The organism is Paraburkholderia sp. JPY419 (assembly GCF_050435705.1).
Taxonomy (GTDB): Bacteria; Pseudomonadota; Gammaproteobacteria; order Burkholderiales; family Burkholderiaceae; genus Paraburkholderia; species Paraburkholderia youngii.
Genome location: NZ_JBNDKV010000003.1, coordinates 115343 through 173013, shown reverse-complemented (window position 1 = coordinate 173013; position 57671 = coordinate 115343). Strand labels below are relative to the sequence as shown.

At 63.2% G+C, this 57671-nt stretch carries 22 protein-coding genes and 7 pseudogenes (2 of these 29 running past the window's edge); 4 read left to right on the top strand and 25 right to left on the bottom strand.

All coding sequences use genetic code 11. The features are described 5' to 3' along the window. From QFZ91_RS24235 to QFZ91_RS24225, 3 genes and pseudogenes are all read right to left on the bottom strand, one after another. A protein-coding gene (locus QFZ91_RS24235) for a non-ribosomal peptide synthase/polyketide synthase (protein WP_429568752.1) crosses the window boundary here: on the bottom strand, positions 1-14775 show its 5' portion. The gene continues 5520 nt to the left of window position 1, outside the view; the window shows 14775 of its 20295 coding nt (coding positions 1-14775); it begins with the start codon at positions 14773-14775; the stop codon falls past the left edge of the window. Continuing rightward, positions 14772-28541, bottom strand: coding sequence for an amino acid adenylation domain-containing protein (locus QFZ91_RS24230; RefSeq protein ID WP_429568751.1), 13770 nt, complete (start codon positions 28539-28541; stop codon positions 14772-14774). Before QFZ91_RS24230 ends, QFZ91_RS24235 begins: the two co-directional genes overlap by 4 nt. 1 nt (position 28542) lies before the next feature. Then, positions 28543-31347 (bottom strand): annotated as a pseudogene (locus QFZ91_RS24225) (AMP-binding protein); the annotation flags it as partial. A gap of 926 nt (positions 31348-32273) precedes the next feature. Here QFZ91_RS24225 and QFZ91_RS24220 point away from each other — a divergent pair. Together QFZ91_RS24220 and QFZ91_RS24215 are read left to right on the top strand one after the other, a co-directional pair. After that, entirely contained in the window at positions 32274-32534 is a 261-nt protein-coding gene (locus QFZ91_RS24220) for a hypothetical protein (protein ID WP_176370029.1), read from the top strand. A 1189-nt stretch (positions 32535-33723) separates the two neighbouring features. Then, positions 33724-34470, top strand: a complete 747-nt coding sequence (locus QFZ91_RS24215; RefSeq protein ID WP_255215364.1) for a 4'-phosphopantetheinyl transferase family protein — start codon at positions 33724-33726, stop codon at positions 34468-34470. A gap of 733 nt (positions 34471-35203) precedes the next feature. Here QFZ91_RS24215 and QFZ91_RS24210 read toward each other — a convergent pair. From QFZ91_RS24210 to QFZ91_RS24195, 4 genes and pseudogenes are all read right to left on the bottom strand, one after another. Continuing rightward, a complete protein-coding gene (locus QFZ91_RS24210; protein WP_368719052.1) occupies positions 35204-35491 on the bottom strand; it encodes a TIR domain-containing protein in 288 nt (95 codons plus the stop codon). Positions 35492-35624: 133 nt separating this feature from the next. Then, a complete protein-coding gene (locus tag QFZ91_RS24205; RefSeq protein ID WP_429568750.1) occupies positions 35625-36008 on the bottom strand; it encodes a cyclic nucleotide-binding domain-containing protein in 384 nt (127 codons plus the stop codon). Positions 36009-36116: 108 nt separating this feature from the next. Further along, positions 36117-36323 (bottom strand): annotated as a pseudogene (locus QFZ91_RS24200) (IS5/IS1182 family transposase); the annotation flags it as partial. Between the two features lie 686 nt (positions 36324-37009). Further along, on the bottom strand, positions 37010-37942 hold the full coding sequence (locus QFZ91_RS24195) for a ribosome-inactivating family protein (RefSeq protein WP_429568749.1): 933 nt from the start codon (positions 37940-37942) through the stop codon (positions 37010-37012). Between the two features lie 485 nt (positions 37943-38427). Here QFZ91_RS24195 and QFZ91_RS24190 point away from each other — a divergent pair. Further along, positions 38428-39082 (top strand): annotated as a pseudogene (locus QFZ91_RS24190) (integrase core domain-containing protein). Between the two features lie 590 nt (positions 39083-39672). Here the strand turns inward: QFZ91_RS24190 and QFZ91_RS24185 are convergent. The 15 genes and pseudogenes from QFZ91_RS24185 to QFZ91_RS24115 all read right to left on the bottom strand — a co-directional run bounded on the left by QFZ91_RS24185 (position 39673) and on the right by QFZ91_RS24115 (position 55085). Then, positions 39673-41225, bottom strand: a protein-coding gene (locus tag QFZ91_RS24185) for an IS3 family transposase (RefSeq protein ID WP_429568748.1) whose coding sequence is annotated in 2 segments (ribosomal slippage) — positions 39673-40763 and positions 40763-41225 — 1554 coding nt in all. Because the reading frame shifts where the segments join, the coding sequence is not laid out codon by codon here. A gap of 515 nt (positions 41226-41740) precedes the next feature. Beyond that, a complete protein-coding gene (locus tag QFZ91_RS24180) occupies positions 41741-42481 on the bottom strand; it encodes an SDR family NAD(P)-dependent oxidoreductase (protein ID WP_429523981.1) in 741 nt (246 codons plus the stop codon). Positions 42482-44056: 1575 nt separating this feature from the next. Beyond that, positions 44057-44560, bottom strand: coding sequence for a hypothetical protein (locus tag QFZ91_RS24175; protein ID WP_429568747.1), 504 nt, complete (start codon positions 44558-44560; stop codon positions 44057-44059). A 134-nt stretch (positions 44561-44694) separates the two neighbouring features. Then, on the bottom strand, positions 44695-44910 hold the full coding sequence (locus tag QFZ91_RS24170) for a hypothetical protein (protein ID WP_429568746.1): 216 nt from the start codon (positions 44908-44910) through the stop codon (positions 44695-44697). Positions 44911-45644: 734 nt separating this feature from the next. Continuing rightward, complete coding sequence (locus QFZ91_RS24165; RefSeq protein ID WP_373686934.1) at positions 45645-45779, bottom strand: hypothetical protein; 135 nt, start codon at positions 45777-45779, stop codon at positions 45645-45647. A gap of 232 nt (positions 45780-46011) precedes the next feature. Further along, positions 46012-46767: pseudogene (gene tnpC / locus QFZ91_RS24160) on the bottom strand (IS66 family transposase); the annotation flags it as partial. Between the two features lie 73 nt (positions 46768-46840). Further along, positions 46841-48409 carry an IS66 family transposase gene (gene tnpC / locus QFZ91_RS24155; protein ID WP_429568745.1) on the bottom strand — a complete coding sequence of 523 codons (1569 nt, stop codon included), beginning with the start codon at positions 48407-48409 and terminating at the stop codon, positions 46841-46843. Positions 48410-48439: 30 nt separating this feature from the next. Further along, positions 48440-48784, bottom strand: coding sequence for an IS66 family insertion sequence element accessory protein TnpB (gene tnpB / locus QFZ91_RS24150; RefSeq protein ID WP_429568717.1), 345 nt, complete (start codon positions 48782-48784; stop codon positions 48440-48442). Then, a complete protein-coding gene (tnpA, locus tag QFZ91_RS24145; RefSeq protein WP_429568718.1) occupies positions 48781-49239 on the bottom strand; it encodes an IS66-like element accessory protein TnpA in 459 nt (152 codons plus the stop codon). Before tnpA ends, tnpB (QFZ91_RS24150) begins: the two co-directional genes overlap by 4 nt. Positions 49240-49264: 25 nt before the next feature. Beyond that, positions 49265-50056: pseudogene (locus QFZ91_RS24140) on the bottom strand (transposase); the annotation flags it as partial. Between the two features lie 177 nt (positions 50057-50233). Then, the gene (gene tnpB / locus QFZ91_RS24135) at positions 50234-50482 is read right to left on the bottom strand and encodes an IS66 family insertion sequence element accessory protein TnpB (RefSeq protein WP_429568744.1); all 249 of its coding nucleotides are present in this window, start codon (positions 50480-50482) and stop codon (positions 50234-50236) included. 789 nt (positions 50483-51271) lie between these two features. After that, positions 51272-51563: pseudogene (locus tag QFZ91_RS24130) on the bottom strand (IS6 family transposase); the annotation flags it as partial. Positions 51564-51979: 416 nt separating this feature from the next. Continuing rightward, positions 51980-52612, bottom strand: a complete 633-nt coding sequence (locus tag QFZ91_RS24125) for a response regulator (protein WP_429523985.1) — start codon at positions 52610-52612, stop codon at positions 51980-51982. After that, entirely contained in the window at positions 52609-54234 is a 1626-nt protein-coding gene (locus QFZ91_RS24120) for a hybrid sensor histidine kinase/response regulator (RefSeq protein WP_429568743.1), read from the bottom strand. Before QFZ91_RS24120 ends, QFZ91_RS24125 begins: the two co-directional genes overlap by 4 nt. Before the next feature lie 544 nt (positions 54235-54778). After that, positions 54779-55085: pseudogene (locus QFZ91_RS24115) on the bottom strand (hypothetical protein). Positions 55086-55661: 576 nt separating this feature from the next. Between QFZ91_RS24115 and QFZ91_RS24110 the strand changes: the two are divergent. After that, positions 55662-55871: a hypothetical protein gene (locus QFZ91_RS24110; RefSeq protein ID WP_429568742.1), complete on the top strand. Its 210-nt coding sequence runs from the start codon at positions 55662-55664 to the stop codon at positions 55869-55871. Between the two features lie 575 nt (positions 55872-56446). Here QFZ91_RS24110 and cyoD read toward each other — a convergent pair. The 3 genes in view from cyoD to cyoB are tightly spaced (each overlapping or abutting the next) and all read right to left on the bottom strand, a layout consistent with a single transcriptional unit that may run on beyond the window. Further along, on the bottom strand, positions 56447-56773 hold the full coding sequence (gene cyoD / locus QFZ91_RS24105; protein WP_176369866.1) for a cytochrome o ubiquinol oxidase subunit IV: 327 nt from the start codon (positions 56771-56773) through the stop codon (positions 56447-56449). Continuing rightward, entirely contained in the window at positions 56773-57384 is a 612-nt protein-coding gene (cyoC, locus tag QFZ91_RS24100; protein ID WP_429568741.1) for a cytochrome o ubiquinol oxidase subunit III, read from the bottom strand. Before cyoC ends, cyoD begins: the two co-directional genes overlap by 1 nt. Further along, a protein-coding gene (cyoB, locus tag QFZ91_RS24095; protein WP_429568740.1) for a cytochrome o ubiquinol oxidase subunit I crosses the window boundary here: on the bottom strand, positions 57384-57671 show its 3' portion. The gene runs 1722 nt beyond the window's last position; 288 of the gene's 2010 nt are visible here — the last part of the coding sequence; its start codon lies beyond the right edge, outside the window — the gene reads right to left on this strand; its stop codon occupies positions 57384-57386. Before cyoB ends, cyoC begins: the two co-directional genes overlap by 1 nt.

The window sequence follows — 57671 nt, the reverse complement described above, 5'->3', positions numbered from 1 at the left end:
CGCCGCATCGGCCAGCACCAGCCGCGGCGCCGCCTCCCCCAGAATCTGCCGCAGCCGCGCGCCCGGATACGCCGCATCCAGCGGCACATACGCACCCCCCGCCTTCAGGATCGCCAAGAGCCCCACCACCATCGCCGCGCTGCGCTCCACGCAGATCGCCACCGGCTGGTCCGGCCTCACCCCCAGTGCGACCAGATGGTGCGCCAGCCGGTTGGCCCGCGCGTTGAGCTCGCCATAGCTCAGTCTCTCGTTCTCATGCACCAGCGCCACCGCCTCCGGTGCCCGCCGCACCTGCGCCTCGAACAGCTCGTGGATGCACCGCTCCGACGGATACGCCGCCTCCGTGCGGTTCAGCTCCTCCAGCAGATACCGGCGCTCCGCCGCCGGCAGGATCTCCAGCTCCCGCACCGGCGTGTGCGGCGAGCGCTCCAGCAGGCCCGCCAGATGCTCCAGCGCATGTTGCATGTAACCGCAGATACGCTCTGCTGAAACCGGCTCGACCGCTTCCGCCGTCAGGCCCAGCGCCTGCCCACAGTCTTCCACCGACAGGGTCAGGGGATAGTTGGTGCGCTCCTGCGCACCCAGCCACTCGATGCCGCCCAGGACATCGTCCGCGGCGCCGCCCTGAAGCGCCGCCAGCGTATTGTGGCGATAGTTCAGCAGCGCGCTGAACAGCGGCGCAGGCGCCGCAACGCCGCTGCAACGCTGCGCCAGCGCCAGCGGGGCATGCTCATGCGTGAGCAGCTCCGCCAGCCGCGCGTGCGTGCGGCGCACACTCTCCTCGACCCCGCTTCCATCCAGGTCGAGCCGCACCGGCAGCGTGTTGATGAACAGGCCCATCGCCCGGTCCACACCGCTGCCACCATGCATGCGCCCGAACAGCACCGTGCCGAACACCACCTGCTCGCGCCCGCTGCTGCGCGCCACCACCTGCGCCCACGCCAGATGGCACAGGCTGGCCAGACTCACCCCCAGCCGCCGCGCCTGCTCCCGCAGCCGGTCGTTGAGCGTCTGCGGCAGCATCCGTTGCGCCTCACGGGTTCCGCTGCCGTCGCCGCGCACCTCGCCCAGCCCGAACGGCAGCGTCGGCCCGTCGATGTCCGACAGCATCTCCCGGAAGAACTGCTCATGCGCCTGCTCTCCCACACCCAGCCGCGCCTGCGCTATCAGGTTACGGAATGGCTGCGGCTCGGCCAGTTCGTGCGCGCGTCCCGCCAGCACGCTCCGGACCTCCGCATGCATTACCTCTGAGGTCGTGTGATCGCCGATCAGATGATGCTGCAGCTCCAGCAGCAGCCAGCGCCCGCTACCCGGCTCCCGGGCCGTCACAAACCGTATCAGTGGCGCCCGCCCCAGATCGATGCGCTGCCCGCGCGGATCGAACCGGCCCCGCAGCTGCTCGTGAGCCGGCCCGTCAGCCTCGTCCAGTTCAACCTCCACCACCTCCAGCCGCGCCTGGCGCCACACCACCTGCACCGGACTGGACAGCCCCTCCCACACAAACGACGTGCGCAGGATATCGTGCCGGTCCACCACCCGCTGCACTGCCGCCAGATAGCGCTCCAGCAGGTCACGACCGGCAAATGCCATCTCCCGGACCAACAGATAGGGATCGCCCTCGCTGGCCAGCAGATGATGGAACAGGATGCCCTCCTGCAGCGGCGACAGAGCATAGATGTCCTGGATGTTGGCCAGCCCCCCGGGCACCGTGGCCACCACCCGGTCGATCTCCGGCTGGCTCAGCCCGATGAGCGGCAGCATCCCCGGGGTGATCGCCGTACTGTGCGCGGTGATCAGGTTGGCGGGGACCGCGACCTCCTGATGGCGGCCTAGGCTGGCCGCCAGATCGGCCAGCACCGGCCGCGCGAACAGCATCGCCAGCGACAGTTCCACACCCGCAATCTGCGACAGCCGGCTGAGCAGCCGCACGGCCAGCAGTGAATGGCCGCCCAGCTCGAAGAAGTGGTCATGCCGACCGACCCGCTCCAGACCCAGCAGCTCCGCCCACAGCTGCGCCAGCACCGTCTCGAGCTCCCCGCGCGGCGCCTCGTAGCCCCGCCGCGCATACGCATCGTCAGCCGGCGCCGGCAGCGCCCGGCGGTCCAGCTTGCCGTTCACCGTCAGCGGCAGCGCCGCCAGCGGCACGAACGCCGCCGGCACCATGTAGTCCGGCAGCTGCCCCACCAGATGCGCGCGCAGCGTCCCCGCAAGCTGCGCTTCCTGCGCCTCCGCTGCGGCCACCACATAGGCCACCAGCTGCGGCTCGCCGGCCCGCTCCTCGCGCGCCACCACCACCGCCTCGCGTACCCACGCATGCCCGCACAGGTGCGCGGCCACCTCGCCCGGCTCGATCCGAAAGCCCCGGATCTTGACCTGCTCGTCGGTGCGCCCCAGAAACTCCAGATTGCCATCCGGCAGGTACCGCGCCAGGTCCCCCGTGCGGTACATCCGTGCGCCCGGCTGCCCACTGAACGGATCGGTCATGAACCGCTGCGCGCTCAGCTCCGCACGGTTCAGGTAGCCGCGCGCCACCCCCGCCCCGCCAATGTAGAGCTCCCCCACCGCCCCGAACGGCACCGGCTCTCCATGACCGTCCAGCACGTACACCCGCGTGTTCGCAATCGGACGGCCGATCGGAACGTGCGTCGATACAGCGCATTCGCTCGGAATTTCGTAAAAGGTGCAACCCACAACCGTTTCGGTCGGCCCGTATTCATTCACCATCCTGGCGCCAGGCTGAACCCTGCGCCACAACTCGACTGTTGAATGCGACAGCGCCTCACCACCGATAACAAGCAGGTCAATCTGGCTGGTCATCGGGCCCGCCAGCATCTGTTGTCCAAGCGCGTCCAGATGGCTCGGGGTAATGTTGACCAGCCCGCATGCCGAACTGGCCTGTACCTTTAGTCCCGCGACCTCATCGCGTTCCCGTACCAGCCGTGCATGACCACCGCAGATCAGCGGTGCAAACAGGCTGTTGACCGTCGCATCGAACGCCAGGGAAGAAGAAACGATCGAGGATGATCGTGGCGCGTAAGCTTCACAGGCCCACGCAAGATAATTGGCCACTGCACGATGTTCAACCATCACGCCCTTGGGCGTGCCGGTGGAGCCCGACGTGTAGATCACATAGGCCAGATGACGTGGACCCAGGCCCAGCGCGCGCGCATCCGGATCCGATGACGGCTGCCCGGCCCACGCCGGTGACTGCGCCTCCAGCTCCACCAGCCCCACGCCAGCGAGCGCCTCCCCGCCCAGCGCCGCACGCCCCGCCGCATCGGCCAGCACCAGCCGCGGCGCCGCCTCCCCCAGAATCTGCCGCAGCCGCGCGCCCGGATACGCCGCATCCAGCGGCACATACGCACCCCCCGCCTTCAGGATCGCCAAGAGCCCCACCACCATCGCCGCGCTGCGCTCCACGCAGATCCCCACCGGCTGGTCCGGCCTCACCCCCAGTGCGACCAGATGGTGCGCCAGCCGGTTGGCCCGCGCGTTGAGCTCGCCATAGCTCAGTCTCTCGTTCTCATGCACCAGCGCCACCGCCTCCGGTGCCCGCCGCACCTGCGCCTCGAACAGCTCATGGATGCACCGCTCCGACGGATACGCCACCTCCGTGCGGTTCAGCTCCTCCAGCAGATACCCGCGCTCCTGCCCCGGCAGGATCTCCAGCTTCCGCACCGGCGTGTGCGGCGAGCGCTCCAGCAGGTCCGCCAGATGCTCCAGCGCGCACTGCATGTAGCCGCAGATACGCTCCGCAGAAACCGGCTCGACCGCTTCCGCCGTCAGGCCCAGCGCCTGCCCACAGTCTTCCACCGACAGGCTCAGGGGATAGTTGGTGCGCTCCTGCGCACCCAGCCACTCGATGCCGTCCGGGACATCGTCGCCCACCGCCCCCTGAAGCGCCGCCAGCGGATTGTGGCGATAGTTCAGCAGCGCGCTGAACAGCGGCGCAGGCGCCGCAACGCCGCTGCAACGCTGCGCCAGCGCCAGCGGGGCATGCTCATGCGTGAGCAGCTCCGCCAGCCGCGCGTGCGTGCGGCGCACACTCTCCTCGACCCCGCTTCCATCCACGTCGAGCCGCACCGGCAGCGTGTTCATGAACAGGCCCATCGCCCGGTCCGCGCCCGTGCCACCATGCATGCGCCCGAACAGCACCGTGCCGAACACCACCTGCTCGCGCCCGCTGCTGCGCGCCACCACCTGCGCCCACGCCAGATGGCACAGGCTGGCCAGACTCACCCCCAGCCGCCGCGCCTGCTCCCGCAGCCGGTCGTTGAGCGTCTGCGGCAGCATCCGTTGCGCCTCACGGGTTCCGCTGCCGTCGCCGCGCACCTCGCCCAGCCCGAACGGCAGCGTCGGCCCGTCGATGTCCGACAGCATCTCCCGGAAGAACTGCTCATGCGCCTGCTCTCCCACACCCAGCCGCGCCTGCGCTATCAGGTTACGGAATGGCTGCGGCTCGGCCAGTTCGTGCGCGCGTCCCGCCAGCACGCTCCGGACCTCCGCATGCATTACCTCTGAGGTCGTGTGATCGCCGATCAGATGATGCTGCAGCGCCAGCAGCAGCCAGCGCCCGCTGCCCGGCTCCCGGGCCGTCACAAACCGTATCAGTGGCGCCCGCCCCAGATCGATGCGCTGCCCGCGCGGACCGAACCGGCGCCGCAGCTGCTCGTGAGCCGGCCCGTCAGCCTCGTCCAGTTCAACCTCCACCACCTCCAGCCGCGCCTGGCGCCACACCACCTGCACCGGACTGGACAGCCCCTCCCACACAAACGACGTGCGCAGGATATCGTGCCGGTCCACCACCCGCTGCACTGCCGCCAGATAGCGCTCCAGCAGGTCACGACCGGCAAATGCCATCTCCCGGACCAACAGATAGGGATCGCCCTCGCTGGCCAGCAGATGATGGAACAGGATGCCCTCCTGCAGCGGCGACAGAGCATAGATGTCCTGGATGTTGGCCAGCCCCCCGGGCACCGTGGCCACCACCCGGTCGATCTCCGGCTGGCTCAGCCCGATGAGCGGCAGCATCCCGGGGGTAATCGCCGTACTGTGCGCGGTGATCAGGTTGGCGGGGACCGCGACCTCCTGGTATCGGCCAAGGCTGGCCGCCAGATCGGCCAGCACCGGCCGCGCGAACAGCGTGCGCACCTCTACCCCCAGCGAGCGCTGCCGCAGCCGCTCCATCAGTTGCACGGCCAGCAGCGAGTGGCCGCCCAGCTCGAAGAAGTGGTCATGCCGACCGACCCGCTCCAGACCCAGCAGCTCCGCCCACAGCTGCGCCAGCACCGTCTCGAGCTCCCCGCGCGGCGCCTCGTAGCCCCGCCGCGCATACGCATCGTCAGCCGGCGCCGGCAGCGCCCGGCGGTCCAGCTTGCCGTTCACCGTCAGCGGCAGCGCCGCCAGCGGCACGAACGCCGCCGGCACCATGTAGTCCGGCAGCTGCCCCACCAGATGCGCGCGCAGCGTCCCCGCAAGCTGCGCTTCCTGCGCCTCCGCTGCGGCCACCACATAGGCCACCAGCTGCGGCTCGCCGGCCCGCTCCTCGCGCGCCACCACCACCGCCTCGCGTACCCACGCATGCCCGCACAGGTGCGCGGCCACCTCGCCCGGCTCGATCCGAAAGCCCCGGATCTTGACCTGCTCGTCGGTGCGCCCCAGAAACTCCAGATTGCCATCCGGCAGGTACCGCGCCAGGTCCCCCGTGCGATACATCCGTGCGCCCGGCTGCCCACTGAACGGATCGGCCATGAACCGCTGCGCGCTCAGCTCCGCACGGTTCAGGTAGCCGCGCGCCACCCCCGCCCCGCCAATGTAGAGCTCCCCCACCGCCCCGAACGGCACCGGCTCTCCATGACCGTCCAGCACGTACACCCGCGTGTTCGCAATCGGGCGGCCGATCGGAACGTGCGTCGATACAGCGCATTCGCTCGGAATTTCGTAAAAGGTGCAACCCACAACCGTTTCGGTCGGCCCGTATTCATTCACCATCCTGGCGCCAGGCTGAACCCTGCGCCACAACTCGACTGTTGAATGCGACAGCGCCTCACCACCGATAACAAGCAGGTCAATCTGGCTGGTCATCGGGCCCGCCAGCATCTGTTGTCCAAGCGCGTCCAGATGGCTCGGGGTAATGTTGACCAGCCCGCATGCCGAACTGGCCTGTACCTTTAGTCCCGCGACCTCATCGCGTTCCCGTACCAGCCGTGCATGACCACCGCAGATCAGCGGTGCAAACAGGCTGTTGACCGTCGCATCGAACGCCAGGGAAGAAGAAACGATCGAGGATGATCGTGGCGCGTAAGCTTCACAGGCCCACGCAAGATAATTGGCCACTGCACGATGTTCAACCATCACGCCCTTGGGCGTGCCGGTGGAGCCCGACGTGTAGATCACATAGGCCAGATGACGTGGACCCAGGCCCAGCGCGCGCGCATCCGGATCCGATGACGGCTGCCCGGCCCACGCCGGTGACTGCGCCTCCAGCTCCACCAGCCCCACGCCAGCGAGCGCCTCCCCGCCCAGCGCCGCACGCCCCGCCGCATCGGCCAGCACCAGCCGCGGCGCCGCCTCCCCCAGAATCTGCCGCAGCCGCGCGCCCGGATACGCCGCATCCAGCGGCACATACGCACCCCCCGCCTTCAGGATCGCCAAGAGCCCCACCACCATCGCCGCGCTGCGCTCCACGCAGATCCCCACCGGCTGGTCCGGCCTCACCCCCAGTGCGACCAGATGGTGCGCCAGCCGGTTGGCCCGCGCGTTGAGCTCGCCATAGCTCAGTCTCTCGTTCTCATGCACCAGCGCCACCGCCTCCGGTGCCCGCCGCACCTGCGCCTCGAACAGCTCATGGATGCACCGCTCCGACGGATACGCCACCTCCGTGCGGTTCAGCTCCTCCAGCAGATACCGGCGCTCCGCCGCCGGCAGGATGTCGATGCGCTCCACCGGCTGCCCCGCGTCCGCAACCATCGCCCGCAGCAGCGCCAGCAGATAATCCCGCTGCCGCCTGACCGTCGACTCATCGAACAGCGCCGTGGCATAGCCCAGCGTGCCCACGATCCTCCCGTCACACTCGCCGACGTTCAGCTCCAGCTCGAACCGGACCTGCCCGGGCGCATTGTCCACCACCTCCTCCACGCCCAGCCCGGGAAGATCGAGCCGCCCCAGCGCGTTGTCCTGCCAGGCCAGCCCCACCTGGAACAGCGGCGTGTGATCAAGCGCCCGTGGCGGCTGCACGATCTCCACCACCTGCTCGAACGGCAGGTCCTGATGCTCCTGCGCCCCTAGGGCCGTGCGCCGTGTCCGCTCCAGAAGCGTCGCCACGTCCGGCCCGCCCGACAGGTCCACCCGGAGCGCCAGCGTGTTCACAAAAAAGCCGATCAGCTCCTCGATCTCGCGCCGGCCGCGGTTGGCACTCGGCACCCCGATCACAATGTCGTCCTGCCCCGACAGACGCGAGAGCACCGCCGCCCAGCCCGCCAGCACCGTCATGAACAGCGTCGTGCCATGCTCACGGCCCAGCCGCCTGAGTTCCCGCGTGAGCTCCGCATCGATCTCCACCGGCACCGTGGCGCCGGCAAACGACTGGCGCGCCGGGCGCGGCCGGTCCGTCGGCAACGCGAGCATGGACGGCGCGCCTGACAGGGCCTCGCGCCAGTACTGCGCCTGACGCTGCAGCCGCTCCCCGGAGAGCCATTGCCGCTGCCAGGCCGCATAATCGGGATACTGGATCGCCGGCACCGGCAGGGGATCGGCCTGTCCGGCCACGAACGCCCGGTACAGGCTGCCCAGTTCCCGTACCAGCACCCCCACCGACCAGCCGTCCGAGACGATGTGATGCTGCGTCAGCAGGAAGACATGCTCCTCCTCCGACAGCCGGATCAGGCGCCCCCGGACCAGCGGCCCGCGCGCCAGATCAAAGGGTGTGCACGCCTCTTCGGCGCACAGCGCCACAAGCGCCGCCGCATCCGGCCGCTCCCGCAGGTCGTGCTCCAGCACGGGCAGGCCCGTGCCGGGTGGCAGGATCTCAACCCGGGGCCCCTCCTCCGCATCAACGAAGACGCTGCGCAGCGCCTCGTGGCGCGCATACAGCTGATCGAGGCTGCGTCGCCACTCCGCGCGATCCAGCCTGCCCTGCAGCCGCCAGCCCAGCGCAATGTGGTAGCGCGGACTCGCTTCGTCCAGCTGCGCCAGAAACCACAGCCGCTGCTGGGCAAACGACAGCTCAAGCGGCGCCTGGCGCGATACGGCCACAATCGCCGGCAGGTGTTGGGGACCGGAGCGGCTCAACACCTCGACGATACTTGCCGCAAGATCGCCCAGCACCGGCCTGGCGAACAGCGTCGACAGCGGCAGTTCGACCCCAACAGCCTGCGACAGCCGGCTCGACACCTGTACCGCGAGGAGCGAGTGGCCGCCGAGCTCGAAGAAGTTGTCGTGGCGTCCGACCCGCTCGACCCCGAGAAGCTCGGCCCAGATCTCTGCCAGCGCCGTTTCGACTGCGCCCTGCGGCGCCTCATAGGTCGCCCGCGCATACGCATCGTCAGCCGGCGCGGGCAGTGCCTTGCGGTCGAGCTTGCCGTTCACCGTCAGCGGCAACTCCGATAGCCGCATGAACGCCGACGGCACCATGTAGTCCGGCAGCCGCGCACTTAGGTGCGCGCGCAAGGTGTTGGCAAGGTCACGGCCATCCAGCCCATCCGATTGAGCTTCGGGCGCACACACCACATAGGCGATAAGATGCTTGTCGCCGGCGCGGTTCTGTCGCGCCACCACCACCGCCTCGCGCACAAAGGCGTGCTCGCCAAGCCGCGCCGCGATCTCGCCCGGCTCGATGCGGAAGCCGCGGATCTTCACCTGCTCGTCATTGCGGCCCAGGAACTCCAGATTGCCATCCGGCAGGTACCGCCCCAGGTCCCCCGTGCGGTACAGCCGATCGCCCTCCACAAAGGGACTGGCGATGAACCGCTCTGCTGTCAGCTCGGGGCGGTTCAGATAGCCCCGCGCCACTCCCGCCCCGCCAATATAAAGCTCGCCCACCGCACCAAACGGCACCGGCGCGCCATGACCGTCCAGCAGATAAACCCGCGTGTTCGCAATCGGACGGCCGATCGGGACCACTGACCCATTAAAATCAGCCGGGCAATTCCAGGCCGTTACGTCGATAGCAGCTTCCGTGGGACCATATAGATTGTGCAGACCGGTCCAAGGTAATACGCACCGAACCTTCTGCGTTAGGGAAGCAGAAAGCGCCTCACCACTACACACGAGACGCTGCAGGGAGGTGCAGCGATCAACGCCCTTCGTGTCCATGAAGCTGGCCAGCATGGATGGTACAAAGTGTGCGGTGGTGATGCGTTGGCCGATTATCAGGTTTACAAGCGCATCCGGGTCTTTGTGTACACCAGGAACCGCCAGCACCAGGGTTGCCCCTTCAAGCAAGGTCCAGAAGAATTCCCAGGCAGAGACATCGAAGCTAAACGGGGTCTTCTGCAAGACGACGTCAGCCGTATTGAGTGCATAGGCCTTTTGCATCCAGATCAGGCGATTGATAACCGCTCGATGCTCATTCTGTACCCCCTTGGGAGTTCCGGTTGAGCCTGAGGTGTAGATCACATAGGCCAGATGGCGGGACGTGAGGCCAAGCGTGCGCGGCTCCGGGTCCGAAGGCGGCTGCTCGCCCCAGACCGGCGTGGCCGTCTCCAGATCGACCGCTATCACATCGGTCAGCACCTCGGGGCCGAGTGCGGCGCGGCCGGCCGCATCGCAAAGCAGCAGCTGCGGAGCGGCATCGCCCAGCACCTGGCGCAGCCGCGCGCCCGGATACGCCGGATCCAGCGGCACATACGCACCCCCCGCCTTCAGGATCGCCAAGAGCCCCACCACCATCGCCGCGCTGCGCTCCACGCAGATCCCCACCGGCTGGTCCGGCCTGACTCCGAGTGCGACCAGATGGTGCGCCAGCCGGTTGGCCCGCGCGTTGAGCTCGCCATAGCTCAGTCTCTCGTTCTCATGCACCAGCGCCACCGCCTCCGGTGCCCGCCGCACCTGCGCCTCGAACAGCTCGTGGATGCACCGCTCCGACGGATACGCCACCTCCGTGCGGTTCAGCTCCTCCAGCAGATACCGGCGCTCCGCCGCCGGCAGGATGTCGATGCGCTCCACCGGCTGCCCCGCGTCCGCAACCATCGCCCGCAGCAGCGCCAGCAGATAATCCCGCTGCCGCCTGACCGTCGACTCATCGAACAGCGCCGTGGCATAGCCCAGCGTGCCCACGATCCTCCCGTCACACTCGCCGACGTTCAGCTCCAGCTCGAACCGGACCTGCCCGGGCGCATTGTCCACCACCTCCTCCACGCCCAGCCCGGGAAGATCGAGCCGCCCCAGCGCGTTGTCCTGCCAGGCCAGCATTACCTGGAACAGCGGCGTGTGATCAAGCGCCCGTGGCGGCTGCACGATCTCCACCACCTGCTCGAACGGCAGGTCCTGATGCTCCTGCGCCCCCAGGGCCGTGCGCCGTGTCCGCTCCAGAAGCGTCGCCACGTCCGGCCCGCCCGACAGATCCATCCGGAGCGCCAGCGTGTTCACAAAAAAGCCGATCAGCTCCTCGATCTCGCGCCGGCCGCGGTTGGCACTCGGCACCCCGATCACAATGTCGTCCTGCCCCGACAGACGCGAGAGCACCGCCGCCCAGCCCGCCAGCACCGTCATGAACAGCGTCGTGCCATGCTCACGGCCCAGCCGCCTGAGTTCCCGCGTGAGCTCCGCATCGATCTCCACCGGCACCGTGGCGCCGGCAAACGACTGGCGCGCCGGGCGCGGCCGGTCCGTCGGCAACGCGAGCATGGACGGCGCGCCTGACAGGGCCTCGCGCCAGTACTGCGCCTGACGCTGCAGCCGCTCCCCGGAGAGCCATTGCCGCTGCCAGGCCGCATAATCGGGATACTGGATCGCCGGCACCGGCAGGGGATCGGCCTGTCCGGCCACGAACGCCCGGTACAGGCTGCCCAGTTCCCGTACCAGCACCCCCACCGACCAGCCGTCCGAGACGATGTGATGCTGCGTCAGCAGGAAGACATGCTCCTCCTCCGACAGCCGGATCAGGCGCCCCCGGACCAGCGGCCCGCGCGCCAGATCAAAGGGTGTGCACGCCTCTTCGGCGCACAGCGCCACAAGCGCCGCCGCTGCATCCGGCCGCTCCCGCAGGTCGTGCTCCAGCACGGGCAGGCCCGTGCCGGGCGGCAGGATCTCAACCCGGGGCCCCTCCTCCGCATCAACGAAGACGCTGCGCAGCGCCTCGTGGCGCGCATACAGCTGATCGAGGCTGCGTCGCCACGCCGCGCGATCCAGCCTGCCCTGCAGCCGCCAGCCCAGCGGAACGTGGTAGCGGGCGCTGTCTTTGTCCAGCTGTGCCAGAAACCACAGCCGCTGCTGCGCAAACGACAGCTCAAGCGGCGCCTGGCGCGATACGGCCACAATCGCCGGCAGGTGTTGGGGACCGGAGCGGCTCAACACCTCGACGATATTTGCGGCAAGATCGCCCAGCACCGGCCGCGCGAACAGCATCGCCAGCGACAGTTCCACACCCGCAATCTGCGACAGCCGGCTGAGCAGCCGCACGGCCAGCAGTGAATGGCCGCCCAGCTCGAAGAAGTGGTCATGCCGACCGACCCGCTCCAGACCCAGCAGCTCCGCCCACAGCTGCGCCAGCACCGTCTCGAGCTCCCCGCGCGGCGCCTCGTAGCCCCGCCGCGCATACGCATCGTCAGCCGGCGCCGGCAGCGCCCGGCGGTCCAGCTTGCCGTTCACCGTCAGCGGCAGCGCCGCCAGCGGCACGAACGCCGCCGGCACCATGTAGTCCGGCAGCTGCCCCACCAGATGCGCGCGCAGCGTCCCCGCAAGCTGCGCTTCCTGCGCCTCCGCTGCGGCCACCACATAGGCCACCAGCTGCGGCTCGCCGGCCCGCTCCTCGCGCGCCACCACCACCGCCTCGCGTACCCACGCATGCCCGCACAGGTGCGCGGCCACCTCGCCCGGCTCGATCCGAAAGCCCCGGATCTTGACCTGCTCGTCGGTGCGCCCCAGAAACTCCAGATTGCCATCCGGCAGGTACCGCGCCAGGTCCCCCGTGCGATACATCCGTGCGCCCGGCTGCCCACTGAACGGATCGGCCATGAACCGCTGCGCGCTCAGCTCCGCACGGTTCAGGTAGCCGCGCGCCACCCCCGCCCCGCCAATGTAGAGCTCCCCCACCGCCCCGAACGGCACCGGCTCTCCATGACCGTCCAGCACGTACACCCGCGTGTTCGCAATCGGGCGGCCGATCGTTTCAACGACCGCCTCCCCCCTTGCCATGCAGGTCCAGGTCGAATACGTCGTTGTTTCGGACGGTGCGTACAGGTTGCAGATCTTCTCTGCGCCACTGCTGCTGAACACTCTGCCGATCAGGCTGGCAGGCAACCGCTCACCCGCCAGGTTGATTACGCGCGCCGATGCCGGCACGGCCTGCTGGTCGAGCAGCGCCGCCATCGCCGAGGGGACCGTGTTGATCAGCGACACATCCAGAGGCGTATGTGCCAGCGCCAGCGCATCCTCGACAAGATAGAGTGTGCCTCCCTGCGACAGCGTAACGAAGCACTCATAGACCGACAGGTCGAAGCCGATCGAGGTAGAGAACAGCATGCGGCTGGTCTCGGATTCCGCAAACACGCTGCGGCTCCAGTGCAGCAGGTTCACGGTGCTGCGGTGCTCGACCATGACGCCCTTGGGCGTGCCGGTGGAACCCGACGTGTAGATCACATAGGCCAGATGGTGCGGGCCCAGGCCCAGCGCGCGCGCATCCGGATCCGATGACGGCTGCCCGGCCCACGCCGGCGACTGCGCCTCCAGCTCCACCAGCCCCACGCCAGCGAGCGCCTCCCCGCCCAGCGCCGCACGCCCCGCCGCATCGGCCAGCACCAGCCGCGGCGCCGCCTCCCCCAGAATCTGCCGCAGCCGCGCGCCCGGATACGCCGCATCCAGCGGCACATACGCACCCCCCGCCTTCAGGATCGCCAAGAGCCCCACCACCATCGCCGCGCTGCGCTCCACGCAGATCGCCACCGGCTGGTCCGGCCTCACCCCCAGTGCGACCAGATGGTGCGCCAGCCGGTTGGCCCGCGCGTTGAGCTCGCCATAGCTCAGTCTCTCGTTCTCATGCACCAGCGCCACCGCCTCCGGTGCCCGCCGCACCTGCGCCTCGAACAGCTCGTGGATGCACCGCTCCGACGGATACGCCGCCTCCGTGCGGTTCAGCTCCTCCAGCAGATACCGGCGCTCCGCCGCCGGCAGGATGTCGATGCGCTCCACCGGCTGCCCCGCGTCCGCAACCATCGCCCGCAGCAGCGCCAGCAGATAATCCCGCTGCCGCCTGACCGTCGACTCATCGAACAGCGCCGTGGCATAGCCCAGCGTGCCCACGATCCTCCCGTCACACTCGCCGACGTTCAGCTCCAGCTCGAACCGGACCTGCCCGGGCGCATTGTCCACCACCTCCTCCACGCCCAGCCCGGGAAGATCGAGCCGCCCCAGCGCGTTGTCCTGCCAGGCCAGCATTACCTGGAACAGCGGCGTGTGATCAAGCGCCCGTGGCGGCTGCACGATCTCCACCACCTGCTCGAACGGCAGGTCCTGATGCTCCTGCGCCCCGAGGGCCGTGCGCCGTGTCCGCTCCAGAAGCGTCGCCACGTCCGGCCCGCCCGACAGATCCATCCGGAGCGCCAGCGTGTTCACAAAAAAGCCGATCAGCTCCTCGATCTCGCGCCGGCCGCGGTTGGCACTCGGCACCCCGATCACAATGTCGTCCTGCCCCGACAGACGCGAGAGCACCGCCGCCCAGCCCGCCAGCACCGTCATGAACAGCGTCGTGCCATGCTCACGGCCCAGCCGCCTGAGTTCCCGCGTGAGCTCCGCATCGATCTCCACCGGCACCGTGGCGCCGGCAAACGACTGGCGCGCCGGGCGCGGCCGGTCCGTCGGCAACGCGAGCATGGACGGCGCGCCTGACAGGGCCTCGCGCCAGTACTGCGCCTGACGCTGCAGCCGCTCCCCGGAGAGCCATTGCCGCTGCCAGGCCGCATAATCGGGATACTGGATCGCCGGCACCGGCAGGGGATCGGCCTGTCCGGCCACGAACGCCCGGTACAGGCTGCCCAGTTCCCGTACCAGCACCCCCACCGACCAGCCGTCCGAGACGATGTGATGCTGCGTCAGCAGGAAGACATGCTCCTCCTCCGACAGCCGGATCAGGCGCCCCCGGACCAGCGGCCCGCGCGCCAGATCAAAGGGTGTGCACGCCTCTTCGGCGCACAGCGCCACAAGCGCCGCCGCTGCATCCGGCCGCTCCCGCAGGTCGTGCTCCAGCACGGGCAGGCCCGTGCCGGGCGGCAGGATCTCAACCCGGGGCCCCTCCTCCGCATCAACGAAGACGCTGCGCAGCGCCTCGTGGCGCGCATACAGCTGATCGAGGCTGCGTCGCCACGCCGCGCGATCCAGCCTGCCCTGCAGCCGCCAGCCCAGCGCAATGTGGTAGCGCGGACTCGCTTCGTCCAGCTGCGCCAGAAACCACAGCCGCTGCTGGGCAAACGACAACAATAGAAGGTCTTCGCGGCCTATGGTTTGTATCAACCTGGGCTTTCGCTTACCGTCATTACGATTTCTGTCTTTGGCAAGCAAGACAAGCTCGGTTAAGTCATCAATATCGAGATCTTCTAACTCGATCCTAGTTAGATCTGTCATGTCCGCATTCCCAAAGAAAGCAGGTTCCGAAGTTCATCAGGATCGAATTCTCGTTCGATCAAAGCGATAGCAGTCATACGGGCCAGATCGGCCAGCACCGGCCGCGCGAACAGCATCGCCAGCGACAGTTCCACACCCGCAATCTGCGACAGCCGGCTGAGCAGCCGCACGGCCAGCAGCGAATGGCCGCCCAGCTCGAAGAAGTGGTCATACCGACCGACCCGCTCCAGACCCAGCAGCTCCGCCCACAGCTGCGCCAGCACCGTCTCGAGCTCCCCGCGCGGCGCCTCGTAGCCCCGCCGCGCATACGCATCGTCAGCCGGCGCCGGCAGCGCCCGGCGGTCCAGCTTGCCGTTCACCGTCAGCGGCAGCGCCGCCAGCGGCACGAACGCCGCCGGCACCATGTAGTCCGGCAGCTGCCCCACCAGATGCGCGCGCAGCGTCCCCGCAAGCTGCGCTTCCTGCGCCTCCGCTGCGGCCACCACATAGGCCACCAGCTGCGGCTCGCCGGCCCGCTCCTCGCGCGCCACCACCACCGCCTCGCGTACCCACGCATGCCCGCACAGGTGCGCGGCCACCTCGCCCGGCTCGATCCGAAAGCCCCGGATCTTGACCTGCTCGTCGGTGCGCCCCAGAAACTCCAGATTGCCATCCGGCAGGTACCGCGCCAGGTCCCCCGTGCGGTACATCCGTGCGCCCGGCTGCCCACTGAACGGATCGGCCATGAACCGCGCGCTCAGCTCCGCACGGTTCAGGTAGCCGCGCGCCACCCCCGCCCCGCCAATGTAGAGCTCCCCCACCGCCCCGAACGGCACCGGCTCTCCATGACCGTCCAGCAGATAGATCCGAAGATCGGGAATGCGCCTTCCGATCAGACCACCCGGTCCGGACGAGTCAGACTGGCCAAGAGACCGATAGGTCACATGCACGGTCATTTCCGTGATGCCGTACATGTTGATCAGTTGTGGCGCGTGACCGGAATATCTCCCAGACCATGACCTGAGCATCGACGGGTCGAGCCTCTCACCACCAAAGATCACGTATCGAAGTCGGTTCGGAACACGGCTGTGAGACTCCACATCCATCAGGGCTCTAAAAGCTGAGGGGGTCTGGTTCAGAACTGTGACGCCATATCTGCGGATTAGCTCATCGAATGCTGAAGGCGCGCGAGCAACATGCCCGGGCACGAGCACCACACAGCCGCCATGGCGTAGCGCCCCCCACAACTCCCATACTGAGAAATCGAACGAGAAGGAATGGAACAGACACCATACGTCGCGTTCATTGAAGCCAAACCAGTGCTGCGTCGCCTCGAACAAACGAACAATCTGGGCATGCTCAACCATCACGCCCTTGGGCGTGCCGGTGGAACCCGACGTGTAGATCACATAGGCCAGATGACGTGGACCCAGGCCCAGCGCGCGCGCATCCGGATCCGATGACGGCTGCCCGGCCCACGCCGGTGACTGCGCCTCCAGCTCCACCAGCCCCACGCCAGCGAGCGCCTCCCCGCCCAGCGCCGCACGCCCCGCCGCATCGGCCAGCACCAGCCGCGGCGCCGCCTCCCCCAGAATCTGCCGCAGCCGCGCGCCCGGATACGCCGCATCCAGCGGCACATACGCACCCCCCGCCTTCAGGATCGCCAAGAGCCCCACCACCATCGCCGCGCTGCGCTCCACGCAGATCCCCACCGGCTGGTCCGGCCTCACCCCCAGTGCGACCAGATGGTGCGCCAGCCGGTTGGCCCGCGCGTTGAGCTCGCCATAGCTCAGTCTCTCGTTCTCATGCACCAGCGCCACCGCCTCCGGTGCCCGCCGCACCTGCGCCTCGAACAGCTCATGGATGCACCGCTCCGACGGATACGCCACCTCCGTGCGGTTCAGCTCCTCCAGCAGATACCGGCGCTCCGCCGCCGGCAGGATGTCGATGCGCTCCACCGGCTGCCCCGCGTCCGCAACCATCGCCCGCAGCAGCGCCAGCAGATAATCCCGCTGCCGCCTGACCGTCGACTCATCGAACAGCGCCGTGGCATAGCCCAGCGTGCCCACGATCCTCCCGTCACACTCGCCGACGTTCAGCTCCAGCTCGAACCGGACCTGCCCGGGCGCATTGTCCACCACCTCCTCCACGCCCAGCCCGGGAAGATCGAGCCGCCCCAGCGCGTTGTCCTGCCAGGCCAGCATTACCTGGAACAGCGGCGTGTGATCAAGCGCCCGTGGCGGCTGCACGATCTCCACCACCTGCTCGAACGGCAGGTCCTGATGCTCCTGCGCCCCCAGGGCCGTGCGCCGTGTCCGCTCCAGAAGCGTCGCCACGTCCGGCCCGCCCGACAGGTCCACCCGGAGCGCCAGCGTGTTCACAAAAAAGCCGATCAGCTCCTCGATCTCGCGCCGGCCGCGGTTGGCACTCGGCACCCCGATCACAATGTCGTCCTGCCCCGACAGACGCGAGAGCACCGCCGCCCAGCCCGCCAGCACCGTCATGAACAGCGTCGTGCCATGCTCACGGCCCAGCCGCCTGAGTTCCCGCGTGAGCTCCGCATCGATCTCCACCGGCACCGTGGCGCCGGCAAACGACTGGCGCGCCGGGCGCGGCCGGTCCGTCGGCAACGCGAGCATGGACGGCGCGCCTGACAGGGCCTCGCGCCAGTACTGCGCCTGACGCTGCAGCCGCTCCCCGGAGAGCCATTGCCGCTGCCAGGCCGCATAATCGGGATACTGGATCGCCGGCACCGGCAGGGGATCGGCCTGTCCGGCCACGAACGCCCGGTACAGGCTGCCCAGTTCCCGTACCAGCACCCCCACCGACCAGCCGTCCGAGACGATGTGATGCTGCGTCAGCAGGAAGACATGCTCCTCCTCCGACAGCCGGATCAGGCGCCCCCGGACCAGCGGCCCGCGCGCCAGATCAAAGGGTGTGCACGCCTCTTCGGCGCACAGCGCCACAAGCGCCGCCGCTGCATCCGGCCGCTCCCGCAGGTCGTGCTCCAGCACGGGCAGGCCCGTGCCGGGCGGCAGGATCTCAACCCGGGGCCCCTCCTCCGCATCAACGAAGACGCTGCGCAGCGCCTCGTGGCGCGCATACAGCTGATCGAGGCTGCGTCGCCACGCCGCGCGATCCAGCCTGCCCTGCAGCCGCCAGCCCAGCGGAACGTGGTAGCGGGCGCTGTCTTTGTCCAGCTGTGCCAGAAACCACAGCCGCTGCTGCGCAAACGACAGCTCAAGCGGCGCCTGGCGCGATACGGCCACAATCGCCGGCAGGTGTTGGGGACCGGAGCGGCTCAACACCTCGACGATATTTGCGGCAAGATCGCCCAGCACCGGCCGCGCGAACAGCATCGCCAGCGACAGTTCCACACCCGCAATCTGCGACAGCCGGCTGAGCAGCCGCACGGCCAGCAGTGAATGGCCGCCCAGCTCGAAGAAGTGGTCATGCCGACCGACCCGCTCCAGACCCAGCAGCTCCGCCCACAGCTGCGCCAGCACCGTCTCGAGCTCCCCGCGCGGCGCCTCGTAGCCCCGCCGCGCATACGCATCGTCAGCCGGCGCCGGCAGCGCCCGGCGGTCCAGCTTGCCGTTCACCGTCAGCGGCAGCGCCGCCAGCGGCACGAACGCCGCCGGCACCATGTAGTCCGGCAGCTGCCCCACCAGATGCGCGCGCAGCGTCCCCGCAAGCTGCGCTTCCTGCGCCTCCGCTGCGGCCACCACATAGGCCACCAGCTGCGGCTCGCCGGCCCGCTCCTCGCGCGCCACCACCACCGCCTCGCGTACCCACGCATGCCCGCACAGGTGCGCGGCCACCTCGCCCGGCTCGATCCGAAAGCCCCGGATCTTGACCTGCTCGTCGGTGCGCCCCAGAAACTCCAGATTGCCATCCGGCAGGTACCGCGCCAGGTCCCCCGTGCGATACATCCGTGCGCCCGGCTGCCCACTGAACGGATCGGCCATGAACCGCTGCGCGCTCAGCTCCGCACGGTTCAGGTAGCCGCGCGCCACCCCCGCCCCGCCAATGTAGAGCTCCCCCACCGCCCCGAACGGCACCGGCTCTCCATGACCGTCCAGCACGTACACCCGCGTGTTCGCAATCGGGCGGCCGATCGTTTCAACGACCGCCTCCCCCCTTGCCATGCAGGTCCAGGTCGAATACGTCGTTGTTTCGGACGGTGCGTACAGGTTGCAGATCTTCTCTGCGCCACTGCTGCTGAACACTCTGCCGATCAGGCTGGCAAACCTCTTCGGCAACCGCTCACCCGCCAGGTTGATTACGCGCGCCGATGCCGGCACGGCCTGCTGGTCGAGCAGCGCCGCCATCGCCGAGGGGACCGTGTTGATCAGCGACACATCCAGAGGCGTATGTGCCAGCGCCAGCGCATCCTCGACAAGATAGAGTGTGCCTCCCTGCGACAGCGTAACGAAGCACTCATAGACCGACAGGTCGAAGCCGATCGAGGTAGAGAACAGCATGCGGCTGGTCTCGGATTCCGCAAACACGCTGCGGCTCCAGTGCAGCAGGTTCACGGTGCTGCGGTGCTCGACCATGACGCCCTTGGGCGTGCCGGTGGAACCCGACGTGTAGATCACATAGGCCAGATGGTGCGGGCCCAGGCCCAGCGCGCGCGCATCCGGATCCGATGACGGCTGCCCGGCCCACGCCGGCGACTGCGCCTCCAGCTCCACCAGCCCCACGCCAGCGAGCGCCTCCCCGCCCAGCGCCGCACGCCCCGCCGCATCGGCCAGCACCAGCCGCGGCGCCGCCTCCCCCAGAATCTGCCGCAGCCGCGCGCCCGGATACGCCGCATCCAGCGGCACATACGCACCCCCCGCCTTCAGGATCGCCAAGAGCCCCACCACCATCGCCGCGCTGCGCTCCACGCAGATCGCCACCGGCTGGTCCGGCCTCACCCCCAGTGCGACCAGATGGTGCGCCAGCCGGTTGGCCCGCGCGTTGAGCTCGCCATAGCTCAGTCTCTCGTTCTCATGCACCAGCGCCACCGCCTCCGGTGCCCGCCGCACCTGCGCCTCGAACAGCTCGTGGATGCACCGCTCCGACGGATACGCCGCCTCCGTGCGGTTCAGCTCCTCCAGCAGATACCGGCGCTCCGCCGCCGGCAGGATCTCCAGCTCCCGCACCGGCGTGTGCGGCGAGCGCTCCAGCAGGCCCGCCAGATGCTCCAGCGCATGTTGCATGTAACCGCAGATACGCTCTGCTGAAACCGGCTCGACCGCTTCCGCCGTCAGGCCCAGCGCCTGCCCACAGTCTTCCACCGACAGGGTCAGGGGATAGTTGGTGCGCTCCTGCGCACCCAGCCACTCGATGCCGCCCAGGACATCGTCCGCGGCGCCGCCCTGAAGCGCCGCCAGCGTATTGTGGCGATAGTTCAGCAGCGCGCTGAACAGCGGCGCAGGCGCCGCAACGCCGCTGCAACGCTGCGCCAGCGCCAGCGGGGCATGCTCATGCGTGAGCAGCTCCGCCAGCCGCGCGTGCGTGCGGCGCACACTCTCCTCGACCCCGCTTCCATCCAGGTCGAGCCGCACCGGCAGCGTGTTGATGAACAGGCCCATCGCCCGGTCCACACCGCTGCCACCATGCATGCGCCCGAACAGCACCGTGCCGAACACCACCTGCTCGCGCCCGCTGCTGCGCGCCACCACCTGCGCCCACGCCAGATGGCACAGGCTGGCCAGACTCACCCCCAGCCGCCGCGCCTGCTCCCGCAGCCGGTCGTTGAGCGTCTGCGGCAGCATCCGTTGCGCCTCACGGGTTCCGCTGCCGTCGCCGCGCACCTCGCCCAGCCCGAACGGCAGCGTCGGCCCGTCGATGTCCGACAGCATCTCCCGGAAGAACTGCTCATGCGCCTGCTCTCCCACACCCAGCCGCGCCTGCGCTATCAGGTTACGGAATGGCTGCGGCTCGGCCAGTTCGTGCGCGCGTCCCGCCAGCACGCTCCGGACCTCCGCATGCATTACCTCTGAGGTCGTGTGATCGCCGATCAGATGATGCTGCAGCTCCAGCAGCAGCCAGCGCCCGCTACCCGGCTCCCGGGCCGTCACAAACCGTATCAGTGGCGCCCGCCCCAGATCGATGCGCTGCCCGCGCGGATCGAACCGGCCCCGCAGCTGCTCGTGAGCCGGCCCGTCAGCCTCGTCCAGTTCAACCTCCACCACCTCCAGCCGCGCCTGGCGCCACACCACCTGCACCGGACTGGACAGCCCCTCCCACACAAACGACGTGCGCAGGATATCGTGCCGGTCCACCACCCGCTGCACTGCCGCCAGATAGCGCTCCAGCAGGTCACGACCGGCAAATGCCATCTCCCGGACCAACAGATAGGGATCGCCCTCGCTGGCCAGCAGATGATGGAACAGGATGCCCTCCTGCAGCGGCGACAGAGCATAGATGTCCTGGATGTTGGCCAGCCCCCCGGGCACCGTGGCCACCACCCGGTCGATCTCCGGCTGGCTCAGCCCGATGAGCGGCAGCATCCCCGGGGTGATCGCCGTACTGTGCGCGGTGATCAGGTTGGCGGGGACCGCGACCTCCTGATGGCGGCCTAGGCTGGCCGCCAGATCGGCCAGCACCGGCCGCGCGAACAGCATCGCCAGCGACAGTTCCACACCCGCAATCTGCGACAGCCGGCTGAGCAGCCGCACGGCCAGCAGTGAATGGCCGCCCAGCTCGAAGAAGTGGTCATGCCGACCGACCCGCTCCAGACCCAGCAGCTCCGCCCACAGCTGCGCCAGCACCGTCTCGAGCTCCCCGCGCGGCGCCTCGTAGCCCCGCCGCGCATACGCATCGTCAGCCGGCGCCGGCAGCGCCCGGCGGTCCAGCTTGCCGTTCACCGTCAGCGGCAGCGCCGCCAGCGGCACGAACGCCGCCGGCACCATGTAGTCCGGCAGCTGCCCCACCAGATGCGCGCGCAGCGTCCCCGCAAGCTGCGCTTCCTGCGCCTCCGCTGCGGCCACCACATAGGCCACCAGCTGCGGCTCGCCGGCCCGCTCCTCGCGCGCCACCACCACCGCCTCGCGTACCCACGCATGCCCGCACAGGTGCGCGGCCACCTCGCCCGGCTCGATCCGAAAGCCCCGGATCTTGACCTGCTCGTCGGTGCGCCCCAGAAACTCCAGATTGCCATCCGGCAGGTACCGCGCCAGGTCCCCCGTGCGGTACATCCGTGCGCCCGGCTGCCCACTGAACGGATCGGTCATGAACCGCTGCGCGCTCAGCTCCGCACGGTTCAGGTAGCCGCGCGCCACCCCCGCCCCGCCAATGTAGAGCTCCCCCACCGCCCCGAACGGCACCGGCTCTCCATGACCGTCCAGCACGTACACCCGCGTGTTCGCAATCGGACGGCCGATCGGAACGTGCGTCGATACAGCGCATTCGCTCGGAATTTCGTAAAAGGTGCAACCCACAACCGTTTCGGTCGGCCCGTATTCATTCACCATCCTGGCGCCAGGCTGAACCCTGCGCCACAACTCGACTGTTGAATGCGACAGCGCCTCACCACCGATAACAAGCAGGTCAATCTGGCTGGTCATCGGGCCCGCCAGCATCTGTTGTCCAAGCGCGTCCAGATGGCTCGGGGTAATGTTGACCAGCCCGCATGCCGAACTGGCCTGTACCTTTAGTCCCGCGACCTCATCGCGTTCCCGTACCAGCCGTGCATGACCACCGCAGATCAGCGGTGCAAACAGGCTGTTGACCGTCGCATCGAACGCCAGGGAAGAAGAAACGATCGAGGATGATCGTGGCGCGTAAGCTTCACAGGCCCACGCAAGATAATTGGCCACTGCACGATGTTCAACCATCACGCCCTTGGGCGTGCCGGTGGAGCCCGACGTGTAGATCACATAGGCCAGATGACGTGGACCCAGGCCCAGCGCGCGCGCATCCGGATCCGATGACGGCTGCCCGGCCCACGCCGGTGACTGCGCCTCCAGCTCCACCAGCCCCACGCCAGCGAGCGCCTCCCCGCCCAGCGCCGCACGCCCCGCCGCATCGGCCAGCACCAGCCGCGGCGCCGCCTCCCCCAGAATCTGCCGCAGCCGCGCGCCCGGATACGCCGCATCCAGCGGCACATACGCACCCCCCGCCTTCAGGATCGCCAAGAGCCCCACCACCATCGCCGCGCTGCGCTCCACGCAGATCCCCACCGGCTGGTCCGGCCTCACCCCCAGTGCGACCAGATGGTGCGCCAGCCGGTTGGCCCGCGCGTTGAGCTCGCCATAGCTCAGTCTCTCGTTCTCATGCACCAGCGCCACCGCCTCCGGTGCCCGCCGCACCTGCGCCTCGAACAGCTCATGGATGCACCGCTCCGACGGATACGCCACCTCCGTGCGGTTCAGCTCCTCCAGCAGATACCGGCGCTCCGCCGCCGGCAGGATGTCGATGCGCTCCACCGGCTGCCCCGCGTCCGCAACCATCGCCCGCAGCAGCGCCAGCAGATAATCCCGCTGCCGCCTGACCGTCGACTCATCGAACAGCGCCGTGGCATAGCCCAGCGTGCCCACGATCCTCCCGTCACACTCGCCGACGTTCAGCTCCAGCTCGAACCGGACCTGCCCGGGCGCATTGTCCACCACCTCCTCCACGCCCAGCCCGGGAAGATCGAGCCGCCCCAGCGCGTTGTCCTGCCAGGCCAGCATTACCTGGAACAGCGGCGTGTGATCAAGCGCCCGTGGCGGCTGCACGATCTCCACCACCTGCTCGAACGGCAGGTCCTGATGCTCCTGCGCCCCCAGGGCCGTGCGCCGTGTCCGCTCCAGAAGCGTCGCCACGTCCGGCCCGCCCGACAGGTCCACCCGGAGCGCCAGCGTGTTCACAAAAAAGCCGATCAGCTCCTCGATCTCGCGCCGGCCGCGGTTGGCACTCGGCACCCCGATCACAATGTCGTCCTGCCCCGACAGACGCGAGAGCACCGCCGCCCAGCCCGCCAGCACCGTCATGAACAGCGTCGTGCCATGCTCACGGCCCAGCCGCCTGAGTTCCCGCGTGAGCTCCGCATCGATCTCCACCGGCACCGTGGCGCCGGCAAACGACTGGCGCGCCGGGCGCGGCCGGTCCGTCGGCAACGCGAGCATGGACGGCGCGCCTGACAGGGCCTCGCGCCAGTACTGCGCCTGACGCTGCAGCCGCTCCCCGGAGAGCCATTGCCGCTGCCAGGCCGCATAATCGGGATACTGGATCGCCGGCACCGGCAGGGGATCGGCCTGTCCGGCCACGAACGCCCGGTACAGGCTGCCCAGTTCCCGTACCAGCACCCCCACCGACCAGCCGTCCGAGACGATGTGATGCTGCGTCAGCAGGAAGACATGCTCCTCCTCCGACAGCCGGATCAGGCGCCCCCGGACCAGCGGCCCGCGCGCCAGATCAAAGGGTGTGCACGCCTCTTCGGCGCACAGCGCCACAAGCGCCGCCGCTGCATCCGGCCGCTCCCGCAGGTCGTGCTCCAGCACGGGCAGGCCCGTGCCGGGCGGCAGGATCTCAACCCGGGGCCCCTCCTCCGCATCAACGAAGACGCTGCGCAGCGCCTCGTGGCGCGCGTACAGCTGATCGAGGCTGCGTCGCCACGCCGCGCGATCCAGCCTGCCCTGCAGCCGCCAGCCCAGCGGAACGTGGTAGCGGGCGCTGTCTTTGTCCAGCTGTGCCAGAAACCACAGCCGCTGCTGCGCAAACGACAGCTCAAGCGGCGCCTGGCGCGATACGGCCACAATCGCCGGCAGGTGTTGGGGACCGGAGCGGCTCAACACCTCGACGATATTTGCGGCAAGATCGCCCAGCACCGGCCGCGCGAACAGCATCGCCAGCGACAGTTCCACACCCGCAATCTGCGACAGCCGGCTGAGCAGCCGCACGGCCAGCAGTGAATGGCCGCCCAGCTCGAAGAAGTGGTCATGCCGACCGACCCGCTCCAGACCCAGCAGCTCCGCCCACAGCTGCGCCAGCACCGTCTCGAGCTCCCCGCGCGGCGCCTCGTAGCCCCGCCGCGCATACGCATCGTCAGCCGGCGCCGGCAGCGCCCGGCGGTCCAGCTTGCCGTTCACCGTCAGCGGCAGCGCCGCCAGCGGCACGAACGCCGCCGGCACCATGTAGTCCGGCAGCTGCCCCACCAGATGCGCGCGCAGCGTCCCCGCAAGCTGCGCTTCCTGCGCCTCCGCTGCGGCCACCACATAGGCCACCAGCTGCGGCTCGCCGGCCCGCTCCTCGCGCGCCACCACCACCGCCTCGCGTACCCACGCATGCCCGCACAGGTGCGCGGCCACCTCGCCCGGCTCGATCCGAAAGCCCCGGATCTTGACCTGCTCGTCGGTGCGCCCCAGAAACTCCAGATTGCCATCCGGCAGGTACCGCGCCAGGTCCCCCGTGCGGTACATCCGTGCGCCCGGCTGCCCACTGAACGGATCGGCCATGAACCGCTGCGCGCTCAGCTCCGCACGGTTCAGGTAGCCGCGCGCCACCCCCGCCCCGCCAATGTAGAGCTCCCCCACCGCCCCGAACGGCACCGGCTCTCCATGACCGTCCAGCACGTACACCCGCGTGTTCGCAATCGGGCGGCCGATCGGAACGTGCGTCGATACAGCGCATTCGCTCGGAATTTCGTAAAAGGTGCAACCCACAACCGTTTCGGTCGGCCCGTATTCATTCACCATCCTGGCGCCAGGCTGAACCCTGCGCCACAACTCGACTGTTGAATGCGACAGCGCCTCACCACCGATAACAAGCAGGTCAATCTGGCTGGTCATCGGGCCCGCCAGCATCTGTTGTCCAAGCGCGTCCAGATGGCTCGGGGTAATGTTGACCAGCCCGCATGCCGAACTGGCCTGTACCTTTAGTCCCGCGACCTCATCGCGTTCCCGTACCAGCCGTGCATGACCACCGCAGATCAGCGGTGCAAACAGGCTGTTGACCGTCGCATCGAACGCCAGGGAAGAAGAAACGATCGAGGATGATCGTGGCGCGTAAGCTTCACAGGCCCACGCAAGATAATTGGCCACTGCACGATGTTCAACCATCACGCCCTTGGGCGTGCCGGTGGAGCCCGACGTGTAGATCACATAGGCCAGATGACGTGGACCCAGGCCCAGCGCGCGCGCATCCGGATCCGATGACGGCTGCCCGGCCCACGCCGGTGACTGCGCCTCCAGCTCCACCAGCCCCACGCCAGCGAGCGCCTCCCCGCCCAGCGCCGCACGCCCCGCCGCATCGGCCAGCACCAGCCGCGGCGCCGCCTCCCCCAGAATCTGCCGCAGCCGCGCGCCCGGATACGCCGCATCCAGCGGCACATACGCACCCCCCGCCTTCAGGATCGCCAAGAGCCCCACCACCATCGCCGCGCTGCGCTCCACGCAGATCCCCACCGGCTGGTCCGGCCTCACCCCCAGTGCGACCAGATGGTGCGCCAGCCGGTTGGCCCGCGCGTTGAGCTCGCCATAGCTCAGTCTCTCGTTCTCATGCACCAGCGCCACCGCCTCCGGTGCCCGCCGCACCTGCGCCTCGAACAGCTCATGGATGCACCGCTCCGACGGATACGCCGCCGCCGTGCGGTTCAGCTCCTCCAGCAGATACCCGCGCTCCTGCCCCGGCAGGATCTCCAGCTTCCGCACCGGCGTGTGCGGCGAGCGCTCCAGCAGGTCCGCCAGATGCTCCAGCGCATGTTGCATGTAATCGCAGATACGCTCTGCTGAAACCGGCTCGACCGCTTCCGCCGTCAGGCCCAGCGCCTGCCCACAGTCTTCCACCGACAGGCTCAGGGGATAGTTGGTGCGCTCCTGCGCACCCAGCCACTCGATGCCGTCCGGGACATCGTCGCCCACCGCCCCCTGAAGCGCCGCCAGCGTATTGTGGCGATAGTTCAGCAGCGCGCTGAACAGCGGCGCAGGCGCCGCAACGCCGCTGCAACGCTGCGCCAGCGCCAGCGGGGCATGCTCATGCGTGAGCAGCTCCGCCAGCCGCGCGTGCGTGCGGCGCACACTCTCCTCGACCCCGCTTCCATCCACGTCGAGCCGCACCGGCAGCGTGTTCATGAACAGGCCCATCGCCCGGTCCGCGCCCGTGCCACCATGCATGCGCCCGAACAGCACCGTGCCGAACACCACCTGCTCGCGCCCGCTGCTGCGCGCCACCACCTGCGCCCACGCCAGATGGCACAGGCTGGCCAGACTCACCCCCAGCCGCCGCGCCTGCTCCCGCAGCCGGTCGTTGAGCGTCTGCGGCAGCATCCGTTGCGCCTCACGGGTTCCGCTGCCGTCGCCGCGCACCTCGCCCAGCCCGAACGGCAGCGTCGGCCCGTCGATGTCCGACAGCATCTCCCGGAAGAACTGCTCATGCGCCTGCTCTCCCACACCCAGCCGCGCCTGCGCTATCAGGTTACGGAATGGCTGCGGCTCGGCCAGTTCGTGCGCGCGTCCCGCCAGCACGCTCCGGACCTCCGCATGCATTACCTCTGAGGTCGTGTGATCGCCGATCAGATGATGCTGCAGCGCCAGCAGCAGCCAGCGCCCGCTGCCCGGCTCCCGGGCCGTCACAAACCGTATCAGTGGCGCCCGCCCCAGATCGATGCGCTGCCCGCGCGGATCGAACCGGCGCCGCAGCTGCTCGTGAGCCGGCCCGTCAGCCTCGTCCAGTTCAACCTCCACCACCTCCAGCCGCGCCTGGCGCCACACCACCTGCACCGGACTGGACAGCCCCTCCCACACAAACGACGTGCGCAGGATATCGTGCCGGTCCACCACCCGCTGCACTGCCGCCAGATAGCGCTCCAGCAGGTCACGACCGGCAAATGCCATCTCCCGGACCAACAGATAGGGATCGCCCTCGCTGGCCAGCAGATGATGGAACAGGATGCCCTCCTGCAGCGGCGACAGAGCATAGATGTCCTGGATGTTGGCCAGCCCCCCGGGCACCGTGGCCACCACCCGGTCGATCTCCGGCTGGCTCAGCCCGATGAGCGGCAGCATCCCGGGGGTAATCGCCGTACTGTGCGCGGTGATCAGGTTGGCGGGGACCGCGACCTCCTGGTATCGGCCAAGGCTGGCCGCCAGATCGGCCAGCACCGGCCGCGCGAACAGCGTGCGCACCTCTACCCCCAGCGAGCGCTGCCGCAGCCGCTCCATCAGTTGCACGGCCAGCAGCGAGTGGCCGCCCAGCTCGAAGAAGTGGTCATGCCGACCGACCCGCTCCAGACCCAGCAGCTCCGCCCACAGCTGCGCCAGCACCGTCTCGAGCTCCCCGCGCGGCGCCTCGTAGCCCCGCCGCGCATACGCATCGTCAGCCGGCGCCGGCAGCGCCCGGCGGTCCAGCTTGCCGTTCACCGTCAGCGGCAGCGCCGCCAGCGGCACGAACGCCGCCGGCACCATGTAGTCCGGCAGCTGCCCCACCAGATGCGCGCGCAGCGTCGCCGCAAGCTGCGCTTCCGCTGCGGCCACCACATAGGCCACCAGCTGCGGCTCGCCGGCCCGCTCCTCGCGTGCCACCACCACCGCCTCGCGTACCCACGCATGCCCGCACAGGTGCGCGGCCACCTCGCCCGGCTCGATCCGAAAGCCCCGGATCTTGACCTGCTCGTCGGTGCGCCCCAGAAACTCCAGATTGCCATCCGGCAGGTACCGCGCCAGGTCCCCCGTGCGGTACAGCCGATCGCCCTCCACAAAGGGACTGGCGATGAACCGCTCTGCTGTCAGCTCGGGGCGGTTCAGGTAGCCGCGCGCGACCCCCGCCCCGCCAATATAGAGCTCCCCCAGCCGCCCCGAACGGCACCGGCTCGCCATGACCGTCCAGCACGTACACCCGCGTGTTCGCGATCGGACGGCCGATCGGGATAGAGGCGGATCCATCGATAACTTTGGATATTTCGAATGTGACGCTTCCAACTGTCGCTTCTGTAGGACCGAAGTGATTGATCAGACGCACATGCGGGAAGCGCTTTCGCCAAAACTGAATATCCGCAGGTACTAACGGTTCCCCACCAACCATCAGTGCCTTAGTCGGAGCCGGACCTTCGTAACACTCCAGTTGCCTGTTTAACAGGCTCAGGTGCGAAGGCGTCAGCTTGATCAAATCGTAGACCCGACCATCGTTAGCAGCAGAAAGTAAATCAGTTTCAACAGCAGGTTTTAGAAGGTGCAGCCTTGCGCCTGCCAACAGGGGCCCGAATAAAGTTGTAACGATGCCGTCAAAGCTCAACGAATGTAGTATCGGCGAACCATTCAAAGCTTCTTCGTAATAACTGCGATGTGACCATTGCAAATAATTCAACAGGTTTCTGTGCTCGACCATGACGCCCTTGGGCGTGCCGGTGGAGCCCGACGTGTAGATCACATAGGCCAGATGACGTGGACCCAGGCCCAGCGCGCGCGCATCCGGATCCGATGACGGCTGCCCGGCCCACGCCGGCGACTGCGCCTCCAGCTCCACCAGCCCCACGCCAGCGAGCGCCTCCCCGCCCAGCGCCGCACGCCCCGCCGCATCGGCCAGCACCAGCCGCGGCGCCGCCTCCCCCAGAATCTGCCGCAGCCGCGCGCCCGGATACGCCGCATCCAGCGGCACATACGCCCCCCCCGCCTTCAGGATCGCCAGCAGCCCCACCACCATCGCCGCGCTGCGCTCCACGCAGATCGCCACCGGCTGGTCCGGCCTCACCCCCAGTCCGACCAGATGGTGCGCCAGCCGGTTGGCCCGCGCATTGAGCTCCCCATAGCTCAGTCTCTCGTTCTCATGCACCAGCGCCACCGCCTCCGGTGCCCGCCGCACCTGCGCCTCGAACAGCTCGTGGATGCACCGCTCCGACGGATACGCCACCTCCGTGCGGTTCAGCTCCTCCAGCAGATACCGGCGCTCCGCCGCCGGCAGGATGTCGATGCGGCCCACCGGCTGCCGGGGCTCGGCCATCACAGCACCCAACAATTGTTCCAAATGCCGTGTGATACGTTCGACATTCTCCGGTGCCAAGCGGCTTCTATCGAAATGCCATCGAAAGCTACCGTCCAAAGAGCACACTTCAAGCGTCAGCACGTTGCCCGAACGAGGTATTCCAGAATTAGGCGCTGATCGTGGCTCATGCGAAGAAGCACCTTCCCTTATCGTGATACCAATCGGCCACGCGCACCGCGATCGAAGTGCCTCTATGTTCTTTAACGCCGGGTAGCGCGCAACGAGATCCCTAGCAAAACTTTTGTGTGCTCGAAGCAAAGCGAATTCGGTCCTAACTGTCCTAAGCACCTCTGCAAAAGCCTCATCGAGACCAACTACAATTTTCATCGGCACGACTCCGGCAATATGCAACCCTGTCGCTTCCGCTGCACCTCCCGATACGTTGAGTGTAGGACTCCATCCCAACTGAAGCTCAGATTCACCTGAGATGCGAGCAAGATAGATTAGCCAGCCGACCACTATGTGTACCATGCGCTCGATCGGTGGCAATTCAGCCAAAGCGCTAAAAGCAATCTCCGAACTTGACTGCCATTTCGTCATGGCCAAAGCCGACGACGAAAAAAAGGGAAGCTGCAACGCTCTAAACCCCGCAAGCCGCTGTCGCCAAAATGCCTCTTGCGCGGCTAACATTTCGAGCTCGGAAGTAATGCTCGACGCCTGTTCCTCACCGAATATGTGAAGACGGTCTCCTGTATCCAGACCGTGATGCTTCGCGAGCGCCGACGCGTCGATAGATTGACCGTCCGGGCCAGAAAACCAAACATCCACATCATGCGTAGCTGTCGCAACACGCCAATGCCAACGGTAGATCCCCAGCAAGGAACCCGGAAGCTCATCCGAGCATCGATCCAGAACCTTTAGGCGTTTGACTGCCACAAGATCATTGACTAAGATAATCTTTGGCAATCCTAACGGATTTGGATAATTTGCTCCGAAATCCAAGGCCCGCACCATTGCAGACAAATCTTCCGCAGATCGATCCCAACGTAAACAGCCCCCAACATCGGGCCTCCGATGTCTCGGAAAGTAGCTCCTGTCCAGCAGCCTTTGCGGACGTATATCGAGGGCCCCGTCGGTCAATCCAATCAGCAACTCGCGAAACCCCTCGATAGCAGCCTCATAACATTTAATGTTTAGAGTCAATGCGGTGTCGGTCGGCGTTATTAAAACCTGACGCCGAACGACCACGTCACCAGTATCAACGCCTTGATCCATACAATGCCACGTAATTGCATACTCGCTTTCGCCGGCAAGCAACGCCCAAGAAGTGGCATGAGTTCCCGCATATTGAGGTAGGGGGCCGTCATGGTAATTGAAAGCGCCTTGACGTGCTTTCCTAAGCACACCCACTGGCAATATGAACGGATTGGCGATAGAAAATATATATTCAACGGGCTCAATATCTAGAAATGTCGAGAGCTCGTCGACGCTGCTACAACATAGGATATTGGCACCAGTGGCCCAATCGGAAAGCCGGGAGTCCGCGCAAAGCACCGCGCGGATCACATGCCCCCTCTCTTTGGCTAGCTGAGCACACCTAATGGCTAGCGTACCGCTACCGACAATAACGGTAGACGCGTTTGATAAGGTTAACCGTTTATTCGCCCGATGATCCGGGCGCACCAACGGAATACGATTTAACATCTTAATCTCCCAGCCAAGACCGGAGTCATTTGGCCAAGCGTGCCGCCGTTACGACGACACCGCCACGGAAAGCATCGAAGGCAATGCTGCCGCTGAATGCGGGTTCGTGAACACGCGCTCGCTATTTGACACAGCCGGCGCGTTGACGAGTTCCCAGCGACTCACGAACAAATATCCGGCGCTGCTGATGTCGCGATTTCTCCCATACACGCCAGAATGGCAAGCGTTCGCATGCGCATCAATTCGACGCCTATCTGCGAGAAGAAGCTGAGCCCGCCGCTTCAAATCACGACATCCCACCCGCAGATGTATCTTTGCCGCCTTGCCCCAGCCAAACTATCGCTCATGCATTTGCGTTTGCGCCGATCGGCGACAATAGACAAGGCAACACAACTACTTTTGCAAACCCGAATAAAGTACCCGACCTTCTGGAATTCGCCTCCCGACGCACGAATACGCCCCTATCAGTGAAAAACCTTGTGCGCGCAAAAGCAAATCAGACACTGTGGGCCGTACGGAATGGTTACCATCATGCCACCGATCGCGCACCGCATTGATATCAAATGTTTTTTCGATGTCCTAGCGATTTTCTAATATCGCCCAGTTTCTGAGGCTTCGAACGGCACCGAATTTGGCCGAAGCTCCAGAGCGTGGGGAGTTATTCATCCGGTAGTGCCCGACCCAGAAGCATGAATCGAACGACTTCTGCGGGCGGATCCGAGAAGGAGTACGAATACGAGGCGGCACTGGTTGAGGTCGGCCAATTATCTAGTGCACCGAGCCCAAGACGCATGGTCGCGGGTATGAAGTCGCGCGATCGTTGCCACCTCGCGAGGGTGCGCCCGTTCTGCAGGGAGGCGCCATCCGCAGTCGTTGTGGTCGCTTTTCCGACTCCGCTACGCTACGCGGAAGACAGGAAGCCTAGTATGTCTGCGATCAAGCACAAGACGCTCTTGGAGAACCTTCCTGCCAGTCAATTGACGGAGCGCCGATCGGGTGAAGCAGTTTGCGCGTTGATCGTCGCGTCGATGACTCCGGCTGCCGATGACTTGGCAGGGGAGATACGCAGGGAACTCGAAGCGCGTCACGCTGAAGCCGATCGGTTACGCCTGCGCGCTATAGAACGCGCGCGGGTCGACGCAGATCTTGCGCAACGGTGCTTCATGCTGGTCCATCCAAGTAACTGACCTGTCACCGACACACTCGCGCAAGAATGGAACGACAAGCTGTCGCATATTGCAGTCTTAAAGAGCTTCTCAAGCAATCGAACGCTGAGATGGGGTGGCCAGCTAGCTAAGATCGGCCAGCCGTGCATACGGTCACGCAGTCACGGGCTGCATCACGTCTGGAGGCGGCGCTGTCCCTGATTGGACAGCAGCGGCAGAAATGGGCGTTGCCAGATGCTATGGATTGCCCTAAGCTATGAGACCGGCTAGGACGCGTTCTGGATCTGTCATGCCTTGCAAGGTCGAGGGATCGAAAGCTGTCTTGTCGATCCCGCGAGCATCTCTGTTGACCGACAGAAGTGGCGCGACAAGACGCACCGAATGGAAGTAATCGTGCTGGCCATTAATCTGCGTGTGTTGGCCGCATGGTAAACGGGATCGCATGCACGCGATCCGTGTGCCGTTGCCGCACGATGCGACGTCGTGCAACGTCATACGCGACCGTGGGCAACTGCAGAGGGAAGTCCCGCAACACCGGCGGCGCACGTGCAAGCTACTGGTCACGCTCGGTTACTGGGGGCGAGTCGACAGCCGGAAGTTCACCGCACGTCTGGCACGCGGCGAGGTACGGTGCCACGACGGTACGCCACTATCACTGGAACTTCAGCGACGGCTGTTGCGCGAATGCGAACAACTGGTGCTCCTTAAGCAGTAACTGGCGACACTGGAAAAGGAGACGCTCGGGAGCCTCCCGAAGCCGAGCGGAAGCGAATCGATCGCCTCAAACGCCTGAGTGGCATTGGGGCCGTTGGTGGCTCGCGACTGGCACTGGAACTGCTCTGGCGGCGGTTTGAGCCTCGTGACAGTGGTGAGAGCCAGGTCACCAAGGCATCAGCAATCAAGGCAATCGGAGAGTGCGGGCACCACGGATCGAGATGGCATGGCCGTGGATCCGTTATCATCCAAGGAGCGTCCTTGACGTATTGGGTTCTCGCAGCGAACAGCTGGCACGGACCCCAATCGCCGCGCGCGACGGATAGCAATCGTCGCACTCGCACATTTCGTACGGCGGGGAGCTGGTCGAGAGCATGCGCCAAGATGCACCGGCCTGCACCATCCAGCGCAGCGCGTTGAAAATGTCGCGAAGCACATGTCGGCGCTGCGGCGCGGCTTCGCTCGTCAAGAGTACCGTCACTATCGGAGCGAATTGATGACTGTCCCAGCAACGTCGGCTTTCGATGTGCGCGAGCTCGCTGTACCACGTGCTTCGGCAGCAGATATTGAGATCTTTTTCATCACCTTCGATTTTCGCGCGACGCTCGACTGTCCCGCATTCGCTCCACTCTCGGACGATGAGCGTGCGAAGGTCGCGCGCTTCCGACGCCGCGACGATGCGCTGCGTTGTGCCATCACGCGCGTCGTGCTGCGTCAGTTGCTGGCCGAACGAACAGAATTGAAGGCAAGTGAATTGCGTTTCGAGCTAGACACCGGTGGTCGACCGCGTCTCGATAAGTCGATACAAAGGGGCCCCGGTCGACAACTCGACTTTAACGTTTCGCATTCCGAGCAGTATGGTCTGGTCGCAATTGCACGGCGACGGACGGTTGGTGTCGATATCGAATTTGCTCGCAATGACATCAACTGGAGAAAGCTCGCGTCATCGGTGTTTGCGCCGCGCGACGAGGCACACGTGAGCGCTTTGCCGATGCACAGACGAACCGACGCATTTTATGACGTATGGACGGCAAAGGAAGCAGTGTTGAAGGCACGTGGCGTCGGCATCGGGGGAGGCATGACATGGTTTTCTGTACTTGGCGACGGCCAGCACGAGCCAAGCATCGTAGTTTCCGAGGAGAGTGTGTGCAATCGCGACCTGATTGCGAATCTCGACGCAGTTTGGCTTCGTGCCCTGAGCGGTTATGCCGCGTGTGTCGCGTGGTCGCGCGACGCCGCTTGACGCGATGCGTAGGCACAATGTAGCTTGAGCGTTTCGAGAATTTAACTCCGACCAAAGTTTGCGCTGGCGCGAAGCGAAAGCAGCCTGTCGGCGCATCCGAAATGCATAACCTGTGCAAAAATCATCGTAATCTGATCAAAAGCGCCGTTGCAGAGAAAAGGAATTGGTGAGATTCGGCCCGTTTCCTGAGACCAGAAATACCAAAAATCGAGATTGCCCGTACGGCAAGTGCCAACCATGACATGCTAGCAATGGCAGGACTGCCCTTTCCACGTCGATGTGTATGTCCAGACTCCCATGCCCCCCCAATACTCTGGAGCCCACATGTCAACGCCATTCGTCTACTTCGACTGGTCAGCCAACATGTTGTAGACATCGGCGGTGACGCGAGTTGTAATGTCGAGGACGGCAGAGGCAATTTTAGCGCACATCGGGCTGTCGACGTATTCTTATACCAGTACTCTCTTGAACTTCCGACTCACCAGTGAACGTTTCACTAACCCATTTCTTCAAATCGTCGGTCAGAGCCATTGATATTCCCCACTTGTTTGCCCCCAAGCTGAAGTCGAATACTACGTTGGCGGTGGCACGACCCACCTTCGGCTTCGAGATCGATTTCGGGGATATTTAGCAAATCGTTCCAAGGCTGATGATGTGCTTGCGCAGCGCAGTCGCAGCCGGGCCAAACTTCGCCTCTGATCGTTCTCTTCGCCGTTGACGTAGCGGATTGTCGTCACGCCGCCATGTCGCTTGGAAGCTTGACGCCCTCGCCGCGCGGTTCCATCAGGATTCCGCGCTTGCGGCCGAGGCGACCCATGGATAGGCCAAGCTCGAAAACGACGTTATCGCGCGGGCGCCGACCATTCAGTGACGCGGGCATTGGTGACGTCGTCGCCATGTGCGATCGCCACCGCGAAATCGCACTAAACCAGCTCACGTTCGATATCGTCGCGCGTATGGTTTGCGACCTTGAACACCCCTGGTTCCATGGCACTGTCAGGAACTTGCCGTGTGCGAACATGGTTTGTAGCAGGTGCGAGACGTCAAGCGCCTCAGCGCTCGAAATCACGAAAACGCGGATTTTGTCGCACTTCGCGTTTACGATCTGGTTGCGCCCCGATCAGGCGTTTCCAGAGTTCTTTTGCCATCCGGCGTCAGATGTCTGGATAGCGGCTGCCGAGCTCGCTCAGTTGCTGTTCCGTGATTTTCGCGACAAGGGAATCCTCTGCCTCACGAACCGTCGCAGACCGTTTCTGGATCGGCTCAACGGCTGCCATCTCTCCGACCGAATCGCCGGGGAACCGCCGGCGGATCGGCGCAGGGTTGACGACGATGTCGAACGCGCCGGTGACGATGAAATACACGTCGTTGTCGGTGGCGTCCTGGTGGATGATAACGTCGCAAGTCTTGACCTGAATCAGTTCGGCCATGTCGGCCAGCTCCGCGGCCAGATCTTTGTCGCCGCCGACGAGCTTCTGGCCCGTGAACGCTTCAACACGCAGGCGTTTGCCCGTTTCCCCAGAAAATCTCTCAATCATTCTTGCTCTCTCCGTGCCGCTTTTGGGAAACAAGCAGCAGCGATGATTCTAATGGACGACAGGCTAGAATTCGGTGCCGGCAGCGCCGTCCGCGGTGTGTCGGTGAACGTGAGAAAGCGGAGTCCGACCGCAGGTCAGCCTCGGCGATGTCGCCGGTCGTCCCTTGCGCGATACAAAGCTTTCGCTCATTGATGCGCCCAGTCGCTCCCAGTTGATCAGGTCGGCCAAACGTATCAACGGATGCTTCAGGTTGATCTGTTCGCGCAGCGGCTGGCGGAAAAAATCTCCCTCCGTCACAGGCGTCTTCGGACCCATTCGCACCTCGTCGAAAAATGCAGGATTCTCACGTTAATGTGCCAGGATCCTGCAAATCTCACAACACCAATTCGGCCTCAAAGCTCTGCCACGCAAGGCTCTCCGAATTGATCAGGCTCGACTATTGACTCTTCTTCATCCTGCCGATCTAATGGACTCGACCTTCAATTTGACAAAGTCCGCGCCGGGCGATCCAAGGTGCGGCATTACCGGTCTGATGCCGTGCGCTACTATGGCTTTCCAAAATTCGAATCGAATAAATGGGCTTCGAATAGGTCCCACGCCCTTCAAATGTCACATTGACTCTCGATTCGATTGCGTGAGCGTGCCTGGCGATATCCAGCATAGATTCACGAATACTTGCGTCGCACGACCATTTCCCCCATTGAAACGGGAGGCCGATTGAGAGCTTGCGAGGCCAATCTCACACTCCCCACCCTGAAGATTTACTTTTAGACTAGAAATATACCCCTCTTGACAATATCCCCCGCCAAATACCAAACCAGATGCCAACATCACACCCGCCATCGAAATACAAAGAACATATTTTTTGGCCCACATTCCGCACATCCCAGTAAAAATTCAAAATTAACTACCCATTAAAAATCACCACGCAAAAGCCCGACAGGCGCCCCAACTACCGAATTCAAACAAATCGCGACTACGTAATAACACGCGAAAGACTATCAGAATCCCATATTACACCGCCCGATATTACCCTGAACACAATCGTTATATGGAAGGAATGGAGTCTTTGATGCGATCTTCTTGCCCGTGCAGGTCGTCATTCCGAAAACGTCTCTGACGTTTGTTAGTAAGATCGGGGCCACGCCATGCGTAGCAATCTTTATTGCGCCGTACTGAACCTTACGTATCTCATCACTTAGCCGATCCCACCGCGTAGTTCTATTTGAATCTTCGAGACTCAATCGATATGGAGTGAAAGCATCATCGCCTAATGCAGTCGATGCAAAATTCCCTTGAATACTACGAAACCTTACCGCCTCTGATAGCACTGTTGCGTACGATAGCAAGGCCCTTGCCTCCGCTCCGTTTATCGTACTAGTCGAAGAACCATGATTCATTAGGTCCCTATACCCCTTCATCAGTGAATATCTATCGATTGACAAATCTGTTCTATCCGCGCTTACTCCGGCACTCCTTGCCAACGAGAGATAGCTAGAATCTCCTGTCATATCTATCGTGAAATCTACCAAATGCCGTGGCGCATTCACCTGTACTCTTCCGCTCGCCGTGTCCGAAAAATCAGAAAATCGGTAAAATATACGCCCAACGATAAACCCTGTTAGGTACAAATCGGATGGATTCATCACAAACCTAACGTCTGGATTTGAGGATGAGTTATTGGGACCAACTCCAATTATTTCAATTGCAATCCCCTCTACAATATTTGATGCATTGGGTCTTAATTGATACAAGATTTTATTGCCAGGGATATTCGTGAGCGACATCGCATCGCCCATTGCAGTTCTAATTGCACCCAACGATTGAACATATTTTTGCGGGGAACCAAAATCGACCCTGAATTCGGCAGCATATAAAAATGAACAGGTCGAAAAACACCACGAAATTAAAATGCCCTTCAGGAATTTTTTCATCAAAGCTCCAACGTTATATCGCGTCATCTCAAAACGAAATTCGCGAATCTCGATGCCTTTTATTTATTAAGCGAAGTTGCCACATATTAAGAGCCATCAATTTTATCAAAAAAACGCATAAATGCGCTCAAAATTGAAGTGCCCTTTTTCACATAGCGACATCAATTATCAATTTTGCGCAAATACAGGGGCACGCCGACATTGGATGAGCCTAGCAGCTGGATTATTTACGCATAGTCCCACTCCCACAAGATTAGCCTAACCGCATATTCATATGCGAAATCTATGCCAACCAGCCAACGCCAATAGCAAGTGGAACCTCGAAAGGCCTTAAAGCCCATTTCACCGATAGCATCAACAGACAAACCGGACAATTTCGCCAATTTGTGTCGCTACAGAGGTGGCGCCGGAATTTCGGACAAGGTCGGTAAGTGGAACGGTCGGGGCCTGAGCTGGGCATAGGGACCAGCAAGAGGAACCCAAAGATGGCAAAAAGAAGCCGCCGGTCGCATAGCCCGGCATTCAAGGCAAAGGTAGCGCTGGCAGCCCTGAAGGGCGACAAGACGCTGGCAGAACTGGCACAGCAGTACGACGTTCATCCGAACCAGATTACGGACTGGAAGAAGCAGCTGCAGGAGCGCGTGTCGGAAGTGTTCGATACGGGCAAGTCGACGACGGGTGTGCCACCAGTGGACGTCACGGTGCTCCACGCAAAGATTGGCCAGTTGACGCTGGAGAACGATTTTTTAAGCGGAGCGCTCGGCAAGGCGGGGGGGGGGGCTGAGCGGAAAGCGATGATCGACCGTGCACACGCGCGGCCGATTGCGCAACAGGCGCGACTTGTGGGGATCGCCCGATCAAGCGTCTACTACCGCCTCAACCGGTCAGCGAGACGGAACTGAAACTGATGCGCCGCATCGACGAGCCTGGCGCGACAACGTGTTCGTCGAACGGGTTTGGCGAAGCGTCAAGTATGAGGAGGTGTACCTGAAGGCATATGAGTCGGTCAGCCACTCCCGGCGTTCAATCGGCGATTACATCAATCTGTACAACCAGAGACGACCTCACTCGAGTCTCGAAGACCGCACGCCGGATGAGGCATACTTCGCGACGCTGCCTGCGATTAAATCGGCAGCATGAACGCCCGGTGGTTCCACTTAAAAATCTCGGGACCCTGTCCGAACAAGCGACGCCACCTCTTAAGGTAGCGTTGCTTGTGTTCGCTGAGTTCCTCTATCGGTACTTTCACAGCGAAGAGAACAAAGAGCTCTGCTGGCTAAAAGCGCGGGAAACCTTCCATTTTTGTCGAGTCGAACTCGAACACTCTGATCTTGGGCTTGTCGACGCTGGAACGCGTGGTTCGGCATGAGAGGAAGGACCGGCGACAATAACCACCGCTATGTGGAATAGTCAGGCACAGTAGAGACCGCCGGGAAGTGGCGCGATGCCTTGAAACCGGCAAAGCGGCCTTATAGATATGTAACGTCGGCCGTCTGGGAGACAGGAAACGCTGGCAGATTTCTCGCGCCCATGAGACACCGGTTTTCGTCTGTGGCGACGGCGACCGAGGACGAGCTCCTGTTACAGGTATAGGCTCTCCCGCTGAATGCTCCTCATCAAATTCCCGTTGCGCTCACTTCGTTTCGATTCGGTCGACACACAGGCGAGCCATGCGAAAATGCGCGTGTAGTGCGGCCAGCGGTGTTCGTCAACGTAGTTGTCATGTCACTTCACGCGCACTGCTTTAATTCGACCGGCGGCATCCGCTCCGGATTGAGCCAGACTTCATCCTTCAATTCCCAATTGCGAGTCGAGCGGGACCAACGCTGCGGATTGCGCGCCTTGGCCTGAGCGTACAAGACTTCCCGTTGTGCCAGCACCGCAGTGGCGACGCCGCTATGACGCTGCGCCGGCGTGACGAATTTCAGGCCGCTGTGTTTATGCTCGTGGTTGTACCAACGCACGAACTGCTGCGTCCAGGCGCGCGCCTCGTCAAGGCTCGCGAACGCTTTACGCGGATAGTCGGGCCTGTACTTGCATGTGCGGAACAGCGCCTCGGCGTACGGGTTGTCGTTGCTCACACGCGGTCGGCTGAACGAAGCCACCACGCCCAGGTTTTCCAGCGTGGCTAGCATCGTCGCACCCTTCATCGCACTGCCATTGTCCGAGTGCAGCACCAGCGGACGTCCCGCCAAGCCCTCGGCCAAACTCGTGCGCCGCATCAGCAACGACGCAAGTTCTGCAGATTCCGCTTCCTGGACTTCGTGACCGACGATCTTGCGGCTAAACACATCGAGCACCATGTACCAGTAGTAGAACTTGCCCTTGATCGCCGCCGGTAACCAGGTGATGTCCCACGACCACAGCTGATTCGGTGCTGTCGCACAATGGCTGGTGGGCATACGTGACGAAGGCTGCCGTGCCCGACCTCGGCGGTGCTGCTGCGAGGCACTTCGCAGCACACGGTAAAAGCTCGATTCCGACGCGAGGTACACGCCGCGCTCGGCCAGGCTCGGCACGAGCTGGCTGGGCGGCAAGCTGGCGAACTCAGCGCTATTGGCCACCTCCAGAATCTGTTGCCGTTCGGCCTCGCTCAGCCTGTTGCGCGGCGCCGGCCGCTCGGTCGTGGTCCGACCATCAGCGCGCACCGCCTCGCCATCACGGACCCAGCGCTGGAACGTGCGCAGGCTCAGGCCCAGCTCCTTGCAAGCCTTCTCCAACCGGCTGCCCGACTGCACCGCCTCGCGAATCAACGATATACACATCAGGCGATCCGGGACGTTGATCAATCGTCCTCTTTGTCCCCCCAGACCGCCTGGGCTTTTTTTCTGAGAATCAGCAGCGCCGCCGCTTCCGCCAGAGCCTTCTCCTTGCGCTGCAATTCCTTCTCGAGCTGCTTGATGCGCTGCTTGTCCTCTTTGGACTGGTGACGCTGCTCGCGCGCCTGCTCGGCAGCATTCGCGTTGGCGGCCTGGCAGGCAGCCCGCCACGCAGCGATCTGCTCGGGGTATAGACCTTTGCGACGACAATACTCGGCCAGCTCCGCTGCGTTGAGCGGGGCGGCTTCCAGCACTACGGCAAACTTGTCTTCCGAAGACCATCCTTCGGGGTTCTTCCCGTCGCCCGGCACTGCCAGCCCTTGTCCTTTCGCCTGTCGGCGCCACGTGTACAACGTCTGTTCGGTAATCCCCGTTTCTCGTGCTAGCGCCGACACCGGCGCATTCTCCGGCGGCATCATGCGACGCACGAGGGCTTCTTTTCTTTCTTCTGGGTAGGCTTTCATTCATCCCGATTCTACCGCCCCCGGACCATGTCTAAGAATCAAACAACATGACATCTATTCTGACGCCGGGGGAACCCACTAAACGGAAGTTTGCAGAGGTTCTGACGTGATGGACGATCCTCCGTTACACGGCGGAAAGTTCATGCTAATGTGGACAAGTCGAGATGCCACGCCGCGCAATCTAGTCGGCATGGAGATGTTACTTTAGTATGGAAAGTCGGACGCGTATCAGATACCGAAACTTCTTAATAGTCTCTCACGATGGAACATTCGGTATGTCATATGTCACCGCTCTCACATCATTTGAATGCCAATCGAAACCGCCGCGCAGTAGAAGAGGATCACTTAGCAGCGTCGGAGCGCAAGGGACCATCTTCAGGGCCTGCTGCAACATGGACCGTCTCCATCGGACCGACTGGTCGGCACACGACGAGGCCCTCTCTTCTCTTCCCTTGCTATGGAGCCTTTCCGACGACGGTTCCTGGGCGTCGGTCTTCACGTGCTGTTGCATGACCTCAGACATGCTGTCCTCCATTGACGTGCAACTCTGCTCCGTTGATGTACGAAGAGGCCTCAGTGCAGAGAAAGTAGATTACTCGTGCGACCTCGGCCGGATCCCCGAGACGACGCATAGGAATTCCGTGATTCACGATCTCCTCTGTGCCGGGCGACAGGATTGAGGTATCAATTTCGCCCGGAGCAATAGCGTTGACGCGTACACCCTTCGGGCCAAACTCGTGCGCCATTTCTCGTGTTAGAGCTGCGAGCGCAGCCTTTGAGGCTGCGTAGGCAGTACCTGCGAAAGGATGAACCTTCACCCCGGCGATTGATGTTACGTTGGCAATGGCCCCGTTTCCTCGGACCAACTCTGGGAACAACGATCGCGCCAGTAATGCGTTTGATACCAAATTCACGTTAAGAACAGTCATCCAAGTCCGAAGATCGCTCTTGAGAACTCCGAGGCGCGATCTATCCTCGCCTTTAGGAGAGACGCCAGCATTGTTGACGAGCGCGTGTAACTGTCCATTAGGTAGCCGTCGCCTGACTTCCAAAGCGATTCGGTCGATACTATCTAGGTCCGCGAGGTCTGCCTGTATGTGCGCTTCGCGCGCAGTAGGCCACTTGCAACTGTCCGAGAACGGCCGCCGGGAGACAGTGAACACCTCCCAGTTGTTCTCCTGAAAAAGCTTAACTGTGGCATGACCGATACCGCGGCTGGCGCCGGTCAGCAGCATATAACGAGTAACTTGGCCCATCTGTGCATGTCCAATTGGATAGATCGTTGCGGCGTGCAGTTGAGCGACTGCCGCCCTGCATGGGTGAGGTGTACCTACTCGCAAGCAGGCGTGCCAAACGCACTTCATGCCTGCAAGTATCTCGCCGACTCCCGACCCGCTCGTTGTCTTCAATCAAACGTGCTGCGGATATGCTCAGCAACATTCAAAAGTTCCTGCAGTGCAGTAATTGACCAGTTTCCACGATGCGTCACCGCGGTCACGCGACAAGGTCAATTGGTGTTGCGAAAACGGAGACGAGCAGTGAGTAAGAAAGGCAATATCGCGATTGGCGGGCAATGCGCGGCTTGGACAGCAGCCGCCTCCGTTCGCCGCGGATCCGCGGGATCGCTTCGACAAACACTGGCATCAAGCGTCCGAGGGTCGGTCGCGTTTTGTGAGGATAGCAGACTCTCATATGGCGAAGTGCCCGCCGCATTCGAGCACTCACAGAGGTCCTGCTCGACGCGAAAATGCACACGGCCACGCAGATAACCCCGCACCAGGTCGCGTGTCAGTCACGCGTGCCGGTGCAAGGTCAACCGACTGACTATCGCTGAAGAACAGATAACCACGCCACCATTGATCACAAGACTCATCAACGTAAAATGGGCGAACAGGCGGCAGTAATACACCGCGTGGCGCAATACCAGTGCAACCCTCATCTCTGTGTGAGAAACGACAGCTTGGCACCGAGTGCAGTGTCCACGATCGAAAACGCAACATGCACACCGACACGAGCCACGAACGCCACGCGCGCGCGTCCAATACGGACGCGCCAGTCCGATGAAGCGCCGGAAGAATCGGCCGTTGATGCTGTAGACTACCTCGAATATCTGATCACCAGCAAGGATTCGTGTTGGCCTGCTCCCTCTGGTTCTGCGTCATTTCGTTCTGTAACTTCGCCACTGACGACGCCTTGAGCGCTGCATCGTCGTTGAATGCGCACTACTTCTTCGCTCCTGACTGAACCTCGATGATTTCAGGCCGAACGACATCGTATTGAGGCAGCCATTTCTTGACCCTTTTCCTTCAACCTTAAATAGACGTCACGACCAATCTGTCGTATTCCTTTCCGTTCACATAGAACATCAGTGACCGAATGCTACGCGCTCCCAAATAATCGAAGACTTTCTCGCCTTTAGCCACTTTCAGTTGCGCCATCTTGATCCTCCAGAGAACCTGCCTGCTGTTCGGCGAAGGGGTTTTCGTACCGCACCGTGACTAAGATCCTCATTCCCGCCGCGCGCGACGTCTACGCCGACCGCCTTCTGGGCATGGCTCGGCCTCAGTACGCGACCGAGCGGCCCCGGAGCCGCAAGCACGACGTCCATCGCGCCGTTCTGCTGCCAGCGCTTGGAGTTGTGCCGGACGGTAATGTGTGACGGGAAGCCGAGGTTCTGCGGCAGATGCACCAAGCGGCATTTCGTGGTGAGCACATGCACGATGGCTTTCAGCCCCGCAGACTGGCGACGCGCGGACGATCAAGGCCAAGTGTCTGCGAACCGAAGAGCGGCTCAACCATCACCCATTCGTCGTAAGTGGGCGGCTGGTAGATCAAACGTCGCTTACCTCTTCTTCGACCGATCGTTGAGCGGTCTGGCCGTCCAGCACTTCTATCCGGAACGGGCCACGGACTCCCGTTGAAAATTCGGCCGCCGCGGCCAAGGCGCGTTCGATTCTGACGTCCGGCCGCATCGGCACACCGACGGTGGTATGCAGCGAGCCCAGCGCCACCTGTTCGCCGCTACCACAGGCATCGAAGTTCACGGCGCGTTCAGCAACATGATAATCGACGCCAATCTGGAAGATACGCCCCATGCACCCAACCAGAAAAGTGCCAGCCGATTCGCGTTCGCCGTCCTTGCGCGCGAATCCGCCGCGGGTAAAGCAAGCGCGTACCGCATCAATGACCGTCGTGCACATGAAGGCGAACACGTCGGTGCCTTCCGGGTGCGGCGCGACGGTCAGACCATGGCCCAGAAGCTGCCCCATCCTGAAGGATGTGGTGAAGCCGATCAGGAACGGTCCCACCCGATAAATCTTGGGGTCGGCGCGCACGGTGATGGCCCCCCCGATCCTGCCGAATCCGCACCCATGTAAACCTTCTTGCCATCTGTCAGCGCCACAATGCAGGTCATGCTGCCTCCGTAGGTGTTGCCCGATAGAACGCGACGCGCACGCCCTCGCACGGCTCAGCCGTGGTCGAAGCCATGCAAGTCCGCCCATTGCCGTCCAGAACTGCCCCGCAGTTCCATGACGTCCCGCCGGCGGGCATCGCGCCCCCCCGTGATACTTGCCTTCTTGCCAGGTAACTTCATCAGCATCAGCGCGGCAATCTTGTGCCACTGATTTTCAGTGGCACAAGATTGCCCGTGATTGGCGTTGGTCCAACGCAGAAACCAAGTCATTGGCCTTTTGAAGCGTGACAGCTCCTGTATAGAATATTTTGCTGGTCACTACCGCATCGGGTCCGGCGGAGTCCCAGACAGTTTTTGATAAATCGGCATGAGCCGATCCTGCACAAAGAACGCATAGCAGCAACACAGCGAGGAGAACGTTTTCGCGAAAGAAATTCATGCCTTCCTTTGTAAGCAAACCACTCGTCAACTAGCCATCATCCACGTCGCCAACGAAGGCCATCGAGCGCCAGACGGGGATGGCTATAACTGCGCAAATTCGTTGCCGCGCATAAGGGTCAGCACCTCGGATTCTGATACCGTGTAAAATGAATGCCACGATATCACTAATTGCCAGCCACACTAATATAAAAAGTTTTTTTAATGCCATAACGATTGTTTAATATTTAATCGTTTGGAAGTGCGATCTACTGAGTCCAGTCTTAATAATTCGCTCTCGCGGTCGACCCCGCTCAGGATGTCGATGCGTGAGCCGCGAAGCGGGTGAGCAAAGCGACCCGGGGAAGGACGTCAAAACACTGTGGCGTTCTGAGAATCATGCGCAGATTTTTGGCCGGCGCGGCACAGCACGGCATTGATCGATCGCCCAGCGCTACCTTCAGCCAGTTGTTTCGAGCTTGCCATCCGCCTTCATATGACCGATAGTCGGCTCAATCGCGCTACGCCGCCGGATCATGACGCGCAACGTTCGCGTGATGCCACGCCGCAGACCGGGGTGGTAGACCCTAACGCTGTCCGGCTCGGCGCCCCCGGCAACCACGGTCGACGATCACGATTTCAGGTTGGACGTCACTGAGAATCGCCGCGTAGTCCAGCGCTTCTTCCATGGGATGACCGTCGTGCGCATTGCCCGGCATCATCGAGCGGGTCCTAATCACCGGCTCCTCCGCCGCGTCGCCGTGACCAACACCTCTACACCGTAAGCGCTAGATTTAGCACACCGAATGCGGAATCGTTTGCATTCTGCGCGCGTGAGTAGCCCCATCGCGCCGGTCGATGTTGACCGGCGATGTTTCCAATTGTGTTCGGGGAGTGTGCGCCGACGTGGCGGCCTACGCGCGTCTTGTGTGTCAGCTCGCTTTCGACTCGGCGCTGCGCATAGTTGAACGGCAGCAGATCGCTGATGTCGGCATCCGGCGCGCGTTGCGGCAACTCGGTCAGCACGTGTACGAGGTACGCATAGGGCTCGACGCCGCAGGCCCGACAGGTCCGCATCAAGCTGTACTGTACACCATGGCGCTCGCCTTTGCTCCGGCAACGGTGTCGCTGAACAGCCCCGAAGCTCTGCCAGTGCAGAAGGGGCGGATATCGCGTTCCATGACGTTATTGTCTACCGGGGCAAGCCCATCGGCCACATAGCGGCTCAGATATTCCCACTGGTTGCGTGTATAGCCAATTGCCTTGCCCAGCAGGCTCTCGGGCAACACCTCAGGGGCCTGCTCATCGAGCCATTTCCTGAATGCTTCGAGCAATGGAACACTGTGCTGCTGGCACAGGCGGTACATGTAGCCGATACGCGTCTCGCCTTCAGGCAGATTCCCTTTGGCAAGCCGCTCGACCTAGTACAGTGCCTCGAAGTACTTGAGTGCCTGCGCTACGCGGCCACCGGGTTTCTTCTGCCCCTTGAGCGCGTCGACGAAGGTCCGTCTCGCATGGGTCAGGCAGCCGAAGTGAGTTGGGCCTTCGAGCGTGCGCCACGCAGCGTAGCCGTCGCTCATGAGCAAGCCCCTATAGCCGGCGAGGAACCTCTCCGGATGTTCCTAACCGCGCTCCGGCTGGAGCCACCGGCTCCCCGCAGTCCTCGGCACTGCGGGGAGCCCACACATAGCTCTTGCTCTGCGCGCTCTTGGTAAGCGGCTCAGCTGGGCCGTTCGTCCATTCGCGGTGCGCGTAAAGCATGATGGTGAACTGGAGCTGCCGGTCAGGTAGAGGGCTTTGGCGAACTGGCTGGCGTGTGCAGCTTGTCGGCCACACGCCAAGGCAGGAGCTCGTCGATGCGATTGATTTTGTGACCGGCGATATGGGTTAGCACATAGTCGAGGTAGGCACGCGGATCGATGTCATTCAGTGTGCAAGTGCCAATCAATGCGTACATCGCGGCTGCGCGTTCGCCGCCGCTGTCTGAGCCGGCGAATAAAAAATTTTTCCGACCCAGGCTTACACAACGCAGCGCGTTCTCCGCGATGTTGTTGTCGATCTCGAGCGTACCGTCTTCGCAATACAACGTCAGTGCGCTCCACTGGTTCAGCGTATAGTTGATCGCCTTGGCCGTATCGGACTTCGACGACAGCGTTTCGAGCTTTGCCCTGAGCCACGCTTCGTAGATCTGAAGCAGAGGTCTGGCATTCTCCTGCCGTATTCGCAGCCGTTCGGCGGCGGGCTTGCCGCGAATGGAGGCCTCAATGTCATAGAGCCCGCCAATATATTCGAGTGCCTTTTGTGTTGTGTCAGATGGCGTGCGCACATGGATGTCGTAGAACTTTCTCCTCGCGTGGGCATGGCATGCCGCCTCGCGTATCAAGCCATCGCGGAACAATTCGTCGAAGCCCGCGTAAGCGTCCGCTTGCAGAATCCCTTTGAAGCTGGCGAGATGGGTTTGAGGATGGATGCCTTGCCGGTTCGGCGAGTACGCGAACCAGACTGAAGCAGGTTGCGCCGAGCCGGAGCGATGATCGTCGCGCACGTAGACCCATAGCCGGCCGGTGCGGGTCTTCCTGTTGCCCGGTGAGAGCACCGGGATCGGCGTGTCATCCGCGTGCAGCTTGGTGGCGGACACGGTATAGCGGCGCAGCGCCTCTGTTAGCGGTGCGCACAGTGCCTCGCACTGGCCGACCCATCGGCCCATGCTGGCCCGGTCAAGCGTCACGCCGTCGCGCGCCGCGATCGCCGATTGCCGGTACAACGGCTGGTGGTCTGCATACTTCGAGACGAGGATGTCTGCCAGCAAGCTCGGATGGGCGATGCTGCGCTCGATCGGCAGGCCGGGCATCGGTGGCTGGGTGATAGTACTGCAGGAGGGGCAAACCAGTTTGCGCCGGATCGTGCGAATGACCTTGAACGCAGCTGCGACCCGGGCGAGTTGTTCGGACACGTCCTCGCCGAGCACCTGCATTGGTTGACCGCAGTCCGGGCAACTCGATTCGGGCCCGAGTACATGATCCTCGCGCGGCAGATGCGCGGGAAGCGCTTGCCTCGAAGATGCTTCGTCCGTCCTCGCAATCGAGGCGGACGCATTTGCACCGCGAGCCTGCGCACGCTGCACATCCGCAACGCCGCGCCCGGCGGCCAGATCCTCGAGTTGAGTCTCGAGCGTCTCGATTTGCCGCTGCAGCTGCTCGGACTTGCGACCGAACTGCATGCGCCTGAGCTTGTCGATCTGGGCCTTGAGCTGCTCAATCTCGACATCGCGTTCGGCAAGCAGACTACGAGCCTCGACCAGCAAGGCCTTCAGGAGTTCGACATCGTCAGGAAGATCGGCGCCGCTCGACATGCGCCGTAGTTTACGAGTCTGCCGCGCGGTTTACAACATCGATAATGCGGCGGTGCGACGGGGCTGTCGCCAGTCGATGCCCTCAAGCAGCATCGACAGCTGTGCAGAGCTCAGATGCACCTTGCCACCGTCGGCCTGGGGCCATATAAAACGGCCTCGTTCAAGCCGCTTCGCGAGAAGCCAGATTCCGTCCTCCGTGGCCCAGAGAATTTTTATCAGATCGCCGCGACGGCCCCGGAAGATGTAGACGTTGCCGCCCAGAGGATTCTCCTCAAGCGCTGTTTGCACCTTCGCTGCCAACCCCTGGAACCCGCATCGCATATCGGTGACGCCAGCAGCGATCCAGATGCGCGTGCCTGCCGGTAGGGAGATCATGAGCGCAGACTGCCCAGCACGATCCGCAACATATCGGCATCAACCAGGCCGTCCACTTTAACCACCGCACGACCGATCCGGATCTCGATCGTGCCGACCGGTGAGACAGGCTTCGCGCCCAGCGCTTGCGCTTCTACCGGAGCTGATGCAATGACCTCTGTTGGCGTGTCGCTGAGCAATACGACCGGAATGAGCCCGGCAGATCGAGCTTGCTGATCGTCCAGATATCGCCGCCGCCAGGTGAACAGCATGTTCGCGTTGATGCCATTCTCCCGGGCCAGCTTTGAGACTGATACGCCAGGCTCGCAAGCTGCCGCTGCCAGTCGCTCACGAAGCTCCCGGGGGTAATTCGGGCGCCCCGTTCGTGTACCTGGCTTCTTCTCTGCAGACTGTGTCAAAGTGGTGCCCATCAGATCGGAAATGATGGACATCACTTTGATGTCGACCTCAGCCACCGTCTATAACGGCCGGCACGAGCCGCTTACCGCTCTTGCCGGGCTCCTTGAGTACCTGCACCGTGGTTTCGTCGCCGTGAATCAGCGGCTGCGAGAGCAGCGTCTTACGCAGCGCTGCGTACAGGCGGCTGTAATGCAGCTCGGCGGGCCGGATGATCCAGTTGGCCAGTGTGCCGCGGCCTACCGGAATGTCTGCGCGTGCAAATACGTCTGCCATCCGGTACAGCGGCGTACCGTCGACAAACTTGCCGGCCGTGACGGTGGCGATCACCGACGCGCTGGCATTGCTGCCCGGCAGCGCCTGCAGGCATCGACGCCAGGACCGGCGTGCGGTCTGCGTGGCGCTCGCAATGCCGGCATGCGTACTTGAACCGCACGTGTTGCAGCACCGGCGCCTTGACCTCGATGTGCAACTGCACGCTGTTATCCTCGCCCATGCGGTGCATCCCGTGACCGCAGCAGGCGCAAATCTTCTGGTCCTCAGGCACGTCGTATTCGATGCGCTGGGGCGCAGGTTAGCCGGCAGCGGTTTGCGCCCGCGCTTGCCGCGTTCCGGCTCGTTGACTTGCGGCAGTCCGGTGTCAGGCAACGCGAACGCGTCATCAGCGTTGTCGTAGGCCTGGGCCATCTGTTCGGCTTCGTTGAACACGCGATCCTTGAGCTTCACACTGCGGGGCGCAAAGCGCTGGCTTTGTGCAAGCCGCAACCGCTCTTCGAGGGTCTGTATGCGCTGGGCCAGGTCAGCAGTACCCTGCTCAAGTTCACGGATATAGGCTTGGGCGGCCGGCGGAAGTCCAGAGAAGTCATGTGTGTCCATGCCTCTCACGATAGCGATGCAACCGCCCAAACAGTTTTACGTGCCGCCTTGATATCAATCAAGGTTTGTGTCGATCGTCTCGGGCCGATAGCGGCGGGAGGGATGTCGACGAACCGCTTCAATGTCGATGCCCTCAAACAGCCAATGCAGTTGTTCGGTCGTCAGTTCGATGACGGCCTACTGCCGGCGCGGCCACACGAACCGGTCTGCTTCCAGGCGGCGCAGCATCAGCCAGAAGCCGTTACGCTCCCACAGCAACAGTTTGATGCGGTTAGCCCGCCGGTTGCTGAACGCGTACACGGCGCGTGCGAGCGGATCGAGCTGCATCGACTGCTCGACCAGGTTGACGAGGCTGTTGATCCCAGCCCTGAAGTCGATCGGCTCGCGGTGCAGATAGACCAGCAGCTCCGTATCGAAGCGGAACATCAGCGCGCTCGCAATGCTACGATCATCGCCGTCACGAGTGAAGCGTCGCGCCCGGTACACTCGAGCTCAACGACATCCCCATTGGGCAGCGTCGCCGACAGGCTCGCCAGCGATGCCGAGCGCGGCGAAGGACGAGAAGGTTCACGCTGTGGCGTCGATTCCGATGCGGGTGGCACAGCTCCCCTTGGGACCAACGCCGGGGCCGCGTCGTCGATTGTGACGACTGTCGCGAATGCCGATGGTGCTTGCCCAAGACCAGCATTTGCGACAGCAGTACATTCACGGTGCTCTTCCAGGCGCACCCCCTTGTGCAACTGGTTTGCATTCACCCCGGCCTTCAGCGACAAGCCAGCCAGCGATGCGCCAGGCCTCGATCAGCTTGCGCTTGCCCTCCGGGTTGGATCCATGCTTGCCATCAGCACATGTCGGGATCACCCGCAGGGGGAAAAGTCAAAGTCAGTGTCGGCCATTATCTGCGTCCTCAATTCAAGTCTGCGGGCGCAGCTTGCATCTTCCCGACTACGGAGGCTAGGTGCGCCTGATTTCGCGCTTACTTTACACCTTATATGGTCGCGCCCGGTTTATCAGGCTTTCTTTCAAGTGGTGGCGACGCTGGTAATCGACTGTTCCGTATATCCAGACTGTCAAACGAGCCAGATGAACTCTAGGCCTTCGATGCAACCTGCTGTCCGGGTTCTAGTTGAACTCTCGGGCTCGGACGTGTGGTGCGTGGGGTGATTCAGGATCTCTTGGCCACGGTCTAACCTAGCGGGAAGGGAAAACGCTGGCTCAGAAAGCGGACGGAACTTCGGTGATGTCTGCCAAACGCCGCCACGCGGTGAAGCGTCCGCGAGCTGTTTGCGGTAGAGCGAGGCGCGTAGCAGATGTCGCTTGAGTTCAAAGTGCTGACGGATGGGACCGAAGCTTGATAAGAAAGTCTGCGCGCGTTCAGGATCGCGGAAGCCACGCATGCGTCGTTCGCGTTCACGGTCGGCTGATAATCATTTTCGGCCCGGCTATTGACCCGCGCGCTGGCTCTGACAAAGATGTGCTTGACGTAAGCCAGTTCGAGAATCTCGGCAGGCCAAACGGTCATCCCGGCCGCCGCTCGTTTTACCGTGAACTTGGTGGAATCACCCTTGGACGGTATCGAAGCGGTGCATTATCTAGCGCCACTCGGCGACATAGCGCCATCGTGATACAGGCCAAACACATGACTGTTGACGGACGCTATCGGCCTTTCGCGGATCACCGCTGGATGCTAGCAAAGGCTTACCGGTCCAAGTCAAATCCCAATTCCGTGGAGCAATATCTGTAGGAGCGGTCAAATCCGATTACCCGGTCGCGAAATGTGAACCGCTGGCAGATACTTCTTACAATGCATTGCGCCAGCCATCCTTAGCGCCCTCAATATCGCCCGCGCGGCAAGAGGAATGCGTGCGAACTCGCTGACGACCACTCGTAACTTCATTTCATCAGGCGATTGCCAGCTTCCTTCTACTCGACGATCAGCCCATGCCGGATCGCGTATCTAATCAACTCGGCGTTGTTGGACAGCCCCAGTTTGCGCATTAATCGCATCTTGTGTGTACTGATAGTTTTCGCACTGAGCGTACATGTCTCGGCGATTTCATTGATGCTCCTGCCCGCCGCGAGCATCTGCAGCACCTGGAATTCGCGATCCGACAGTACTTTATGAGGAGGCACGTCGTCGCGCTGAGTATCGAAGACCAGTGCATCGACGAGCTTCGGGTCGAGGAAACGCCCGCCCTCCGCGAGCTTGCGGATCGCTGCGAGCAGCACTTCCGGGTCACTGTCCTTGGTCAGATACCCCGTCGCTCCCGCGCGCAGCGCGCGGGACGCGACCTGAGCCTCATCGTGAATGCTCAGTACGAGCACCGGCAATGAAGGATGTTCCGCCCGTACTCTGCGAATCAGGACGATACCGCTGATGCCTGGCATCGTCATGTCGAGCAACAAAAGGTCGACTGCCCGCGAGCGCAACCCATCGATCACTTCTGACCCCTGTGCCGCTTCCGCCACAACGACGATATCGCTCGTAGTAGCTACGATTTGTCTGAGTCCACCACGGACGATTGCATGATCGTCTGCGATGAGTATCCTGATCATGTTCGAAGTCCACTATCGAGCGGAATGTGAATTGAAACCATGGTGCCCGCGCCCGGCACACTTTCGATTGAAAGCGATCCGCCAATCAGCCGCGCGCGTTCGTTCATGCCGAGCAGGCCATATGAATAGTCGTCCCTCACGACTTGCTGGTCGAAGCCGCAGCCATCGTCACGCACCTGCAGTAGGAGCTTCGCCGCCGTCGAAACAAGCGTAACCTCGACATGTGTGGCGTCGGCATGCCGCGCGACGTTCGTCAGCGACGCCTGTGCGATGCGGAACAAGGCCGTGGCATGTGAATCGGACAGCGAGGGTTCTCCGCCTTCGATGCGCAATTCACACGCAATAGCATTCCGGAGGTTGAACTCGTCGACAAGCCATTCAAGGGCAGACGCAATTCCGAAGTTGAGCGCGGCGGGCCGCAAATGGCTCGCGACATTTCGCACCATCGAGATCGTGCCTTCGACTAGTTGGCGCATATCGTCGGCTTTTTTTGACGCTTCCGCGTCGTACGCTATACGCATCTTGAGCAGGGACACGTCCATCTTAAGCGCAGTCAGCAATTGCCCCAGTTCGTCGTGAATTTCCATCGCAATGCGCCTTCTTTCTTCCTCGCGAATCGCCTCCATATACGCGGACAGTTCGCGCTGCTCCTCGCGCGATTCGACGAGTTCCTGCTCCATCTGCTTGCGCCCAGTGATGTCGTTCAGGCCAACATAGATCGCTGGAGAATCGTCGTAAGTCGCAACGCGTGCCGTCACCATCGCCCAGAATCGTGTACCGTCGAGACGCCGGAACTTGACTTCGGTATTGCGCAGGCCACCCTTCGTTTGTAGATGCTCGATCAGACGCTCACGCTCGCCACGTTCGGCATAGAAATCGTCGATATTGGCGGACGAGCCTTCGTCCATACCGAATAGCTCACGCAGCGGCCGGTTTGTGTACAGGATATGTCCGTCAGGCATCGACGTGATGCACAGCGGCACCGGACTCGTTTCGACAATCGCGCGAAAGCGAGCCTCGCTTTCCTTGAGACGAGCGTCCGCACGCCTCCGCTCGTCAATCTGCGCCAGCAAGTTCGTGTTGGCATGCGCGAGCTCTTCGGTTCGCAACGAGACGCGGTGCTCCAGATCGTCGCGCGCAGCCGATAGCACCGCTTCCGTCTTCTTTCGCACGGCTATTTCCGCGAGCAGCAGGTGGTTCTGCGCGAGCACCTGCTTGTGCATCATCCGCAGCTCAAGGTGCACGCCAACGCGAGCCAGCGTCTCGTCAACACGTAACGGCTTGGTTACATAATCGACGCCGCCCGCCAAAAAACCTTCGACGCGGTCCGCGTTGCCTGCGACCGAGGTCATGAATATGACCGGGATGTCGCGCGTGCGCTCATCGCGCTTGAGGCGTCGACAGGTCTCGAAGCCGTCGATGCCTGGCATCTCCACTTCGAGCAGGATCAGGTCCGGCTGCGAAAAGACCGCACGCTCGACCGCTTCCGTACCGTCGAGCACCACCAGCACCCGAATGCCGTGCGCCTCGAAGCTGTCGACAATCACACCAAGATTCCCCGGCGTATCGTCGACGATAAGAATCGTGCCCTTGTGCGCGACTAAAGCGGCCAAATCGGTCATGATGCGGTGTTTCCTTCGAGATACCGCTCAACGAGTTGAAAGATCGCTTTCCACTCACAGGTTTACGCGAACTGATGCGGTTCGTTCATCGCGTCGACGGATCGAATGGGGGAATTGTTCACAGTCCATGTATGGTGCAACGTCGCACTCTATACCCACCATGAACCCATATAAAGCCTAAGAGACTCGCCCCGCGTGGCGAGCAGTGCATCGGGTATAAGCCATTTGCGCTTCCAAGCCTTTGCGACGGCATTCCCAGACTTTGCGCTGCCCAAGCGGAACAGCGTACGCGGACGAGCATCGTCACGAGCAGTCGCAAAACAGCGCAGCTTGTAATTGAGCACGATCCACCATGCGTGGATAATTCCTATCCCAAATATCCCCTCGAGTGCCGCCATTGTGGGAGTCCAATATTGCACTCGATCTAGAGCCTAGTCTACGCGCCTTCACCGGGTTCAAAGGTCCGCTGAGACAACGCGCGCCGCGGCGTCAAATCCGCCGCACGCTCCATGTATCTTTGCGCTTATGCTTGCATTTCCTCTCCCTACTCCGCTCTCTCCGTCAGCGTGACTCTGCGCGGCGCGGCCAGTTCGTCAATCAGATCTGCCACTTCGCACAGCGCGCGGAAGTCACAATCGTCGATCCGATTCGCGTGATTCCGCCGCAAATCGCGCAGTGTTTCGCCAAGGCGCCTGAGCGCGCTGGGGCTACTGTCGCTCAATGGCCAACAATGCATCAGATACGCAAGCGCTGTCAGGCTGCGCGTCTCGCACCAAGGCGTCGAACAGTCGCAGACATATCGCGTCGATCTGCGAGACGACGTTCTCCCTCTCCGACAGATAGCCCATCATAATTCGTCAAGTCGACGTTGCATGTCGTCCTGTTCATTATCGACTAGCAGACTTCCTACCGCATTCAGCGCTTACTGCAAAATGCGGGTATTAGATTCTGAATCACGCGTCAGGAAATCCTGACCCATATCGCAAAAAGCCCGCCGATAGGTACAAACCCTCGATTTCCGCCGCACAAGGGCGATCCGACTCAGGAAGTCCTGACGGCCGCAACCAGCGCTTCCTGAGACAACATTCGGCCGGCTCCGATTGGACGCGCGCTCCGATCGCCATACCATCGATTCATACTAGATCGAGGGAAAACCATGGCGGCCAACACATCGCTGCGCTCTCAAGTCGAAAAGCTCGTTGGCCCGACGCGCGACTACTGGGCGCGTGTCCGCCTGCTGGACCGCTTCCTTTCACGTAGGAACATGCCGCGCGCGCATACAGATGGCTCGGCCGACTGGTGCGTGCTCGGTCTTCCTCTCTCGCCATGCCGACGCCACGTGGCACGTCTTCTCACCCGCCCCCTCCGCCAGAAAAGCGGAGATGCCGCACCGCCGCCTCATCGTTCAGCGAGCCGGAGAAAGACATATGCACGACGATGCCTTGAGCATTCTGCCGAAGGAAGTGAGCCAACTTCACGCGTGGCTCAGCGACTGGTACGACCATGCATTCGCCGCGGGCTACATTCACCCGCCCTTCACTCTTGACGAAGTGACCGCCGACCGGCTGGAAGGCTATTTCACGGCGGCCCTGACGCCAGCCGAAGGCGCAATTTTGTTCTTCGGCGTCGTGCATTGAGCGCAAGCGCTGATGTTCGAAGAACCCGGCTCGATGTGCATGTCGACCACGACCGCGAGTGCCGGATGTCGACGTCCGAAGCGTGGTCACGGCTTTTCGCCTCCGATACGGCCTTGATCACGCCTGCCGCCTCGCTAATCATAGGCCTTACCATTGGCCGGTTCTCAGGGGCGCGATGCAAGTCACTCCGTATATCTTTCAACTTGCTCGCGTCGCTTCAGCACACCGAACTCACTTGTAGCTAAAGTACTGTCGCCAGCAGCGCAAGCACGGCGACTGAGCCCTTGGTCCCTGAAAAGTGCCGGCAAAAAGCGATGATAGCGAACCGAACCCGCGGCATTCACTCGCCGTCGCTCGAAACGGACGGGCCATAACTCGCTTATTTAGGTGAAACTGCAAGCGATCAACCAAATGGGCGGATAGGTGTACGGATCACATGGTAGAGGAACATTTTCCTGATGCGATCCTGTTTAGTGGAGCAGAATCGGCGCTTCGCGGGCGCCCAAGGTCGCATGTAAGGGGATGCAGGGCTAGTGCATGTCCGGCGCCGGAAAGCAAAACCCGCAGGCAACTGACTAACGCGACATCATCAGCATCTCGACGTTCCGCATCACCCAGACCGTGCCGAGGATCAGGAACGCAGCGGCTAGTATGGTGTAGCAGAGTGAAAGCACGTTCCATCCCTGCCCAGGCGAGAGGGTCAGGTGTAGAAAGCACACAAGGTGCACGACGACTTGCAAAAAGCCGAGTACGGCGATCGCGATCATGGCCGTAGTTGCATCGATGGCATCGTACAGCCCGACACCGAATGCGCCGGCCGTAAGTAATACCGAAAGAAAGAAGCCCGCGAGATACCTAGTGAGGCTGCCATGCGACCCCGCGTGAGTCTGTGCATAAGCCATTAGAGCATGCTCCCCAGATAGACGAAAGAAAACACGAAGATCCATACTACATCGAGGAAGTGCCAGAATAGGCTCAGGCACGTTAGCCGCCGGACCTCCTGCTCACCAAGCTGAGGCACCCGCAGCACTTGAATCACCAGTACGAGCATCCACAGCAGGCCGAAGAAAACGTGAATTCCGTGCGCAGTGACGAGCGTAAAGAAGGCTGAGAGAAACGCGCTGCGCTGCGGACCCGCGCCTTCCGCGATCAGCTGCGAGAACTCGCGAAGTTCGAGCGCGAGGAACGACGCGCCAAGAATGAATGTGATCACGAGCCAACCGAGCACGACACCGCTCCTTGCCCGCGGCACACCCAACATCGCGAAACCATAGGTGATACTAGAAAGCAACAGCACAGAGGTTCCCAGCGCCACGCCCGATAGATCGAAGAGATCGTGACCCGTAGGACCACCGGCGAACTGGTGCCTCAGCACGCTGAACGTAGCAAAGAGCGCCGCGAACAGCATACAGTCGGTCATCAGATACACCCAGAAGCCGAACACCGAGTGCGATTGTGGATGATCTTGATAATCGACTGCTGAAAAATCTACGCCAACGGTTTTCTGTAACATCAGTAAGCCTCCTCGCCGACTGGACCGTTAATGCCCATCGGGACTCTGGTGCCAAACCGCCTTTCTTCGATCTCACGGACCATCGCCGCGGGAATGTAATATCCGTCGTTCTTGTCGAAGCTCTTTATGATGATCGTAAGGACGATCCCAATGAAACCTAGCAAAGCGAGCCACGCGATGTGCCATACGGCCGCGAAACCCAGCACCAAGCTGCACATCCCTGTGAAAAAACCCGCCGACGTATTGGATGGCATATGGATGTCCACGTACTTTGACGCCAGCCCAAG

Coding starts and splice junctions, on each gene's coding strand:
- QFZ91_RS24205 (WP_429568750.1), bottom strand. CDS start 36,008: ATGATTGAGAGATTTTCTGGGGAAACGGGCAAACGCCTGCGTGTTGAA.
- tnpB (WP_429568744.1), bottom strand. CDS start 50,482: ATGTTCCGCTTCGATACGGAGCTGCTGGTCTATCTGCACCGCGAGCCG.
- QFZ91_RS24180 (WP_429523981.1), bottom strand. CDS start 42,481: ATGGGCCAAGTTACTCGTTATATGCTGCTGACCGGCGCCAGCCGCGGT.
- QFZ91_RS24110 (WP_429568742.1), top strand. CDS start 55,662: ATGCACGACGATGCCTTGAGCATTCTGCCGAAGGAAGTGAGCCAACTT.
- QFZ91_RS24170 (WP_429568746.1), bottom strand. CDS start 44,910: ATGACTTGGTTTCTGCGTTGGACCAACGCCAATCACGGGCAATCTTGT.
- QFZ91_RS24220 (WP_176370029.1), top strand. CDS start 32,274: ATGTCTGCGATCAAGCACAAGACGCTCTTGGAGAACCTTCCTGCCAGT.
- QFZ91_RS24230 (WP_429568751.1), bottom strand. CDS start 28,541: ATGGCGAGCCGGTGCCGTTCGGGGCGGCTGGGGGAGCTCTATATTGGC.
- QFZ91_RS24165 (WP_373686934.1), bottom strand. CDS start 45,779: ATGATGCCGGGCAATGCGCACGACGGTCATCCCATGGAAGAAGCGCTG.
- QFZ91_RS24215 (WP_255215364.1), top strand. CDS start 33,724: ATGACTGTCCCAGCAACGTCGGCTTTCGATGTGCGCGAGCTCGCTGTA.
- tnpB (WP_429568717.1), bottom strand. CDS start 48,784: ATGATCTCCCTACCGGCAGGCACGCGCATCTGGATCGCTGCTGGCGTC.
- cyoD (WP_176369866.1), bottom strand. CDS start 56,773: ATGGCTTATGCACAGACTCACGCGGGGTCGCATGGCAGCCTCACTAGG.
- QFZ91_RS24210 (WP_368719052.1), bottom strand. CDS start 35,491: ATGTTCGCACACGGCAAGTTCCTGACAGTGCCATGGAACCAGGGGTGT.
- QFZ91_RS24195 (WP_429568749.1), bottom strand. CDS start 37,942: ATGAAAAAATTCCTGAAGGGCATTTTAATTTCGTGGTGTTTTTCGACC.
- QFZ91_RS24125 (WP_429523985.1), bottom strand. CDS start 52,612: ATGATCAGGATACTCATCGCAGACGATCATGCAATCGTCCGTGGTGGA.
- QFZ91_RS24120 (WP_429568743.1), bottom strand. CDS start 54,234: ATGACCGATTTGGCCGCTTTAGTCGCGCACAAGGGCACGATTCTTATC.
- tnpC (WP_429568745.1), bottom strand. CDS start 48,409: ATGTCGAGCGGCGCCGATCTTCCTGACGATGTCGAACTCCTGAAGGCC.
- cyoC (WP_429568741.1), bottom strand. CDS start 57,384: ATGTTACAGAAAACCGTTGGCGTAGATTTTTCAGCAGTCGATTATCAA.